This is a genomic window from Laceyella putida (assembly GCF_042665195.1).
Lineage (GTDB): Bacteria > Bacillota > Bacilli > Thermoactinomycetales > Thermoactinomycetaceae > Laceyella > Laceyella putida.
Genome location: NZ_JBHTBW010000057.1, coordinates 1 through 46153 on the forward strand (window position 1 = coordinate 1; position 46153 = coordinate 46153).

Genomic DNA, 46153 nt, shown 5'->3' on the forward strand with positions numbered 1-46153 from the left:
GATACATTTCCTTCTGTACTAACGAAAAAAGAACGTGTCCAAAGACTTACCAGATGGGACAAGTGTTTAAATTCTTGTCTCAGTCTTCTTGAAGTCACTCCTTTCACTTTTGCCATGATATCCGATGGTGAATGAGTGGGAAGACAGTTCAAGAACAAATGACAATGATCAGGCATGACTTCCATAGCAACAATTATCCATTCATTATCTTCACAAATTTCGGTCACCAGTTCCTTGTTCCATATCCAGATCCTAACTGTTCGATCCGCAAACTGCAACATCAAAAGATAAAAAATAGTTGCTCTAAGCATCCCCTTTATGGGGATACCGAGCAACGCCGTCTTTCATCCCACGATTGAAACCGTGGGCTTTCAGCCAGCAAAAATTTGTAAAGTTAAAGTGGAAGAAAAAGATTTGGTCATTTTGCTAACGATTCCGATTTCCACTTATATATCCTTTCATTTTAAGTTATTATTTAATATTAGAGAGAAAAGAGAATACAGCACATTCATATAGATGTCGTTGTAAGAGAGTGGGAGGGGAGCATGTGCAGAGTGGAAACAAACTGACGAAAATGACCGCCGTTGTCTTGGGGGTGACCATTCTCCTGACCGGATGCACGGAGCTGTTGGCCGCTTCCAAACAACAATCAAAAGAACCGACAGAGACGGTGGCATCCAATCAAACCCCCGTGCAGCGACCAACACCCGAAGAGAAGACGGCGATGCCCATCCCGTCCAATCCGGCTTCCGTTGCGGTGTTAGTCAATAAACAACGGGCCCTGCCGGCCGATTATGAGCCCGCTGACTTGGTGCAACCAAGGGTGCCATTCTCATCGTGGGGGAGAGACGAGAAGAAACTGATGCGCAAAGAAGCGGCGCGCGCGTTGGAGCAATTGTTTGACGAAGCGGATCGGCAAGGGATTGAATTGGTTGCCGTTTCCGGTTACCGGTCATATAAAAGACAGCAGGCGACATATGAATCCGCCTTGAAGAGAAAAGGGAAAGCCAGTACGGTCAAATACAATGCTCTGCCGGGACACAGCGAGCATCAAACCGGATTGGCGATGGATGTGTCCAGTCGCAGTGTGGGACTCCGTTTGGTGGAGGCGTTTGCCGGGACAAAGGAAGGCGAATGGTTGGCCGCGCATGCGCATGAATTTGGCTTTATCATTCGCTATGCCAAAGGTAAAGAAGATGTGACCGGTTATGGGTACGAGCCTTGGCATATTCGTTATGTGGGAAAAAAGATGGCTCAGGAGATCAAAGCCAAAGGAATCGTATTGGAAGAATACTATTCTGGATCACAAAAATAACATGGGTGGTCTGATGACAGATCATCGCGCAAAAACAACCGACCTGCTTAGAAGGTCGGCTTTATCTGTTTAGGGAGTTGGGGAAAAGGAATGAATAAACAAATAGGCATGTCATTGCAGTATTTTATCTTCTTTTTCACTTGGGGTGTTTTTATCCCGTATTGGACAGCCTGGCTGGCGACCAAAGGGTTTTCGATTGAGGAGGCCGGCTTGTTTGTCTCCTTGAGCTTAATTGTCCGGTCGATTGCGACCTTGTATGTGTATCCGGCATTGTGCCAGTTGTTTCCCTTGGGCACCTTGGCGCGGTGGTTTCCGCTCCTTGCGGTGGTTATTTTGCTCGGCTTTATTCCGTTTGAGGGGTTTATGCCCATTTTGCTCGTTACCGTTTTATTCGCCTTAATCTATCCTTTGCTGTTGCCAATGAATGAAACCATAGCCAATCTGTTGGCCAAAGACAAGCAGATTGATTATGGCCGGAGCCGGTTGTGGGGTTCGGCCGGGTATATTGTGGGGTTATATGTGACGGGAGTGGTTACGTCCAAACTGGGGGATGCCAGTACGCTTTATTTGTTGTTGCTGGGGCTGATTGCCGTCTTTCTCCACTCTTATACAGGTGTGACGACCGGTTTTACAGCCAAAGCGTCAAACACCGGCAGGGTGTCGATGCTTACGCTGTTTAAGTCGCGTCCCTTTGCCTTGTGCCTGCTCATATGCATCTTGTTGCAAGGGGCGCATGCGGCCTATAACAGCTATGGCGTGGTATATCTGCAAAAATTGGGGATCGACAACACCTATATCGGCTTGATTATGATTGTGGCGGTCGTTGCCGAGATCGTCTTTTTTTATGTGGCCAATCGTGTCATGACGAGGGTCCCGATCGCCACGATGTTTATCATCGCCACCCTGTCGTCCATCGTTCGTTGGGGTGGAATCTATCTGTTTCCCGATGCGGGTGTGTTTATCGTGTCGCAAGTGTTGCATTCGATGACCTTCGGCTTGACGCATTTTGCTTTCATGAGGTTTGTCAATGAGCGCGTGTCGAACGAGTACATCCCGTCGGCGCAAGGGGCTTACGCCTCGTTGGCCATGGGGCTCTCCACCGGGCTGTTAACCATCCTTTGCGGCTACGTTTACACACTCTCTCCCCAGTTGCCGTTCTTGTTGATGGCAGGGATGACGGTGCCGTGTTTGCTACTCGGCTACTTCTTGCAGGCGGAAATGCAACGGCAACCAATGACTTCAACGATAAAATAAGAAACGATCATAAAATAATATTATTATTCTATACAAATAAATGTTCTACCGCTTTTTGTGGTAGAATGTTTTTGTGTAAAAAATCTAATCATTCAGCCAAAAATACAATTGCTGCTTGGCGAAACGATGGGGGGATGAGGCTTGCGTCCCATTTTGCTTGGGATTGTCGCGGCGTTCTTTTTTGCGTTTACCTTTGTGTTGAACCGCGCCATGCAATTATCGGGGGGAAGTTGGATTTGGAGTGCGTCGTTGCGCTATTTGTTTATGGTACCCTTTCTTCTCCTTATCGTGGGTGTCCGTGGAAATGTGAGGCCGCTCTTAACCCATATGCGAACCCATCCACTGGCCTGGTTGGGGTGGAGTGTGGTCGGGTTTGGCCTCTTTTATGCCCCCATGTGCTTTGCCGCCGCTTATGGTTCCGGCTGGTTAATCGCGGGAACGTGGCAGATCACGATTATTTCCGGCACCTTATTGGCGCCGCTCTTTTCGCAGAAGGTGGAGACCTCACAAGGGTTGGAGACAATCAGAGGGAGAATTCCCATGCTGGCTTTGGCGGTATCCGGACTGATCTTGGTCGGCATTGCGTTGATGCAACTGGAGTACGCTCACCACCTCTCCCCCAAAGAAATCGGATTGGGCGTCATTCCCGTGGTGATCGCCTCTTTTGCTTATCCGCTGGGAAATCGGAAAATGATGGAGGTGTGCCGAGGCGAGTTGGACGCTTATCAGCGCGTGCTGGGCATGACCCTGGCCAGTTTGCCATTTTGGTTGGTGCTTTCCCTTTACGGCGCGCTGACGGTGGGGGCGCCGAGCGGGGGGGCAACTCTTCCAATCGTTGGTGGTGGCCCTTTGTTCCGGGGTGATCGCCACGGTCCTATTTTTCCAAGCGACGGAGATGGTGAAGGGGAATATGCAGCAGTTGGCCGCCGTTGAGGCGACCCAATCAGCGGAGGTCTTGTTTACCGTGATGATGGAACTGGTTTGGTTGCAAACGGCCCTCCCTTCGCTGTGTTCCTGGTTGGGGATGGGTTTGGTTGTGGTTGGCATGATCTGTCACAGCTACCTGTCCAATCGGAAACCCCGTGACGTTGCTTCTGTTGAGATAAAAGGTCGTTAGCCTGGCCGGACAAGCCAACCTTTCCATTCGGGTGGGCTTGTTTGTGTGAAGCATGGCATCACCCGCGTTTCATTGAATTCAATTTGGAACTAAAACAAATAACCTCCCCTGTTCCTTCTGGGAAGGTTTTCTTATGATAAATAACCCAATAAAATTGTTTTCTCCTTATAATGAAAACACCCTTCCATTTTTTGAACTGGATTAATATACATGCATTATAAAAATGAAGGAATGTGGGAGAAATGGCAATTGGAAAAATGATTAAGCACAGAGAGATGTTGAAACACCCCGTATTGCGTCGATATTTGCCTGAAACCCATTGGCTTACCCCTGTAAGTCATTTACAAATGCTGAGATCCTATTCCTCTATCTTTGTCAAACCTAATCACGGCTGTGGTGGAGCAGGAATCATCAGAGTTGAACGGAAACGCAACGGTTATGAGGTTCGTTTCGGTCAAAAACGCAAGTATGTCAGTTCTGACTCCGTGTATAGTGCAATTCGGTCCCATCAAAAACCATCTCAACAGTATCTTGTGCAGAGGGGACTTCGATTGGCCAAATACCGTGGATCGATTTTTGATATTAGAGTGTACATGCAGAAACCTTATTCGAAATGGGTCATTTCCGGCATGCTTGCCCGTGTGGCCGCTCCGAACCGTTATGTTACAAATTACCACAAAGGAGGGCATGGAGAATCGTTAAATAAAGTGCTCTCACACCTTTTTAGGAACAACAGAAGAAAAGTGAATCATACTCTAAATGAAATGGCAAACTTATCATCCATCATTGCTGAAACGCTTAATAAACGACATTCCGGTATTCGCGAACTGGGAATTGATTTTGGAATAGAGAAAAGCGGTCGTCTCTGGATCATTGAAGCCAATACAAGACCAGGGCATAAGTTGTTCAATCAACTTCCCGATAAGAAGATGCTGTTTATAATAAAGAAAAACAAGCGGTTGATTCAGACATTACATTGATTTTTTTAAGGAGTTGGAACCTTGATGGGTGATTAGAAAAGAAAAGGCCCGAAAACAGTATACCTCGTAGTTGGTCATATGATTGCTGGCGCAGGGACAGAAAGGAGATTTCTATGAAAAAAACCAGCCAATTAAAACATCTGATTCATTCTGAAAATTTGGATTTTTTGATGGAAGCCCATAATGGCCTGTCGGCTAAGATCGTCGAAGAGACCGGATTTAAAGGGATTTGGGCCAGCGGATTATCCATTTCAGCAGCAATGGGTGTAAGGGACAACAATGAGGCTTCCTGGACGCAGGTGTTGGATGTTTTGGAATTTATGAGCGACGCTACGTCGATACCGATTTTGCTTGACGGGGATACGGGCTTTGGAAACTTCAACAATGCCAGGCGGTTGGTAAAGAAGTTGGAACAGCGCCAAATTGCAGGGGTGTGTATTGAAGATAAACAGTTTCCGAAAACCAACTCCTTCCTTGACACCAAAGCCCAGCCACTTGCCGATATTGATGAGTTTTGCGGCAAAATTAAAGCAATGAAAGACACTCAAACGGATAAAGACTTTATGGTCGTGGCCAGAGTGGAATCGTTCATTGCGGGATGGGGCCTTGAGGAGGCGTTACGGCGCGCAGAGGCTTATCGGCAGGCGGGTGCAGATGCCATACTCATTCACAGCAAAAGATCAGATATAGTGGAAATCGAATCGTTTATGAAAGAATGGGGGGGTAGATTGCCAGTCGTGATTGTGCCTACCAAATATTATACGACTCCTTCAAGCCGGTTTCAGGAGATGGGGGTTAACCTCGTCATTTGGGCAAACCATAATTTGAGGGCATCGATTGACGCCATGAAAAAAATATCCGACCAAATTTTTCGGGAGGAAAGCCTTGTGCAAGCAGAAGGCAGAATTGCGACCATTGAAGAGGTGTTCCGACTTCAAAGGGTCGATGAGCTTCAGGAGGCGGAACGAAAATATCTTCCTTCGGTGAAAATGGATTCGAGTGAAAGCTTATGATCAATACGAGAATGTTTGGAAAAGAACTGAAAAAATTGGGTTTTGGTTTTTTCAGTGGGGTTCCGTGCTCTTTTTTGAAAAGTTTAATCAATTATGCGATCAACGAATGCGATTACGTTGCTGCTGCTAATGAAGGTGATGTGGTCGCCATTGCGTCCGGTGCATATTTAGGGGGGAAAAAATCAGTTGTCCTCATGCAAAATTCGGGCCTGACAAACGCCGTTTCGCCATTGACATCTCTAAACTATCCGTTTCGAATCCCACTGCTTGGGTTTGTCAGTCTCCGGGGCGAACCGGGTATTCCCGATGAACCGCAACATGAACTGATGGGCCGGATCACAACGAAACTGTTGGATTTGATGCAAGTTCCATGGGATTATTTGCCTGGCAATATGGAGGAGGCCATGCGCAAACTGGTTCAAGCCAATCAGCATATTGAGCAGAACCGTCCCTTTTTCTTTGTCGTCAAAAAAGGGACGTTCGATGAAGTGGCTTTGCAAAAACAACAAACCTTCATTCAATTGAATCGAATAAAAGTACAGGGTAAGGCGGAAAATCAGCTTCCAACAAGGCATGAAGCGTTGACGGTCATCAATTCCTTGAAAGACCGCCAAACTGTGCAGCTTGCCACAACTGGAAAAACTGGACGGGAATTATATGAAATCGAAGATGCCCACAACAATCTATACATGGTGGGTTCCATGGGATGCATCAGCTCTTTTGGACTTGGTTTGTCATTGACCCAAAATAACAAGGATATTGTCGTGATTGACGGGGACGGTTCCTTGCTCATGCGTATGGGAAGCTTGGCGACAAATGGTTATTACAATCCGCCCAATATGATTCATATTCTGCTTGACAACAACGCACATGATTCAACAGGGGGCCAAAGCACGGTGTCCCATAATATCCATTTCGTGGATATTGCCGCTTCCTGCGGTTACACGAAGTCCCTGCACGTTCACAATTTAAAAGAGTTGGAAGCTTCCTTCAAGGAATGGAAGGAAACAAAAGGGCTGACTTTTTTATATTTGAGAATATCGAAACATTCCAAAGAAAAGCTTGGCCGTCCAAAGATCAAACCGCATGAAGTAAAAGAACGCCTGCGGTTTTTTTTAAACATACATCCATCGGGGAATGAGGAAGAGGGATATTTATGCGAAAAATAAAGAGAACGATTTTGCTTAATCCCGGCCCAGTCACCACTACGGACAGTGTGAAATGGTCGCAGGTGGTACCGGATATTTGCCCCCGAGAATCGGAATTCGGCCAATTGATGGAATATGTTTCTACGGAACTCACCCGGCTGGTTGCCGATCCGGATCATTACACAACGGTATTGTTCGGTGGATCCGGAACTGCGGCTGTAGAATCCATCATTAGTTCCGTTTTAGATGATGATGTTGTGGTCATTATCAATAACGGAGCGTATGGGAAACGGATGTGTGAGATGGCTGAAGCCTATGGGTTGCATTACTTGGAGTTTGTTAGCCCTCCCGATGATGCCATCGATATGGATGCTTTGGAAAGGGTGATCAAAACTTCTGACCGAACCATCTCCCATCTTGCCGTCGTTCATCATGAGACGAGCACTGGGCTGTTAAACGATATAAAGGCGATTGGAGAATTATGCAAGCGACACCGAATCGACATGATTGTGGATGCCATGAGTTCCTTTGCGGCCATTCCGATTCAAATGAAGGAAATGAATATCCGTTATTTGGCGGCAAGCTCTAACAAAAACCTGCAAGGGATGGCCGGAGTCGCTTTTGTTATTGCGGAAAAAAGCAAATTGGAATGTATGAAACAGAAGAAACCGAGAAATTTTTATCTGAATCTGTACGCTCAATATAAATATTTTTTGGAAAATCGGCAAATGCGGTTTACACCTCCTGTCCAAACCCTTTATGCCCTTAAACAAGCGATCGAAGAGTTAAAGCGGGAAGGTGTGAAGGAACGATACAAAAGGTATGTGAAATCGTGGGAAACGTTGATTAAGGGAATCATCCGGCTGGGGTTGACATACATCGTTCCCGAAACCTGCCATTCCAAAATAGTCACTTCCATTGTGGAACCTGATTGTGCTAACTATGATTTTCAAGAAATGCATGATTATTTTTACGCCAGAGGCATTACCATATATCCTGGCAAACTCGATGAATTGAAAACCTTCAGGATCGCCAATATTGGGGACATCACCTACAAGGATATAGAAACGTTTTTAGAATTGCTTGAACGCTATCTTGGAGGCATCGACGATCGATGGAGAAAGGTGGAGAGTTGATGGAAAACGCAACCAGAAACAAATGGTTGAAATATAGATTCATGGAAACAAGGCAGTTGTTGCCTTACTTACCGGAAACGAGGCTAATGACGCGCGATTCACTGTGGAATCTTATAAAAAAATATAGACATGTAATCGTAAAACCGATAAAAGGGAGCCGGGGAAGTGGCGTCATTCAAGTCTCTTCGATAGGAAACGGTGAGTATGCGATACATTATGAAAACAGGAAGATGACGATCAAAGGCAAAGAAAACACGTACCAATATTTAAAAAGAATAATGGGGGACAGAAGGTATGTAGTTCAACGCAAAATTTCCCGTCCCACAGTCAACAAGCGTCCTTTTGATATGAGGGTCGTTGTACAGCGCAGAAGATACTCCCGTTTATGGGAAGTTACTGGGAAAATCGCCAAAATCGCAGGTAAAGGGTACATCGTCTCCAACATTTCCAGGAGCAACGGAACGGTCATGCCAGTTGACAGGGCCCTGAAAAAATCTTCAATCCGAAACCTCTCCACAAAAACTTTACAGTCCAAAATTGATAGGGTCGCAAAATTGACCGCAAGAAGATTAGAATCTTTTTTCGAGGGCCACCGAATTTACGGATTGGATATGGCACTGGACAAGAATGGTCATGTATGGATTATTGAAGCGAATCTATTTCCGATTTTGTCCCATTTTCGTAAACTGAAGAACAAAACCATGTATTATCGAATTATGAAATATAAAAATGATTGAGCACCCATTGATAAGAGGCAGCTCCAAGGCATTGTGTTGATGCCAGGTGGATAGTCACCGTTGAGGCGACCCAATCAGCGGAGGTCTTGTTTACCGTGCTGAAGGAACTTGTTTGGTTGCAAACGGCCCACCTTCTCATTCGGGTGGGCTGACCGATGATGCGGTGATCGCCCGACCTTGGGAGAGCGCGATCCGTCAGTGGTTCGGCGCAACCGGGCAAAAGGCGTGGGATGAAAAGATCCCGCCTCACGGAATGGAGCGGGCCAGGGGGATTAAGCTAATTTGTTGATGATGTCGCGCGCGATCCAAACCCCGCAGGCGCCGGCCTGAGCCAGGCCGCGCGTAATTCCCGCGCCGTCGCCGCCCAGGTAGAGGCCGGCGATTTCTGACTCAAAGTGTTCGTTCAATTTCGGTCGGGCGGAGTAGAATTTCGCTTCCACCCCATAGAAGAGGGTGTGTTCGGAAGCGATTCCGGGGGTGACTTTGTCCAGCGCTTCCACCATTTCGATTAAACTTTTCATGGTGTTGTAAGGCAGAACAAGTCCCAAGTCGCCGGGAACGGCTTCTTTCAACGTCGGATTGAGGAACCCTTCTTTGATCCGTTTGGGCGTGGAGCGGCGTCCTTTTTTAATGTCGCCATATTTCTGCACGATCACGCCGCCGTTGGACAATTGGTTGGCCAAGCGGGAGACCTCATGTGCATATTCTGTCGGCTGGTCGAAAGGTTCATCAAATTGGTGGGAGACCAACAATGCGAAGTTGGTATTGTCGCTGCCCAGTTTGGGGTCTTTGTAAGCGTGTCCGTTGGCCAACATGATGCCGGAATGGTTTTCGACGACCACATGTCCTGATGGATTGCTGCAAAAGGTGCGCACCTTGGTGCCGACGGAAGTGTTGAAGATAAACTTCCCTTCATACAGATGTTCGTTGATCTCTTCCATCACCAAGTTGGATGTCTCCACCCGCACACCCACATCGACTTGGTTGGAGCTCATTTTGACGCGGCGTTTTTTGAGGATGTGGCCCAACCAGTGGGAGCCGTCGCGCCCGGGCACGATGACCACTTTATCGGCGAACAGAAGGGTGCCGTCTTTCAGCTCTACGCCGTTCACATGATGTTTGCCTTCGATTTTTTCGGTCACGAGATCCAACACTTCGGTTTTGTGTCGCATCTCGATTTTGTCTTTCAGGTATTCGTAGATGCTGGTCAAAATCATCAAGTTTTGTTCGGTTCCCAAGTGGCGCACTTGCGCGCGCAACAATTTGAGCCCGGCGGAATATGCGCGTTTCTCGATGTCACGCACCCGTTCGGTCAAGGGATCGGTGATGGAATCCGTCGCCCCATGTTTGAGATTGATTTCATCCACATACTTGATCAACTCGATGACCGCTTCCGGCTCAAGGTAATCAGTCATCCAGCCGCCAAATTGGCTGGTGATGTTAAATTTCCCATCAGAGTAAGCCCCCGCGCCACCAAAGCCATTCGTGATGGAACAAGCCGGCACGCAACCCGCAAAATCCTTTTTTCCGGCTGGTGGGGGACACTTCTGGATTTTTTTCTGTAAAATAGGGCAATTCCGACTATAGATGTCATGGCCTTTGTCGATTAACAATACTCTGGCTTCCGGTTGTTTTAAAGACAGCTCGTAGCAAGTAAAGATTCCGGCAGGACCCGCACCAACGACAATCACATCGTATTGGTTGTTCATATGAATTCCTCCGTATCTATAAATATTTATGTCAATGATGATATTTTGTTTTTGTTTTGTTGTTATAAGTTTTACCCAAAACCTTAGTTACTATATCAGACTTGAAAGGGGAAATCAATTTTTTTGGATGGGAATGCGACTGTTTTGTGAGGATAATCTATAACGTTTGTAAAAACAACTCCCCTCTGCTGTTTTCCGATGGGTTGGAAAAACCTCTTGAGGCAAACAGTGTCCACTGTCACCCAAGAGGCGGCAGAAAGCTTTAATGGTATTTGGGCAAATAATCACCATGCGCTTCGATCAATTCATCACAGAGGGACACGATATCGTCGATCGACAATTCGGCGCTGGTGTGTGGATCGAGCAAGGCCGCTTGGTAGATGTGCTCTTTCTTTTGCGTGACGGCCGCTTCGATGGTGAGCAGTTGGGTGTTGATATTGGTGCGGTTGAGTGCCGCCAGTTGTTCCGGCAACTCACCCACATAACAGGGGGTGATGCCGCTCAGGTCAGCCACACAGGGCACTTCGACACAGGCCTTGACGGGCAGATTGCCGATCAAGCCGCCGGTGTTTAACACGTTGCCGCCAAATTTGAACGGCACGTTGGTTTCCATCGCTTCAATGATGCGGGAGCCATATTCGTGGGAGCGTTGATGGGAGAGTTGCTTGTTGTTGACCAACTCGTCACGCATCTTCTCCCAGCCCTCAATTTGCTCCACACAACGGCGCGGGTATTCGTCGAGGGGGATATTGAAACGTTCAATCAGTTCGGGATAGCGGCTCTTGATAAAGTAGGGATGATATTCCGCGTTGTGTTCGGACGACTCGGTCACATAATAGCCAAAGCGCTTCATCAGCTCGAAGCGAACCATATCGTCATGCTTGGTTTTCTGTATCGCTTCCACCCGCTTCTTGATTTCGGGATAGAGGTCTTTGCCATCCTTTTTCACTTCAAGCAACCAGGCCATATGATTGATGCCGGCGATCTTCTCTTCCACCCCCGTGGGGTCCATATCGAGCGACGTCAAGAGATGGTGGGTGCACACCTGCACGCTGTGGCAGAGACCAACCGTTTTTACGTTGGTATAGCGCAACATCGCCCCTGTCAAAGTGGCCATGGGATTGGTATAGTTTAAAAAGGTGGCATCGGGAGCCACTTCCTCGATATCACGGGCAAAGTCAAACAACACGGGAATGGTGCGAAGGGAACGGAATATTCCGCCGATTCCGACTGTGTCGGCAATCGTTTGCCTGAGGCCGTATTTCTTGGGGATTTCAAAGTCGATGACGGTGCTTGGTTTATATCCGCCCACCTGAATCGCGTTGATCACATATTTGGCACCGCGCAAGGCTTCCTTACGGTCATGGTAGGCTTTGATTTTAACGCGGGAGCTGAGGTTTTCTTTCAAGTTGTTCAACATACTTTCAGATTCTTTCAGCCGCTTCCCATCGATATCGAATAAGGCGAATTCGAAACCATCCACGGCTGGGACAAGCATGCAGTCACCCAGAATGTTCTTTGCAAACACCGTGCTTCCAGCGCCTAAAAAGGTGATTTTGGACACGGGATCTCCCCCTTGACTGATCGATGTTGTACTAATCTTTTATCTTGTTAATCTAAATGTAAGCGATGAAACCGTTCATCACAATGGTAATATAGTGTCTTTGGAGGGTAAAATATTGTCCGTATCAGCGCAGGAAAAGTTCGGTTCCTACGGCTTCCGCTTTCAGGAAGAAACGCAAAGCCACATCGCCAACATTTGGAATATCGGTTGGGAGGAACAGACTTCGCCCCGCTATGATTGGGATGGGTTAAAACGGGGTGAAACTGGGAAATATGTGTTTCAATACACGTTATCCGGGTATGGCGTGATTGAAGTGGACGGACAGACGATCCGGCTGGACAAGAACAAGGCCTTTCTCGTCCCCATCCCCAGCGCGCACCGCTATTACTTGCCTCGGCAGAGCAAACGGTGGGAGCTGATCTTCATTACCTTGTATGGTCGGGAAGTGGAGCGCATCTGGCATGCTGTCAGGGAACAGGTGGGCCCGGTCATCCAAGTCGTTCCCGAATCGCCACTCATTCGGTTGCTGTTCCGGCTTTATCAAGAGACCCGGGAACAGAAAATCACCGATGCGTTTTACGCTTCGGCCAAAGCGTATGAGTTTGCGATGGAGTGTTACCGGTTTGCCAAAAACCTCACCGGAGAGAAGGGGCCATCGACCAGTGTGTCCAAAGCCATGCATTATATTGAATCTCATTATGCCGATCCGTTAACCCTGGAAGAGATCGCCCTGGCGGCGGGGGTATCCCGTTTCTATCTCATTAAGCAATTTCGCGATCAACAGCGCACGACCCCGATGCGCTTTGTGACGCGCCTCCGCATCAAAAAGGCGGTGGAACTCCTGCGCCATACCACCTTGACAGTCAAAGAGATCGCCAATCGGGTCGGCTATGAAGACGCCAATTACTTCAATAAAGTATTTCGCCGCACCATCGGAATTTCGGCGGGGCAATTCCGGGAAAGCAAGCAGATGTTGCCCATTGATCATGTCGTGATCGAGTGAGGGGGATTCGTTGGAATGGACCCTAAATGAAAGACCCATATGGGGTACGGACAAAGTGGAAGGAAACGCTTCTCTTTTAGCGAACATGTTGGACTAACCATCTCTGCCCGGGAGATGTTCTTTCGACTGGCATGGCATGAAATTCATGGAGATTGATTGAGAATGTTGAACAGGGCGGTGAGACGATGTCTATTAGAAAAGAAGAACGGCAAAAAGAGGAAAAACGCCTGCGGCATGTGCTGATGGAAATGAACAAAACGATGGCCGGGCTGGAACGGGATCTCTCCGTCCAAGGGGAAGAATTGCGAACATGGCGCGGCGAATTCTGGGAAGATGTGACCGTCAACTTGTCTGATGACAAGGAGGCGCTCGAAACGGTGGCGAGCATCACCCAACAAGCGCGGGTGATGTCAGAGCTTGAGCGGCGTCAGGAACGGGACCGGCGCCGATACCAAACGCTTGCGCGGATGATCAAGTCGCCTTATTTTGGCAGGGTGGACTTCATGGAAGAAGGGGAGACCGAGGAAGAGCAGATCTATATCGGAATCGCTTCTTTTGTGGAAGAAACGTCGCAAACCCATCTGGTCTATGACTGGCGCGCCCCGATTTCCAGCATGTTTTATGATGGGATGCCGGGTGAGGTGGAATATGAGACGCCGATGGGCACAGTTAAGGGGCATATGGGATTGAAACGCCAATATCTCATCAAGAATGGCAAGTTGGTGTCCGTTTTTGACACCGGAACCGTCATTGGGGATGACATCCTCAAAGAAGTCTTGGGCCACCGCTCTGATACGCAAATGAAAAATATTGTGGCGACGATCCAAAAAGAGCAGAATCGCATCATCCGCGACGACCGGACCAAGGTGGTGCTGGTGCAAGGGGCCGCGGGAAGCGGCAAAACCTCCGTCGCCCTGCAACGGATCGCCTACCTCTTATATAAGCACCGTTCATGGTTATCCCATTCGCAAGTGTTGCTGTTTTCACCCAACCCGATATTTATGAGCTATGTGTCCAATGTCTTGCCGGAGTTGGGCGAAGAAAACATCAAACAGACCACGTTTCAAGAATATGTGGAACACCGTTTGGGCAAAGCAGTTCATATTGAAGATGCGTTTGACCAGTTGGAATATGTGCTCACCCGGGAGTCGGGTTCTTCGTTGTCCGCCCGCCTGCACGGAATCGGCTTTAAATCGTCGGCCGACTTCTTTCGCTTGATGCAAGACTACAAACACTGGCTTGAACAAGAAGGCATGATTTTCCGCGATCTCCGGCTGAATGACCAAGTGATGATCGCCAGTGAACAGATCAAAGAGCGGTTTTACGCCTATGAGCCCAACGTGAAGTTGGCCAATCGCATCCAAATGGTGCGCAAATGGTTACTGGATGAATTGGATCAATTGGCGGAACAACATATCTGGGAAGATTGGGTGGGAGAGGAAGTCGAATTCCTGGAGAAAGAAGATTACTATCAGGCGTATAAGCCCAGCCTGCGGGGCAAACCGGATGTGGACGAACATGCGAAGGCGGAGCTGGTGTTAAGAAAGAAGGTGGTGCGCCGCAAGTTTCAGCCTGTGATCAATCAAGTGAAGCAACTCAAGTTCGTCGATGTGAACGGGATTTATCAACAATTGTTTGATGAGCCGCTGGTGACCCGACTGTCCACCAAGGTGAACATCCCCGACGCGTGGGGGGAAATCTGCGCTTATACGCGCCAGTTTCTGCAAAAACGGATCGTGCCCTATGAGGATGTTACACCGCTCTTGTACTTGCAGGAAATGATCCAGGGGGTCCGGCGTTATATGGACATCCGCTATGTGTTGATCGATGAGGCGCAAGATTATTCGCCGTTCCAATTGAAAGTGATGCAAGCGATGTTCCCGATGGCCAAAATGACGATCCTGGGGGACTGGAACCAAGCGATCATGCCGCACCAAACACGGCAAGCGGAGTTGGAGCAAATCACCTCCCTCTTCCAGGAGGGGGAGATTCAACAATATGAGATGACGCGGAGTTACCGCTCCACTTCGCAAATAGTGGAGTTTACCCGTGAGCTCTTAACCGATGCCAAGCCGATCACACCGTTCCACCGCGAAGGTCCGTTGCCGGTGGTGCGGAAGCTGGCGACCCAAGCGGAGTTGGTTCAACGCCTGCAAGAGGACCTCGCGACCATTCAGGCGGAAGGGTATGAGTCGCTGGCCGTCATCGGCAAAAGCCAACAAGAATGCCAGATGGTTTATGAGCAACTGAAAGATCATGTGCCAGTCACCTTGCTCACCAAAAATGACCGGAATCTGGCGTCCGGCGTAGTGATCCTTCCCGTATATCTGGCCAAAGGGATTGAGTTTGATGCGGTCGTGATCTACAACTTCTCCCGGGAAAACTATGGGGACGATACCGAACGGAAACGATTGTACACCGCGTGCACGCGCGCGATGCACCGGCTGTTCCTCTATGCGCTCGGCGAACCCTCGCCGCTGCTTTCGCAAGTGGATCAGCGCAAATATGTATGGATGTAAGGAAAACAGGAGGGTGGTTACGGTACCATCCTCCTGTTCTTGTTGAGCAGTAGATGGACGGCTGTGTCAAGGGAAGAGAATAAATGAAAAAGATAGGAAATAGGTGCGATTTTCAAATGATAATCTTCATCAACGTAACAAAATGTGCGTTTTGTAACCTGATTTTCGGTGGGTATGGTGAGTTATAAAATCAGACCTTATTTCAGATTGGTAAGTGTTAATTTAGGAGTATCTCCTTGCCATTAGTATGTCGAATGTAGGTTAACATAAATAGAGTTTGTTTAGTCAGTTAGATGATGTTGTGTATAGAAACTTACGAGAAGGAGATTATCGCGGTTAGATGAGACATGTAAAATATTCAGGAGTAAATGTTACGGTTTGAATTTTAATTTTTCTAAATGGTAAATTTGGAAAATGATATGTTCCACAACTTCAAGCATCTGTCTTATTAAGTCAGATTCATGACGCTTTATTTCGTGAGCTGTTTGATTACCTAATTCTTTGATTTCAAGCAAAATTTCTTTCTGTTTATTTGTGATAATGCCTAACTGATTTAATTTGTCTATCATCGTATGTAAGTTGTTAGTTATAGGTCTCCCTTGCCGATTGGTTTTGACTTGATTATTTTCATCGTATTGATATTTGAGTCCTTGGTCATTGCAAACGGCTTCTAATAACATTCGAACACCTATTCCACAGAGTAGTTGAAGTTGATGGGAATATGCTGATCCAATTTCAATGAGTAGGTCTCGAATTAATTCTGGTACGGGTTCAAGTGAAATTTTAAAGGGGTATGATTCGTTTATTGGGATGTCCTTTTGTATTTGTGTGATAATTTTTCCTTCGTCGACTATAAAACCATCTCTTTCTAATAAATTTATAAACTCTTTTTTGGTGGAGCTTTTTGTAAAATATTCATTATCCTGCAAAAAGAAGAATAGATTTTCTATAACTCTGATTAGCTTTGATTGGTCTTCATAATTATCAAGATTTAAGCTGTTTACGTATCTATCAGCTAAACTTCTTCTCTCGGTAGAATATTCCGATTCGTAGAAAACGTCTTCAATGATCTCCTCGCTTTCAAATAAGTCTTTAATATCATGTAAAACGCAAAAGTGTCCGTTTGCTTATCTTCGGTTTTTTTACCATTGTGGAAACCTCCGTTTTATCAGTTTAAATATATATGTTAGGGATCTTTGTTTTTTTTGTTTAGGTTCAATACATGTTTCTCTTTTAGAGTTATCAATAATAGACATTAGATGGTTTTATTGTCTAGAATAAAAACACCCATCACCCGATGACTCGGAGATAGGCTATTCGAAACAAAGATTTAGATCTTTAACTTTCCGGAGGATCTCCAACTTGAAAACGACGAATAGATGAATTCATGTTCTTGCACCTCCTTCGGTTGCTCTCATTAATTTTACAAGACTTTTGTACTGATTGAAAAGGTAATTGTGGTATTTTTCAGCATTATCCATTTGTTCTATACAGTAACAAACTTTTGCTGTGATGATACATTCCTGTGATTGTATCTTGTGTAAACGGGAAAACTCTAACGCTTTTTGATAGGATGCCAGAGCGTCTTCAAATTGACTAAATTGAAGTAAACCGTCTCCCAGTGTTGTATAGGTGTCGATTAATCGTAAACTGTCTTTCTTGCTATTGCTATGTTGGAGTGCTATTTTTAAGTATCGCACTGCCTCTTTTGCATTAGTGTTGTTCAAATGGATGCTACCCAACTGTGTATAAGCGATAACGAGCAGGCTTTTGTCTTTGATTGAATCTTGGATTGATAAGGCGGTATTAATGGCGAGGATGGCCTCATTGTATTGATTAAGCTTTTGATAGATTGCGCTAAGGGCAACCCACAATTCAAATGCGCGATCATTCAATTCGTTTCGTCGCGCTTTTTCGATGCCTTCCAAGGCATATTTGGTTGCTTCGTTGTAAAGTTTCAAACTAATCAGCAGGGATGTTCGCTTATCATACATGTTGACAATGAGTCGCATGTCATCGATGTCATTGATGTATTCCCACATGTCAGTCAGAGTTTGCAATGCCTCCCCTATCCGCTCCAACATCTCCAGACAGAACACCTTCATGATGAGCAAGTTATATCTGATATATCTTCTTTCTCCCTCAGGTTCAAACGCCTTCAATCCTAACTCCACATGGGTTAATGCTTGTACAAATTCGCTGGTGTAATAACAAACCCGACTTAGTTCGTAATATGAAGCGGCTTTTAGGTTCGTCATTTTTAGTGTAGAAATTAAATCGACGCATTGAATGGATTGTAACAACGCTGTTTTTGCTTTATACCAACTGTGTTTGCGGGTGAAACATTTTCCACGGAGATACTGGATTGTAGCGAATAAGGGATCATTTTTTGGTATGTCCATGTTACCCAGCATTTCTAGTCCTTTTTTGGCCCCAGTGATTGAATGCACCATGATACTCTCGATTGATCTTAACTTTGCTTTGATCAATTCCCTCTCCGAATCAATGTTCCTTAACTTCTCCACCATCACATCTACATCGATATCCAGCTTCTCACAATACCGCTCAATCCGGTCGATCTCCACCGTTACTAGCCCTCGTTCAATGTTGGATATGGTGGATTGGGACAATCCGTTTTCAGTCAAATTGCTGATTTTAAATCCTTTTGCTTTGCGATGTTGCCGCAAATGCTTGCCCAGTTGCACCCGGTCGATCTGCTCCAATCTGCTCAACTTCACCACCTCGGGACCATAATATAATAAATTTTCTATATTTTCATCCTTTGATAAGCGATAGTCTTGTCGTTTTCTGTGATATGCCATGGTTTTTAAGTGTGATGCCATCAAAATGAGAAAAGAGTTTGCAAATCAAGTAGTATACCATGACGAGATGAGGCAATATAGTTAAAAATTTAAATATTGTGACCTATATTTGGGTGTAATACAATGAGCTCAGTCATTAGATAAGTGGTTTTGGACAGTGAAATAGTTGATAGAAGAGGTGGTCATCTTGATGAGAATGCGCATTGATGGGCGAGCAGATGAAGTAAACGAATTTGTCCGAAATTTCAAGGTCGGATCGTGGAATTAAAGTCTTGAGTGATGCGAATTTTATGGAGTCACAGAAGGAAAGCCGTGATTGGACGAAGGTCATTTGTTATTTTGAGTACAGTTTCAAGCAGAAAGTGGCAACCATCCACTTGCACACGGAAGATGGGCAAATGATTCCGATCCAATTGTTGGACAGTCAAACACTGAACATGCAAAACGGCACCACGTTGATCCTCGGGAAGTCGTATGACATCTTTTCCTGAGAGTATGGTGTTATAACGCAGTAGTATGTGTGGGTACAAAAAAATACCCCAAAGCGCAGAACACGACGGGGTAACAAAATGATTTGGTTTAATCCAGTATAACATATTTGAATTGATTTTGAAAAAACAAATTATTTGGCGAGAAAATGTGAACATGGGAAGTATTTGTAGAGTTTTTCCTCCGTGATAAAACTGACTGTTCACAATTTATTTTGGGTGATCAGAAGATGATTATAGGAACACATGATCAACTCGGCTGTGTTCCTATATATCTCCACCATGATCTGAATGCAACACTAAAGGGGGTGATTATAGAGAAAAAGCTGTTAGCTAGAAGCGAGGATATTTTTGAGAATAGGGAGGAAATCTCATGAGTGCAGTTGTTCAAGTTCACTCGAATTTGTTCCAAGTGGCAGAAGAAGAGCTTGGCCGCTTCTTTCAACTGTTTGGTGAAGGGGTCAAAGAATTAAGCATGCCATCGGGGTTTATTGATTCTGTTTGGCATAGACTGCTGAAGTGCCAAACAAAGTACAAAGCCTTTTGTTTGCAAACCGTAGGCAAAGAAGTTGGGCATGCGCAGGACTCAGGTGAAGGTAGGGTACCTTGGGTTCGTGATTACGAGAAACGTTTTGGTTCTCTTCATCCCGTATGGTTCATGGACGCTCATGGCAATTTGGATCAGATTGTTTATAACGAATATAAGGCAACGGGTGAATGGACCCGCGGTTCTTGGAGATGCAGACCGATCCCTGGCGATGGCGGGGACGAGGATTAGGGATGGGATTTCAATGTTGGGGTGCTGCTGTGGTGGTACCCCATCAACAATTACCAAGGAGTCGATATAAAAATGGTTACTCTGAAGGAAAGGCGAATGATTCAATTTAATGAGGAGAACGATTTTAGCCGTTATTGTTCCGCCATTGCCGATGGGTTTTGTCCTTTCCTCGCTCCTGCGGAACAACAAAGTGTGTTATTTGCCAGTCATTATAGGTTAGATGGAGAATCAATATTCGATTTGCAAGAGGGCATGTTTTATGTCGGGATCGTTGAAATCGAGAGGTTCCGCCGTTTCCGGAAAGGGAATATCCATAGTCAAAAGGGGATACTGGCTTGTGAAAACGTCATTTTTGAACTATCGGCCAAGTTTGACGATGTGGATGGCAAGGAATTGTTTGGTTGGCCTCATTATTTGCTTAAGGTTTTATACACACAAGTGGGGATTATGTTGGGAAAGTTTTGGATTAAGGAGAGAGATGTAAGTCGTGATGGACTTCCTATCCCGGAACCGCCTTGTCATTTCCTATCCATACGATCCGCAGTGAAAAGCAGAGACCCATTTTTCTTCACCGAGGCTCCCTTTTTAATGTCAACATTATTGGAGTCAAAAGATAATGGGAAAAATGTTCATGAATTTCTTTTACAAAATGGGTGTGACATATCATCTATAGAAAGCATGCGCAATCATCATTATTATCAACAAGTGAAAGAGTGGGTAGAGAGGAAAGTGACTGCAAGGTTAAGGAGGATGGAAGATGAGCGCAGACTTTATTAAAAGAATCAATGATGCAACAGGTATGGAGCTGAATGTTGTAAAAAACCTTCCCACCAGAAAAGGGATTGCCTTGAAGGTTGAAGAGAATGGGACAGAAATGTTGTTAAAAGCGATAGAGTTGCTTACTGATGACAAGACGGCAACCCCGCGTACCAGATCATTGCAAAAAGAGGCGCGGATACTTAAGGAGATACACAGTTTGACAGGGGGCTTGTACGTGGACAGCGGGAAAGTGGATGATCACTTTTGGCTTTTGCGCAAGTGGTTGCATGGCAAAACCGCTTTTGAGTACATGTCTTATGCGCGGACCATGCCATGTTCCCTTGAACATAAGCGACGATTTGTGGAAGACTTGCTCCAAATGTTAAAGAAAGTGATGGAGCTTTATGCCTTGGGTTATCTTCACGGTGATCTCCAGCCCGGGCATTTTATCATCGATCCGGAGGGAAGGTTTCATCTCATTGATCTGGAACTCGCCGTTAAGGCAAATGACCCGGATGCGGCTTATCGTGGAGCATTGGTTCACTTTGTTCCTCCAGAGACGGCAAGCGGGATGCTGGTTGATGATCAACACATTCCCCTTGATCCCGTTTCAGAAATATACAGCTTCGGAGCGGTGGCGTATTTAATTTATACCGGAGTCGTGCCTGTGGCTTATGGGGAAACGATGGAAGATACAGGCTATGAATTCCCGTTTGAAGAGATGTTGAAGGCTGTCGCCCAAGGGAAGGTTCGTTCGTTTGCGCAAGCCGGTGCGGAACCGTTTCCTGAGTTGGAGAAGATATTGATGAAGTGCCTGAAGAAAGACCGGCGACAAAGATATCAAACGTTTGAGCAGCTTGAAGAGTGTCTTGTAAAGTTGATTAATGAGTTGAACAGAGACTGAATGGGCCTTTAGGTCCTTTTTATTTGGACTGAAATCCCTTTTTATAATTTGGAGGGAAATGATATATGAGGAGGACTTGGATATAGACACGGGCTCATGATCGGACTGTATATAACTCTTAATTTGATGGTCGCCGAAGCCCTATTCATGATGATCATCATCAAGGTTAGGTGGCATAGCATGGATATTTGTATAAACCGTGAATATGAGCGGCTTTTTGTGAAGGGGAACTGGAAAAATACGGAATCAGACCATCCCCTGTTGACTTTATTATGTTACTATTTTATACTAGCTTACGAAAAGTAATTTTATTATGTTTATCTAATGGATCATTATTCAACTAAAGAAAGGGTGTTATCAAGTGAACACAAGAGCAGAAGTGAGCGCACTCATTTTGCGGCTTGTCTTGGGCTTTACCTTTATGTTGCACGGCATCGTCAAGTTTACCGCCATGGGGATCGGCAATGTGGCCGGTTGGTTTGCGAGCATGGGGATTCCCAGTTTCATGGCGTATGTGGTGGCCATCATTGAGTTGGTGGGTGGGATCGCGATGATTCTGGGTCTGGGAACACGCATTGTCGCTTTCCTGTTTGCATGCGTCATGGTGGGCGCCATTGTCACAGTCAAGTGGTCTGCCGGTTTCATGGGGAATGGCCAAGCGGCCGGATTTGAGTTTGACGTGGCGCTGTTGGCGATGTCCGTCTCGTTGATCCTGACGGGAAGCAGACGGTGGGCGTTGGATGCCTTTTTTGGGAAAGAAGAAGATTTTCGTTAAGAGTGAGCAATGGATGGACGCTCTTCCCTAAAGCCGGGGAAGGGCGTTTCTGTTTGAATTGTTTCAATTGTTGGCGAAAGGATGTTTTAATATAATAAGAATGACATGCTCATATCAGCGATGTCGATTTGCCACATATAGGTTGTGGATGGAGGCGGATTTTGAGTCTGCGTTCCATGTTCGCTTCGTCTGATGGAGGCTCCGTCGCCCGTTTCTCTCCTTCGTTCGGCTTCTCCGCTTTGATCAAATGCTCCCATTCACTGCGCTGTCACCCACAGGGTACAGGCAAAACCGCCTGCCATTTACCGGCTAATCCACTCCTGGGATCATATCGCTGGCATTTTTCGCGGGATGGGCAATGTCTGGTTACTAAAGTGAGCGCTTACATTTGACATATAAGGTAGAGCCAACTTTTCGGGTGATTGGCAGGTGGACGGGAAGTGAGCTCCAAAATCAACCTTAATTATTTTTAAAAAGAAGGCGAGATCCTTGATCCGATACGAAGCCATTCACCATGTCAGCGTGGCGGTGACGGACTTGAAGAAGGCCAAAGCTTTTTATGGCAGTGTGTTGGGTTTGGAAGAGATCGACCGGCCCCCGTTTGATTTCCCGGGTGCGTGGTACCAAGTGGGGAACCAACAGATCCACCTGATCGTTCATGAACCGGCGGTCACACGAAGGAAAACCACCGCACTGGACACCAGGGATGGCCATGTTGCCCTCAGGGTGAAAGATGATCGCGCGACGGCGGCGTGGCTAAAGCAACAAGGCGTGGAGATCCTCGAAAAGCCGAACAGCACCAGCGGTTTCGCGCAAATCTTTTGTTGCGACCCCGATGGCAACCTGATTGAACTCCATGTGGACCAAGCGGATCTAAATAACAAGCAGAAGGGCATGTGAAACAATGGCAGAACAACAAGCGAAAGGCATCAGGGAAGTTTTGTTTCATGGGGTGAAAGGCATTGAGCTCTATGTCCATCCCTATGCGGCGGTGGTGTTGCCGGAGGTGGGAGGCAATCTGGTTTCCTTCCGCGATGTGGAGCGGGAGTATGCCTTTATCCGCGAACCGCAGGCGGAAGAGATGGCACTTTTTGCGGAATGCCCGCTGTTGCATGGAATTCCTGTGCTTTTTCCACCCAACCGTTATGAAGACGGCGCGTTTCAGGTGGCCGGTCAGGCGTACCGACTCCCCATTACCGAACCGGCCCACCACAATCACATCCACGGTTTCTTTTTTAAGGCGCCATGGGGGGTGAGTCAGGTCGGGGAAACGGACTCCTCCGTTTTTGTGGAATTGGTGCAATCGGTGGACAAGCAAGCGAAAACGTATGCCCATTTCCCGCACCTTTTTGAGATTCGCATCCGTTATGCACTGTCGACGCAAGGCCTGGAACAACATGTGGCGGTCACAAACCAAGGCTCTGACGCGATGCCATGCATGTTGGGCTTCCACACTTCCATCAGCGCGCCATTTGCCAAGCATAGCACGATGGACGATATGCGGGTTTCCTTGACGATCGGCGAGCGGATCGAACTGTCCGGGCGCATGTTGCCGACCGGAAACACGGTTCCCTTGCAACCGGAGGAACGGTTGCTCAAGCAAGCGGGCGTTTCCCCGTTCTTCGCTGAGCTGGATCATCATTATTCGGCCGAACCGCAAGCCGGAAGCAACCGCATGGTGTTGACCGATCTCAAAGAACAGGTGCGGTTCATTTACGATGCCGGGACGAAGTATCGTTTTTGGATGATGTACAACGGGGATGCCAAGAGCGGGTTTTTCTGTCCGGAGCCGCAAACCAACATGGTGAATGCGCCCAATGTGCCGTTGTCCGCCGAACAAACCGGACTGGTTCTGCTTGAGCCGGGTGAAACCTGGAGTGAGACTTCCCGTTTCTTTGTGGAGGAGGGGATTGAGTAAACGTCCCATCGTCCAAGACGGGTCCGTCGCAAGCTGTGATGTGGGATCTAGGGGGCGAAGTGTCTGTCGGGGGGAATGCTGACCAAGCATGGATGAGGTATCGGATTCACGCGCATACTAGGAAAGGAAAATTTGTGCAGATGGGAGCTTCATTCATGATACCGATTGATTCAACCGTCGAAGGGATCCAACTCACTTTGGGCAAATGCCAGTCCATCCTGTCACCGGAAGGGTTTGACCTTGGTGGGGGTTATCAGTATGACCACGGTTATTTTGACCATGCTTTGGACTGGGAGGAAGAACACGGTCATCGTTATTACCTGCGCATCCCCGTGTATGCCGTTTCAGGGGACATCGAAATGGGGCGGGAGGAAACTCTTGTCACCTTGGGCAAACCGTTTGTCATCAAACATGAGTTTCGCACCGGGAATGATCCGTCCGGTGACATTGGCGTAATCAGTGCCGCCGTCAACCAGTTCAGCAAACCGATTCCCACGGGTGACGCGGAAATCGACCAGCGCTGGATCAAACGGGCGCGCCAATTGATTGCGCGGATCGAACCCAAATTGACATAAGATGAACGCGCAATACTTGAAAGCCCAGGCGGTATCGCCTGGGCTCTTGCGTTTGCCATGGAAATGCCCCGCGTCCTGCATGCGACAGGCCGCTTGCCGCCATTACAGTTTGGCCAACTGCTCTTTCCATTCCGCTTCCGGCAACGCCTCTCCAATGAAGACAACGGTAAAGGGGTAAGGGAATGGCTCCTCGGTGAATATCGGCATGCCATACGCATATTGGAACAAAAAAGTTTGTCGGGGGTTGTCTAGAAAGCGCATATACCCTTTGGCGCGATAGAGCGTATCGGGCGTTGCGCGGAGCCATTCTGCAAATTTGGCGCGGTCAATCGGTCCATCCCATGTATAGGCAAAGGTGCGGACATGCAAGTGATCCGCGGCGTGGGCTTGCTGGTGTGCCTCTGTTTGACGGAAGGAGATCTGTCGCCCCGTTTGGTCATAGAGAAGGGATAGGTCAAAGCGCGCAAAGTCGGTCACGACCCGTTCCGCTTGTTCATTGCATTGGGCGAGATCAGACAGCAAGGCGGCTTTCTCCTCCTCAGCCACTTCGCTGGCTTTGTTGATGACCAAAAAGTCGGAGAAACGCACCTGTTCCTCCAAGAGACGTTTTAACCGGATGCTGAGCCGATCGCGATCACGCCAGCGGGGGAGGTCCACTGTGGTGACAATTTTGCAGGTTTTAAGCTGTTTGGCCAGAAGCGGTGTGACACAAGCTTCCAACACTTCGACCGGATGGGCGGCACCGGTGGCTTCGATATAAATGACATCCGGTGCGTATTGCTGGCACAAGCTTGTCAGTTGCTGTGTCAGTTGTGCCTGGATCGTGCAGCAGATGCATCCGTTTAACAGTTCTTTCAAGGGGGTGTCTTGCGGCAGGATGCGCGAATCGACGGAGAGATTGCCAAGTTCGTTCATCAAGACGGCCGCTTTGCGCCCGCGTTCTTTTTCCCTGGCTAACAGCCGGGTCAAGAGGGTGGTTTTGCCGCTTCCCAGAAACCCGCTTAAAATATAGATTTCTGTTGATGTCGTTTTCATAAGTGTTCACCTCAAAATGAGACGTTCCGATCAGGATCATTCTACCATGTTGGTCGGCAAGGAGGTTGGTGACTTTAGGCACCTGGTTTTGTGATGTGAGACCGGAGCAAGCGCCGGCATTGATTGAATGGGTACGGACGGGCGGGGGATATGATGAGCATGTGAGTCATGTGTATGAGCAAGAGCGGTTTGTCAGGAAAGGGCGGGCGCCGATCGGGGTGAAAAAGTGAGGAACCACTCCACTGCATGTAAACACCAGAGCCTGAAGCGAAAGGTACTTGAAGATTTTAATCGCCGTCAGAAACGTTGTGGGGCGGGCATTCAAATCCCCCCTCCACTGCTTGAAGGGATGGGAAAGCATAAAGCGGTTGTTTTCTTTTACATTGAAATGGGAGAAGTGTTTCATTTATGATGAAAACAAGATCAGGAAAACGTTTTCCCGATCTTACGCACGCATGGGATGGAAAGGGAATTGGCCAGTGGGAAGGGGACACATCATGCGAAATGGTTTGAAGATTGCGACCATCGGTGGCGGTTCAAGCTATACCCCAGAATTGATTGAAGGCTTTATCAAACGTCATCATGAATTGCCTGTTAGCGAAATTTGGCTGGTCGATGTGGAAGAGGGGAAAGAAAAATTGGACATCGTCGGCAATTTGGCCAAACGGATGGTGGAAAAGGCCGGGGTGCCGATTGCGGTCCACTTGACATTGGATCGGCGCGAGGCCTTGCGGGATGCCGATTTTGTCACCACGCAGTTTCGCGTCGGAGGCTTGGCGGCGCGGATGAAGGATGAAGCCATCCCTTTGAAATATGACGTGATCGGGCAAGAGACCAATGGCCCGGGTGGGCTGTTCAAGGCGTTGCGCACCATTCCCGTGATCTTGGATATCTGCAAAGAGATGGAAGAGTTGTGTCCCCAAGCATGGTTGATCAATTTCACCAACCCGGCGGGGATCGTCACAGAAGCCGTACTGCGGTACAGCCCTGTCAAAAAAGTGATCGGCTTGTGCAACGGCCCGATCGGGATCACCATGGGGATCGCCGACCAGCTCGGGGTGGAGCCTGAACGGGTGCGCATCGATTTTGCCGGATTGAACCATATGTCATATGGCTTGAAAACAACCCTTGATGGGAAGGACATCTCCGAGCGGGTGATCGCGATGCTGGCAGGTTGGGAAAGGGATGGCATCACCGCGAAGAACATTGCCGATGTCGGCTGGGTGCCGGAGTTTGTGGAGGCGTTGGGTGTGATTCCTTGCGGGTACCACCGCTATTACTACCAAACGAGCACCATGCTGGCCAAAATCAAGGAAGAAACGGAGCGGTCCGGGACCCGTGCGGAAGTGGTCAAGCGCTTGGAAGATGAATTGTTTGAGTTGTATCAAGATCCTGACTTGAACGTCAAACCGAAACAATTGGAAAGGCGCGGCGGCGCTTACTACAGTGAAGCGGCGGTGCAATTGATTCACTCCATCCACACCGACAAACGGGATATCCAAGTGGTCAATACCCGCAACAATGGGGCCATTGCCAGCATCCCGGACGATTCGGCGGTGGAAGTGAGCTGCATCATCACCAAAGAAGGCCCCCGTCCGCTCACTATGGGCGACCTCCCTGTTCCCGTCCGCGGACTGGTTCAGCAGATCAAATCGTTTGAGCGCGTCACCATCGATGCGGCGGTGACGGGTGACTACCGGACCGCGCTCTTGGCGATGACGATCAATCCATTGGTTCATTCCGACACCGTCGCCAAACTGATTTTGGATGAAATGCTCGAAGCGCATCGGGCTCACTTGCCGCAGTTTTTTGGAGTCAGTTGATGGCTGAAAAACGGATTCGCCAAAACAACCCCACCTTCTGGACGGATTCCGTCGGAAGGTGGGGTTGCCTTTTAATGGTTCACATTCAGTTCTGGTTTCTTCACTGCGGCTTTGTTCGCTTTATCCGCTTTTGCCCGCGGATATCCGATCAGGATGGCGATGATTGCGCATACGCCGATCAACAGCGGATAAATGTTGTATTAATCGGTCGTACGAGTAATTGCGTGGCTACGTGGCGATCGAATTTGTAACAGCTCAACAAATACTTTTAATATCTCCTTAATATCAATCCGATCATCAATGTAATGTTGCACATTGTATCCGTTAAACAATGCCATTCCCGCAGTCGCCAGCGTTCTTGCATCAAGTGGACTGCCAATGAGCCCCTCTTTCTTCATGGCTTCAAACAACCGAGTGAGGTCTGTTCGCCACTCTTCCATCTGCTTGGTTAACTCTTGTTGCACTTGCGGTAAGTACTGACAAGTCATTGCGGAATGAAGAAGAACGGCGGAAAACCCCTTTTCATATACCTTGACCACCATATCAACGGAAAACTTGATAAACTCATCAACCAAGTCCCGGTTTTCTTGGGTCAAAAGTTCCCGCAAATCCTCAAAATAAAAGCTAATCCCATCCTGGAGAACCTTCATCAAGAAAGCCTCTTTGGTTGGGAAGTGAGCGTAGAATGCACCTTTGGAAAGTCCCGCTGCCTTTACAATCTGATCGACACTGGTGTTGCTGTATCCATACTTGGAAAATAAGACAATGCCAGCGTTCATCAGCTTTTGAATCGTACGTTCCGTCATCTCCTGTTGTTTCATGTAACTCTCCTGTTTTGTGAAATTTTGCAATTTACATATTGATTATAACATAAAGAATAAACAAAATGAATGTGTACCAACTAGTCGGTTTCATATGGCTGACCAGAGTCAGGTAGCCATATTGGAATAGGAGATGATTGTATGAAGAAAGCACTCTCTGTATTCGGGTCATTGACGATGTCGATGGTGGTTCTGTTTGGGTTTAGTGGAAGTTCGTTTGCAAGTACTGAACATGTTACTTTACGTCGGGGGGCTACAGTAAATTATTCGTACGCAAATTACTTGAATGCAGGTAACTACAACTATATTAGCGTCTCGAATACTGGACATCGTACAATCTATTACAGATTGTATAATGAACGAACAGGGAGAATCATGAAGGATGGTTATTTAGGAGGATATGCTGATACAGGAACTATTCGTGTTGGAGGAACTCCAGATAATTATATACTCATGTTAAAATGTACCACTGGTAGGACAGTATACAAAGATTGTAATGCAGAAGGATATCTATGGGATGAATAGGGTTAACCTTTCTGCCTATTGTAAAATCGACTAGTCGCTTTTTAGAACTGTGTGTTTGATGCGTTACAAGCATATGGTTGCGCAACCAGGTCTCCAAACTTAATGGACTTTTCTTGTTGTTCAGGATTTATAGCCATTTCTCCATCCAAAAGATGGTTTTGAAAAGCACTGGTCGCACAAGAAATTCCGGTTCGACTTGCGCCGTGGATTCAACTTCATTACGGCAACTACCGCATCGCACGTCTACCCCTCCTCTCATAAGTCAGTTTTGCACCCTCCGCCTCTCTCGATAAGAGATGATCTTTTTTATTCCATTTTCGATGAAGTTTTCATATCTTGTCGATTGCATTATGCCATATTAAAATGATCGTGATTCAATGTCGAGCGTTTAGTGGTTGTCATGTTTTGGATGAAAGGAGCCAATGAAGTTGACAGTCGATCATCAACAGATTTTAAAAGAATTGAAAAATATCGAAGAAGAACAGGGGGTCAAGATTTTGTACGCCTGCGAATCGGGGAGTCGGGCGTGGGGCTTCCCTTCCCGGGATAGCGACTATGATGTGCGGTTTATCTATATCCATCCTGTCGATTGGTATTTATCCATCAACGACAAGCGGGATGTGATTGAACGTCCGATTCACGACATGCTCGACATCAACGGATGGGAGTTGCGCAAAGCGCTCAGGCTCTTCCGCAAGTCCAATCCGCCGTTATTGGAATGGCTCCGTTCGCCGATTCAATATCATGAAGCGTATTCCGTGGCGGGGCAACTTCGCCAATTGGCTGCGGCGATGTTTTCCCCGCGCGCCTGCATGTTCCATTACCTGCATATGGGGAAGGGAAATTTCCGGGGTTATCTGCAAGGGGAACAAGTGAAAATCAAGAAATATTTTTATGTGCTGCGACCCATTTTGGGCTGTTTGTGGATTGAAAAACACAAGACGATGCCGCCGATGGAATTTGAACGGTTGGTGGATGAACTCATCCCGGCCGGCAGCCTGTTGCATGCGGATATCTTGGACCTGTTGGCCCGCAAAAAAGCGGGTGAAGAACTGGATTTGGAAGCGAAAGTGGAGAGCATCCACGCTTTCTTGGAAGAGAAAATCGATTACTTGGAAGAAGTGGCCAGGCAGATGCCGGTTTCTGATACGCATCTGACGGAACGGTTGGACGAACTCTTTCGGTCGGCCTTAATTGAAGTGTGGGGCAGTCTGGACCATTTGGCGGGGAAATAAGAATACCTTTGGGCGGCAAATTACAGTATAATAAAGATATTGGAAGAATATACTGGATACATCGGCGCCACTATTTCCCGAAACCATGACTGCTCGGTCGTGCGGAAATCATTGTGCGGGACGAACATCCTGACACAAGATAGGGAATGGGGCGCCGGTTTTCATCTTTTGAAACAAAAGAGATTAAACCCTTCGCTCTCATGCCGCGCATGGCAGTCAAGCAAAGAGAAGCCGAGTTTCGCTTCGAGGTATTCCACCACAGCCCGCTTGGGACTGCGGGAATGATTGGCGACCGCCTTGTCATAGTGGCCATTGCGCACATAAGCGATCGCTCCCGCAAGGACATCGGCCAACTGCAATGGCGCTTGGGAGCCGTCCCGTGACTCTACGCGGCGCACCACGACCAGGGGATAGGCCAGTTTCATTTTTTCATTGGCGCTGGGGGCATGTCGCTGAATGAGCTTGACATAATCGGCGGCCATCTTGCGGTTCAAGTAATATTCCAAATCCTGCAGCCGCCCGGGCACCGAATTGCTTTTGCGGTCAAGGAAAATATCATAATGGTTGTCAGGGGTTAACCATTTGTAAATCAACCAGAAAAACATCTTGTAAAAATGGGTTTCCTTGTTGTCATCCGCTTTCACGTTCCGTTTGTTGGACATGTCGACGATCAGCGCGCGAAACTGCATATTTCCTTGTTTCATGTGTTTGATGAACAGATCGATCAAGCGAAAGTACGCTTCACGATGGTACTTTTTCATCTCATTCCAGTGAAATTCGCGATGAAATCCCAGTTGTTGCCGCAATTGCTCGACGTCCCGCGCAATCTCCTCATTGGCGGCTTCGTGTTCCCAAATCGTGCCCAACACCATGTATTTGTGCGCGTTCTGACTACTTTCATCTCCCCAAATCGTGATTAGGCTCAAGATGATCGGCTCCGTTTCTGAGTTTCTATATTGATTATATATTCTTCCTGTCGTTATTTGAATAATCTATCTATTCCTGCGCATCCATTTATCGGCGCTTTCTTTGCTATAATTTTTTTGAAAGTGTTTTCAAATGGGCGGGGATTGCCGCCTCTTTTTTTGTCCGGCCTTCTTTTGAACAGGCTTCAAGCGAACCCATGCGGAAAGGAACGATTCCATGATCAGAGTAACGATTTGGAATGAATTCAGACATGAGAAACAACACCAAAAAGTGAGAGAAATCTATCCAGAAGGCTTGCATGCGCCGATTGCCGATTATTTGGCGAAGCGGGAGATGGAGGTCACCACGGCCACGCTGGATGAGCCGGAGCATGGTTTGACGGAAGAAGTCCTGGCCCGTACCGATGTCTTGATCTGGTGGGGCCACATCGCGCATCATGAGGTGGAGGACGCCATCGTTGAGCGGGTCAAACAACGTGTCCTGGAAGGAATGGGCTTGATCGTGTTGCATTCGGGCCACTTCTCCAAAATCTTTAAGAGCTTGATGGGCACTTCCTGTGATTTGAAATGGCGCGAAGCGGGAGACAAAGAACGGTTATGGGTTGTCAATCCCGGCCATCCGATTGTGGAAGGCATTGGCGAGTACATAGAGTTGGAGCGCGAAGAGATGTATGGGGAGTACTTTGACATTCCAGAGCCGGATGAATTGATCATGGTCAGCTGGTTCACTGGCGGGGAAGTGTTCCGCAGTGCCTGCACCTTCACCCGTGGCGCGGGGAAAATCTTCTACTTCCGGCCCGGTCATGAGACCCACCCAACCTACTATAACGAGCAAGTGTTGCGTATCATCGCCAATGGCGTGCGCTGGGCCAAGCCGACGCATGTGGCGAAACGGAATTTCGGCAATGCGCAACCCTTGGAAAAGTGAATGGAGCCATGACGCCCGCCCCGGTTGATGGAGAGGGGCGTCATGTCTGTGTGGGGCCGGTTTTCAGGCGAATAAACGGCCAGATATGGGCGGTCACCGCTGTGGCAAAGTGGCAGAGCGGACTCCCGGCCAAGGCGGGAAGCTGAATGGCGGCGGGAAGGGTGTTTTCATCAATAAAGCCTTCCGCTTGTTGCAAGGGCCAAGGTTTGTGGCGGATATCTCCGCGGTAGAGCGCGCCACGGTGCGCCAGATATTGCGAATAGCGGCTGGTCAACCAATGGGCAAGCGTGCCGGGTGCGGCGTGAAATGATGGCGAAACCGTTCGCATGCTCGCCTGAAACCGGGCCGCGGGAGCGAAGGAAGCGGAACGGTTGCAGGTGAGCAAAGTGTTGTCCCCCTGTGGGGTTAGTTGCAACCGGGCCGGAAGGTAGGGCAGGTGGAAAAGCAACCGCGCCCCCATCGCGTTCAGCCAGCGACTGACATCACAACTGAAGAAGTAGACACCCGGTTCTCCGTCATAAGTGACATAAGTGCGCAGATTCAATTGCAGATAGGAAGAGATGCCAGGCATTGGCGGAAGAAAGCGAAACCGTTCGCCACAAACCCGGAAGGCCACGACGCTGATCCAGGCGCTATCGCCATAGGTATCGATCTCCAAGCTGGAGGGGATCTCCGGGCGCAAACAAGAGGCGGTGACGGGCCAATGGGCAAACCAAACGTCTGTCAGCGTCTGGGACATCAGCCAAGGTCGGGGTGGGTTGGGTGGAGGTGGTTGAAGTGGATGGTTCATCACAGGCGGTCTCCTTCTTTTTCCGGTTTGTACTCCTTAGTATGACGAGGTACGGCCGCGCCCATGCGCGCTTAAGATCGCGTCCGAATGTGGGTGAAGAGGAGGCGTTCCACCTTGGGAATGAAGAATTGGATGATCGGACCGCACAGAAAGGTATAAATCACCGTTCCCAACCCCAGCGGACCTTGCATCAAGAGGGCCAAGAGCAGAACACTCCCATCGATCACCGTTTTGGATGCGGTGAGGCTGATCGCATAGCGTTGGGTCAGGATATACATCAAGTGGTCCGCCGGTGTAAGGGCATACTTGCTTTGCACATAGATGGAGATGCCGGTGGTGGCAAGCAGAAAACCTCCCCAGAACGTCAGCACTTTCCAGAGGAGTTGAGTGGGGTGGAAGTCCAACACGCTTAACCAGAAGTCAATGCAAAATCCCAGGATGAAAATGGTCAACAACGAGAGGAAGTTGGGCCCCCGCTTCAACAGGTGCGCATTCAACAAGGTGATCAGCACGCCGCACGTGATCACCCAAGAACCGACGGTAAAGCCGAACCACTCCGACATCGCCACAAAAAAGCCATTCCATGCGTCCGCCCCCAACTCAGACCGCAGGATCATGGAAATGCCCAAAGATTTTATGATCAACCCGCAGATATAAGAGCAACTTCTGGTCAATGGTTTATCCATCATTTAACCAACCTTACTGAGAGATTTGTATCAATATATGTGTACAAGTCGTCGGGCAGAAGCGAAAGTTGCGGGAAGGTCATAAACATGATACGGATTCGCATGGGAGGGATTGGATGGGGAAGCCGATGAGAATCACACAGTTTGTCTATGGATTGATTTTTTTCTTGGCGGGATTGAATGGATGGGCTGTGTTTTTTGGCTTTTCGCCGTTTTTGCCGACAAGTCCCGAAGTGATGGCGTTTTTTCGGTATCCTTATCTGTTGTTCACCGAGAAATCGGTTGAGGTGGCAGCCGGCCTGCTGTTGATGTGCAACCGGTGGGTGCCGCTGGCCTTGAACATGCTGGCTCCCATTGTGGTGAACATTTTGCTGTTCCATCTGTTTGTCGACGCTTCGTTGTTGCCGTTGGCCATCTTGATGGCGGCGGGCGAGGCCGTCCTGCTGTGGGCTTGCCGGGATGCGTTTCAAGGGATGCTGGCCCCGACGCATAAGAAAATCCGTATTTTGGCCCTGAACAGCCTTCAGGGCTGTTTTTTTGTGCAATAAAACACCACGGCCACGTGATGTTTATAATAGTGTCATTATCCTGATTCATTTAACGGCTGATCTTTAAATGCGAGGGGTGCAACGAAACGAGACGTTTCCTTTTTGGCGCGCGATGGAAAACCCGGAATTTCAACAGCTAAGTTAAGATGGAAAATAATTGAAAAATCCCTCTTTCTGAATTATAATTCAAGTGTGAAACATATCATATTCGTTATTTCTTTTATTGTTGCAACATAAGTATCGCAATTTCAAAAAAAGAGGAGGATTTTCAGTGTTTATGCTGCATCTGCAAGGCAAGGTTGCACACGTGTTGCCGTTTGTGGGGGAGTTGCAACAGAAGCCGCATGTGTCGGTTGTGGAAGCGGAGATGGAAAGGGAAGGGGATCAGGTGGAACTGTCGCTGATGGTTGACCATCAGCCGAGGAAGCGCGTGCGGATCCTCCGACTGCATACCGAATCGGGGCAAGTGGTTTCCATTCCGTTGTTGGATATGATGCAGGTGGAGTGGGAAGAGGGGAAGCATCTTTTCTGCGGACGGTCGTTTGACATTTTCGGATCATCGGGCGGGGGAGGGTAAGGCATGGCGGAAATCTGTTTCTGGTATGATCGGGAAAAAGCGCGCTTGGTGGTCCGTCATTGCGCCAGTGGAGAAAAGCGCGTGATTCATAAACTGCAGCGGATGACTTGGTTTCTCCATACATATGGGATGACATTGGAAGAGGTGGCCAGGCCCCGCTATGGGGAGGATCGGCTGCATCTCTTCAAGCGGATGCAAGTGCTTGATCAGTCCGAAGGGTCGAAAGAGGAGTGAAGGCAAGGTGTTGTTGGTCTCGGCGGTGCTCACTATCCTAGGGGGCTTGGGTTCCGTGTATTATGTGGAATTTTTGGGCAGATGGGTGGAAGAAGAGCGGGTGGGCAAGAAGGAAGTGAGCCTCAGTGTGTTGGTGGGATTGTGCTTCCATTTCATTGTGGTGGCCATCGGTTTGGGATTGCAAGCGGCGGGGTCCGTCCGCCCGGAATCGGTGCTGTGGATTTATCATGGCGGTGTGATGCTGTCACTGTGCGCCAGTGCCGGGGTGGTCATTTGGTTGCGGTTGCGCGGGAAATGGAGTTGACAACGGCGATCGGGCAAGTGGCCCAACCGACGGTCCCGCGGATGGGTTTCTCCGGTTAATGTTTGTTCACAATTTGGTCACAGGCGGTTAAGAAAGATTTAATCTCTGTTTATCCGGTGTTTATGGCTGTGCGCTAAGATTTGACATGGATGCGAGATCGAAAGGAGAGACAAAGAAGAATGAAATTGGAAGCAGCTTACGGTCCATTGTTCCTGCGGATTGGACTGGGTCTGATCTTTATCGTTCATGGTGCGCAGAAGTTGATGGGCATGGAACAGACCATCGGCTTTTTCGGCAGCGTCGGAATTCCCGCCGCCTCCCTCACCGCGTATGTCGTGGCCGGTGTGGAAGTGCTGATCGGCATTGCCTTTATCCTGGGTCTGTTCACTTCCATCGCCTCGGTTTTGGCCGCAGTGGTGATGGCGGGAGCCATTTTGTTTGTGAAAGGATCGAAAGGGTTCGCCGGAGGGTATGAGTTTGACCTGTTGATCCTGCTCACGGCCTTATCCCTGCTCTTCACGGGGCCCGGGGCGCTCAGGATGCCCATCGGCAAGAACTGAGTCATCGTTTCCCTCTCCTGATGCCTGTTGAATCGACACCGCGATGGAGCCTTAAGGGTCTTGTGATCCTTGGGGCTTTTTTTGAGCTGCGAATTTTTGTTGTTTTTCAAAGTCTGTTGCTGAAGCTCATGCCATTGGGAACGGGGGTAATATTTCCACTCTCTACACTTGGGCATATCCAGCTTCGAGTGATCCTAACCGCAATTCCGCGTATGTGTCCAAAGCATCTATGGCCCTATGGTCCGTGGCAAGGGATTGGGGAGAATATTTCTTCTCTTTCCCCTTTTTTCTTATATGGGGTGGATGTAGCGAACGTCGATTTTGGCATCATCTGCCCAAGAAAGGGCGGCAAAATCGGTCGATGCTACCACTACCCGCAAATGGATGCGATGATGCACCATAAAGGAAAATAGTTGACGAACAATTCTAAATCAATTACAATAAAGTAGATCGAAATACTATGGATTTTCTCTTATCCAGAGTGGCGGAGGGACTGGCCCGATGATGCCCGGCAACCCTGGTATTTATACCGAAAGGTGCTAATTCCTGTAGGGATTTTTTGTCTCTAGAAGATAAGAGGAGGGCAATGTATATCAAAGTCTCTTCTCTGGATAAGGGGAGGAGGCTTTTTTATATCGTTGAATTTTACAATGGGAGGAAAAAAATGAGCGATCAAAAAAATTACGTCTTGAAACCATTTCGGTACACGGTGGACAGGTTCCTGATCCAACTTCTAATTCGCGCGCCGTTCCTATTTATCAAACGACGTCTTATGTTTTTAATGATGCCGAGCATGCTGCGAATTTATTTGCATTAAAGGAATTCGGAAACATTTATACACGAATTATGAACCCGACGCAAGATGTATTTGAAAAAAGGGTAGCTGAATTAGAAGGCGGTGTAGGCGCACTCGCTACTAGTTCGGGTCAATCAGCGATCACCTATTCGATTTTGAACATTGCAAAAGCGGGAGATGAAATCGTCTCATCAAGTCATTTGTATGGGGGAACGTATAACTTGTTCCGCCACACTTTGGCAAAATTGGGCATTTCGGTAAAATTCGTTGACCAAACAAATCCGGAAAATTTCCGCAACGCCATCACGGATAAAACAAAGGCAGTTTTTGCCGAAATAATCGGGAATCCCCATTTAGATGTTTTAGATATTGAAGCGGTCGCAAAAGTGGCCCATGAAGCTGGGATTCCGTTAATTGTAGACAACACCTTTGCTACTCCTTATCTTTGCCGCCCATTTGAATTTGGTGCTGACATTATTGTCCATTCTGCAACGAAGTTTATTGGAGGACATGGAACCACCATTGGCGGAATTATCGTCGATTCTGGCAAATTTGATTGGACGAACGGGAAATTTCCAGATTTGACCGAACCTGATCCAAGTTATCATGGGGTTAGTTATACGGAAGCAGTAGGATCTCTTGCCTATATCATTAAAGCTCGTGTCCAACTGCTTCGCGACCTGGGTGCTGCCATATCTCTTTTTAATTCATTCTTGTTTCTTCAAGGATTAGAAACGCTTCATCTGAGAATGCAACGCCACAGCGAAAACGCGCTAAAAGTTGCAGAATATTTGAATTAGCACGAATTGGTTGAATGGGTCAACCACCCTGGTTTAGAAAGTCATTCTTCCTTTGAAAAAGCGCAAAAATATTTGCCAAAAGGACAAGGAGCCATCTTTACCTTTGGAATTAAAGGCGGATTGGAATCTGGGAAGAAATTCATAGAAAACCTGACACTGTTTTCTCATTTAGCCAATGTGGGCGATGCGAAGTCATTGGTGATTCATCCAGCGAGCACGACTCATCAACAGCTAACCGAAGAGGAGCAAAGAGCTTCAGGGGTTACTCCTGAACTGATTCGTTTATCCATTGGTATTGAAGCGGTTGAAGACATCATTCAAGATCTGGAGCAGGCACTGGTGAAAAGTCAAAGCGTGTAGCTATGGATATGGGCTTCAACAATAAAATAAAGAAAGGGGTGAATGACAGTGCCTATCAAAATACCAGATAAGCTACCAGTAAATGAAATTCTCAATAATGAAAATATTTTTGTCATAGATGAAAGGCGTGCCTTTCATCAAGATATTCGCCCGCTTAGAATGGTTATTCTAAATTTGATGCCAACCAAAATTGAAACGGAGACACAACTCCTTCGTTTGCTCGGGAATTCACCCCTACAAATTGAAATTAGTTTCATCTATCCAACAACCCATACCTCCAAAAACACACCAGCAAAACATCTATCAACATTTTATAAAACATTTGATGAGATCAGGCATCAAAAATATGATGGAATGATTATTACAGGAGCTCCTGTAGAACACCTGGAATACGAAAAGGTGGACTACTGGGAAGAATTGAAGCGAATAATGGATTGGAAAATAAAAAATGTTACTTCAACTTTTCATATTTGTTGGGGCGCTCAGGCCGCTCTTTACCATCATTACGGTATTCCAAAGTATCCTTTAAAGGAAAAAAAAACTGTTTGGTGTGTTCCCACATACGATTACCAAGATAAATACCAAACTGCTTCGTGGCTTTGACGACTATTTCTTTGTTCCGCAATCCCGTCATACCGATATCCGCAAAGAAGATATCGAAAAAATAGGAGATTTGGAGATTTTATCTGAATCTGAAGAGGCGGGTATTTTCATTGTTATCAGTAAAAATGGTCGCCAAATATTTGTGACAGGACATGCTGAATACGACAGATTCACATTAAAGAATGAATACGATCGTGATATCAAGAGAGGCTTAGATATCAACATACCAAAAAATTATTTCCCAGATGATGATCCGACCCAAGTTCCTGTTCAAACGTGGCGAGCGCATGCGCACTTATTGTTTTCTAACTGGTTAAACTATTACGTATATCAAGAAACTCCTTATGATTTAAAAAATAGAATAATTGAGATAGAATGGGGTAATGCCCGACCCATGATATCGAGATCGTCTTGATGGAATCGCCACGGGAAAGCTGGGTATCCGGCTTGCCGGAAAGCAGTTGCGTTTGGAATATGCTGTGTGTGTATAAAGACCCCAAGCGGTTAGCCTCTATCGGGAGGGCTAACCGCTCGTTTTTCATAGGCATATCTACTCATAAGTATTCTTTAATTTTAAAAGTAATGTTACTGATTCGTGAAGACACCTCTTTTCGGATTTGGTTGACGTTTAACCATGAGATTACGAGGTGTTTTTTTCTTTTTTGATAATCAATTCCTATAAAAGGTATATAACCAACGCGCTTTTGTTAGAAAATTATAATAATTATATATTGGATATTTAAATATATATTTTATATTTTGTGTGATTGAAAATAGGGCGTAGATCATTCCCTGTTCGGAATGTTAGAAGGGAAGATGAAGTAAATCATTACCAATCATATAGTTTATCAGCTTTAAATATATTTATTTCTACTTGTCAAAAAATAGACAAATAATTATCATAAATTTGTTATGAAACAATCATATAAAAGAAATCCTTTAACTTTTATAAGGAGGAGTGCACATGAAGGTTGGCAGGTGGCTGAAGAGGATCTTCGCCTCTTTTGTTGCTTTGGCGCTTGTGGTCACCACTGTTCCGATGGATGGATTGGTAACGGAGCAGACCCAAGCGGCGCAACCCGAAAAGGTGGGGCGCAAAAAAGATGATCCACGGAAGAATGTGAAAAAGGTGCACGAGGTGAAGGAAAAGCGCACCGAAAACTCCAAAACGTGGAGAAACAACGACTTGTCCGAAACGGTGGAGATCTTTAACCATCCCGTTTTCTACCAAGAAGAAGGGAAAAAAGAATGGAAAGAGATTGACAACCGGATTGCGGCCGAAGTGAAGGACAGCAAAGAAAAGGGAGCGTTCAAGTTCCAGAATAAAGCGAATCGCTTCACTCTTCTGTTCGCAGAACGGGCGGACAAGGACCTCTTCAAGCTGAAAGAAGGCAACGACTGGCTCTCCTACTCCATCGTCGGTGCGAAGGATGCTGTAGGGAAAGTCAAAAATAAAGAGTCGGAGATCTTGTATGAGGATGTCCTGAAAGACACCGATGTGCGCATCAAGGTGCGCCATTACGGGGCCAAAGAAGACATCGTCTTCAAGAAGAAGCCCGCGTTTGACGAGATCGCCTATGAGGTGAAAACCAACTTGGTCGCGGAATTGAAGGACCAAGCGGTGATCTTCAAAGACAAGAAGGGCGGGAAAGAGGTATGGCGCTTCGAACCGCCGTATCTGCGCGATGCGCGTGACGTGGATTCTTACAAAAACAAGGTGGAATTGACGGAAGAAAAAGGGAAATACCTTGTCAAGGTCCAACTGGATCGCGCCTTTTTGGACGACGAGAAGACCGAATACCCCGTCGTATTGGACCCCACCATCAAAGTGGGCGGGACGTCGACCACCACTTCCGACGTCTATGTCAACAATGGTACATATGGCGGCAACAACCACGGCTTGGAGGACGAGCTGCGGACCGGGTACGCGCCGGATGTGGGTGACCATCGCTCGTACATCAAGTTTGGCAGCGGCATGCCGAGCCTGAATGGCGGTTTGTTGACCAACGCCAAGTTCTATATCTATAAGTTTTTTGAGCCAAGCAGTATAGATACCAGCATCCGCATTCACCGCGCGGCGGGAAGCTGGACAAGCACCAGCCTTATCTGGAACGGGCAGCCGGGTTCTAGTGGGTCCTACACGACGAAGTCTTTTCCAAGAGGGACACCAAACGGCTGGTATAACTGGGATGTGACCAGTTTGGTGAATTGGTGGTATGACAATCCGTCCCAATACCACGGACTCATCATGATCGACGATAAAGAAGCATATACCGCAACGAATAAAACGGGTACCTACCGCAAGTTCTACTCCAGTGATTACGGCACGGGCGGCCCTTACGCGCCAAGGTTGGAAGTCACTTACTCGCCAAAACCGGGCGCGCCGACAGGCACCGCCGTTGGGTTGGGCAGCGGAACTTCCCAAGGATATGTCAACTTAAGCTGGCAAGCCGTACCGGGGGCGACCGGCTACAAAGTGTGGATCTACAACGGGAAAGAATATGAAGCCTTTGACGTGGGAAACACCACCAGCTGGACATCCAAAGGCAAGAAGATTTGGCCAACTGCGGCGCAAATCGCCCAAGGGATCTACACCTTCCGGCGCGACAACACGGGAACGGAATTGGCGGATGATCCGCGCCCATTGTACACCAAAGCCTATGATGCCGCGATCCAAGCGGGGTGGACGCCGGGCAACCAATTCACGGATTACCGCACACGACTGAACTATGCGTTCCGCGTAACGGCGTACAACTCCATGGGTGAAACGGCAAAGTCTGACGCATTGGTGCAGACGATTGACGATCAGACCAAGCCGACCAAACCAGGCACGCCAACGGTGGCCAACCAGCGCAATGACCAGTTCACCATCAGCTGGCCGGCATCGTCGGACACCATCTCCGGTGTGCAGAAGTATCAAGTGTTCATGGGAACGGCGCCAGGCCAATACAACTTGGTGAATGGCGCGGAAGTCACGACGGCGAGTTACACGCACCCCACTCCGGTCGACCCGCGCACCAAATATTACTTCAAAGTTCGAGCGATCGACGGCAAAGGGAATGTCTCAGCGGACTCGACAGAAGGCTCGGAAACTGCTTACCGCCAGTTGGATGCGAGCATCGTCTCCTACTCCATTCCCAGCCCATTGGAAGTTGGGGAAGACACCAAAGTCACCATCACGGTGCGAAATGAAGGGATCGAAGCCTGGACCAAAGCGAAAAACATCATGCTGGGTTCCGTCCATGATCCTGATCATTTCACCAATGCCAACACCCGGTTGGAATTGAGCGACACCGATTCGATCGAACGGGGCCAAACGAAGACCTTTACCGTCACCTTTAACGGCGGCACCGCACCGGGCCTTTTCAACACCCAGTGGAAGATGCTGAAGGTGGGAACGGGCTGGTTTGGGGATACCTTGACCCAGGACGTTCCGGTGCTGGATACCGAACCGCCCGATGCGGCGATTGTCATCAACAACGGCAGAACGTTCACCAACAATCCGGACGTCACCTTGTCGTTGAAGGCGAAAGACTTGTCCGGCGGCGCGATCGAGCAGAAGCTGAAAAACGAAGCCGATGCCGCGTATGGGCCATATGAGCCATACACCGCGACGAAGAATTGGAGACTGTCTGACGGCAACGGGGACAAAACGGTCAGCGTCGTCTTCAAGGACGCGTCCGGCAACGAATCGACGCCGGCTTCCGCTTCGATTCAACTGGACACCAACTATCCGACGGCGGGTCTCATTTCGCCAACCGAACTGGAGTATGTCAGCAGCACCACTGACATCAAAGGTTCGGCGACGGACAGCGACCTGAAAGAATACTCCCTTTCTTACGGGGAAGGGGACAGCCCGACCAGCTGGACGGTGTTCCATACCAGCACAACGCCAGTGTCGAACGGCATTCTGGGCACCTGGAACCCGGACGGCATGAAGAGCGGCAAATATACCTTGCGCCTCGCGGTGACCGACCAAGCGGGCAACACCTCGTATGAGCAACGGTATGTGTGGATCGACCCGCTCAACCGCCGCCTCGGCACGGAAGACTTCTGGGGCATGGAAACAACCGCTTCCGGTTATGGTTCCAGCGGCGTGAACCTCTCCAACGGAAACTTGGTGTTGGGCTATGAGGACGTGGAGATTGACGGACGCCAGTTTGACCCATCGATCGGCCGCACCTACAACAGCCAAGAGCAAAGCCCGTCGCTGATCGGGGTCGGTTGGCGCTTGAGTGTGGAAGCCTCCGTCCGCGAAGAGTCGAATGGCGATGTCACCTACATCGAAGCCGACGGCTCCCGCCATCGCTTTGTAAAGAATGCGGACGGCACTTACGCCAATCCGAAGGGGATTTTCCTCAAGCTGACCAAGAACGCCGATGGCACCTTCACGTTAAGGGACATGGACCCGACCGGCATCAGCATGACCTTTAACGCGCAAGGGCAAATGACGGTGATGGCGGACAAGAACAACAACAAGTTAACCTATGTGTACACAGGCAACCAGTTAACGAAAATGGTTGACGATGTGAACCGCGAGATCACCTTTGCCTATGGCAGCAACGACCTGGTTAGCGAAATCGGCTTGTACACTGGCAACAAAGTGCAATACGTGTACAACACCAACAACTTGCTCTCCGAAGTGAAGTTTGCGGATGTGAACGGCACCGTGTACCGCGCGTTGAAGTACGAATACAACGCCGACAAGCTGTTGAGCCAAGTGACCGATCCGCGCGGCAATGTCGTGACCTACACCTACAACGGCTTGCGGATCAGTGACATTGCCAGCAAGCACACGGCGCGGGAAGCGGCGACCGGCAACGAACGGACGCCCGTCACTGTCCATGAGACATTGACCTATGACTTAAGCAAAAATGAAGTGCACCTCTTAACCAGCGGTGAAACGGTTTCGCAAGAAATGGTCTATCGCCTCAATGCGGATGGCAACTTGGTTGAGACCGTCACCGATCCGCAAGGGCTGAACATCAAGGAATCGGCAGTCTATGTGGACAACCTGGTGAAGGAATCGTTGGACGCCAAAGGCAACAAAACGACGTTTGAATACGACGCTTTGGGCAATGTGACCAAGAAGACGCTGCCCACCTTCACCGACATCGACGGCGGCACGGTCACCCCGGTTTACACCTATGAATATAAGCCAGGGACCAGCCTGCTCACCAAAGAGACCGATCCGTTGGGACGTTCCACCACCCATGATTATGACGCCAATGGCAACAAGACGCTGACGGTGGACAGCGACGGGTTCAAAACGACGTATGAATATGACCAATACGGCAACCAGACCAAAGAAACGACGGAGCGCGGCCCGCTCTACGGTTACATTCCCAACTTCAGCTTTGAAGAAGGGGACACCACCGCACTCAAAGGATGGAAAACGTCGGGCGGCTGGGCGTTTGACACTGCCAATAAGAAAAACGGCGCACGCAGTGTCAAGTTGACGGGCAACGCCAGTGTGGAAACGGATTATGTGCCGATCAAGACAGGCCGCCTGTCCGCGCGCGGACTCGCATGGGTGAAGCTCGATGCCGCTCAGGGCACCGGTGTGACGGGCGTCGTGACCTTCTATGACAGCAACAAGGCAAAGATCAGTGAAGCGTCCAGCCAAGCCGTCACCGGCACCGCCGATTGGAATCTGGTGCACATCGCCGCCGCCATCCCGGACAACGCCGCCTTTGTGACCTACAAGATCAACGCCGCAACCACGGGCGGAAGCGTTTATGTGGACAGCGTCTGGATGGAAGAAGCCAACTTGGTTGAGCGCTACAACTACAGCGCGGATGGGCTCTACTTAACATCCGATGTCGACCCGTACGGGCGTGAGACAAAGTACGAGTACGACCAAGCGGGCAACAAAGTGAAAGAAATCAACGCCCTGAACCAAATCGAACAGTTCAAGTATGATGCCGACCGCAAAGTGACGCAAGAGATCGACCGGTTGGGCAAAACGACCACCAACGAATACGACGCCAGCGGCAACCTGGTGAAGGTGACCAACCCGCTGAACCAAGTGGTGGAAACCTTCTATGATGAAAGCAACCGCGCCACCATGGTGCGCAACCCGAAAGTGACGAAAGTGATGTATGTGGGGCAAACCCCGCAAACACCGGAAGTGGTCAGCATCACGGAAGTGGACGAGTACAACGAGCTGGGCCAGAAAGTGGCGGAGAAAGACGGCAACGGCAACGTCATGTTCAACGAATATGACAAAGCGGGCCGCGTCACCAAAACGACCGACCCCCTCAAAAACGAACGCCGCTACTTCTATGATGAGAACGACAACCCGGTCAAGGAAGAAGATTGGGCGTACGACACCGCCACCAACACGCTGTACAAAAAAGGAACCATCGTTCACAAATACGACGAGTTGAACCAAGAGATTCTCGTGACCGACGCGACGGGACTGGAGAACAATTTCGTCGAGAAGAGCAAGTACGACGCCATCGGCAAAGAGATCAAGACCGTCACCGGTGCGGGATTGGTGCAGGAATTCGAATTTGACAAAGATGACGAACCGGTCTACACCAAGGAAAATACCACCCCGGTCAACGAAACCTGGGCGCTCCACGACGGGGACGGCAACTTGGCGATCGACCTCGATAAGCAAGGGGCCGAGTTCAAGATTTATGACGCCAATGAAAACCTCTTGCAAGTGGTGGACGCCGAAGGCAAGAAAACCAACTACTTCTATAACGAAGTGGGCGACAAAACGAAGCAAGTCGACCCTGATGGCACGGAGACGACCTGGGACTACGACGCCGAGGGGCAACTGACCAAAGAAACGGTCAAGCTGGTGCAACCGGACAACAGCGTCAAATACATGATCACCGAGTACCAGTATGATGAGATCGGTCAGTTGACGAAGAAAATCATGAAAGAACAGTCCGGCGACACCGTCATCACGACCAAAGAGGGCAGTCTCTTCTACGACGAATTGGGTCGCGTGGTGAAGGAAAGCTGGATCAACGAAGGCAAAAAGACGGAGACCCGTTATTACTTCGACAACAACGGCAACCAGATTTACGCCTGGCTGTATGATGAAACCACACCCGTGCCGGTGGAGAAAGACACCGACGGCGACGGCTTCCTCAACAGCGAAACCAAGTCGGTGTATGATGCCAACAACCGCCTCATCCAAGAGAGCGTGACCCATTCCGGCACGACGACCAACACTGACTACACCGACAAGAACAACACCGAAGTCGTCAAAACGCCGTTGGGCGACACCACGGTGTACCACGACGACAACGATCTCGTGAGTGAAATCGTCACGCCGATCGGCGACAGCTTCAAGTACCAATACGACAAGGATCAAAACCTGCAACGCGTCACCGCACCCGGCGTCACCACCAATCTGACCTTCAACGGCGAGAAAGTGGCGACGATGAAAGCGACCAACAACGGCGGCGCCACGGTGGTGGATCTCGGCTACACGTTCACCGACGCCGAGCAAGTGGCGCAAGTGACCGACAAAGGCGCGGTGAAGAAGAAATACACCTACACCCAGGCCGGTTACCTGGAAACGGTGGAAGCCTACGGCAAGAAACTGAAATACACGCAAGATGGTAACGGCAACGTGACCAAGGTGGAGAACCTGACCACGGGCAAAACCAAAGAAGAGCTCACCTACGCGTCCGGCAACCGCATCGCCACCCGCAAGGAATACAACGAAACGACGGGAGCCTTGCTGCGCACGACCAACTACACCTTCAACGATGAAGGCACCTTGACCAAAGCGAGCACCACCGAGGGCACCACCCAAACCGACGTGGAGTACCGCTACAACAGCGAAGACCAGCTCGTGTCCTACAGCAAAACCGTCAACGGCCAAGTGCAGAAAACCGTCACCTACGAGTATGACCCGGACGGCAACCGCACCGCCAAGACCGTCGGCAATGTCCGCTATGAATTCCAGCGCGACAGCAACGACGAGATCTTCACCATGGCCAAAGAAGTGGAAGGCGCCACCGAAACGGTCATGCACTTCTACAAAGACGACGGTGGTAGACTGCTGGGCTTGAATTACAACGGCACCAACTACTACTACCAGTTTGACAGCCGCGGTGACGT

37 protein-coding genes, 4 pseudogenes and 1 riboswitch are annotated in these 46153 nt (G+C 48.4%); of the genes and pseudogenes, 31 read left to right on the forward strand and 10 right to left on the reverse strand.

The window, feature by feature from the left end; all coding sequences use genetic code 11:
• A pseudogene (tnpA, locus tag ACFQNG_RS15995) lies at positions 1-236 on the reverse strand (IS200/IS605 family transposase); the annotation flags it as partial.
• Positions 237-547: 311 nt separating this feature from the next.
• On the opposite strand from tnpA, the gene ACFQNG_RS16000 reads away from it, so the two are divergent.
• From ACFQNG_RS16000 to ACFQNG_RS16040, 9 genes and pseudogenes are all read left to right on the forward strand, one after another.
• Positions 548-1315: a M15 family metallopeptidase gene (locus ACFQNG_RS16000; RefSeq protein WP_379866559.1), complete on the forward strand. Its 768-nt coding sequence runs from the start codon at positions 548-550 to the stop codon at positions 1313-1315.
• Between the two features lie 90 nt (positions 1316-1405).
• Positions 1406-2569 carry a 3-phenylpropionate MFS transporter gene (locus ACFQNG_RS16005; RefSeq protein ID WP_379866561.1) on the forward strand — a complete coding sequence of 388 codons (1164 nt, stop codon included), beginning with the start codon at positions 1406-1408 and terminating at the stop codon, positions 2567-2569.
• 141 nt (positions 2570-2710) lie between these two features.
• Positions 2711-3686, forward strand: a pseudogene (locus ACFQNG_RS16010) (DMT family transporter).
• A 242-nt stretch (positions 3687-3928) separates the two neighbouring features.
• Positions 3929-4666 carry a YheC/YheD family protein gene (locus ACFQNG_RS16015; RefSeq protein WP_379866563.1) on the forward strand — a complete coding sequence of 246 codons (738 nt, stop codon included), beginning with the start codon at positions 3929-3931 and terminating at the stop codon, positions 4664-4666.
• A gap of 113 nt (positions 4667-4779) precedes the next feature.
• Entirely contained in the window at positions 4780-5679 is a 900-nt protein-coding gene (gene aepX / locus ACFQNG_RS16020; RefSeq protein ID WP_379866566.1) for a phosphoenolpyruvate mutase, read from the forward strand.
• Entirely contained in the window at positions 5676-6848 is a 1173-nt protein-coding gene (gene aepY, locus ACFQNG_RS16025) for a phosphonopyruvate decarboxylase (RefSeq protein ID WP_379866568.1), read from the forward strand. The genes aepX and aepY overlap by 4 nt, the downstream gene beginning before the upstream one ends.
• On the forward strand, positions 6836-7963 hold the full coding sequence (locus ACFQNG_RS16030; protein WP_379866570.1) for a 2-aminoethylphosphonate aminotransferase: 1128 nt from the start codon (positions 6836-6838) through the stop codon (positions 7961-7963). Before aepY ends, ACFQNG_RS16030 begins: the two co-directional genes overlap by 13 nt.
• Entirely contained in the window at positions 7942-8700 is a 759-nt protein-coding gene (locus tag ACFQNG_RS16035; RefSeq protein ID WP_379866573.1) for a YheC/YheD family protein, read from the forward strand. The genes ACFQNG_RS16030 and ACFQNG_RS16035 overlap by 22 nt, the downstream gene beginning before the upstream one ends.
• Positions 8701-8812: 112 nt before the next feature.
• Positions 8813-8989 (forward strand): hypothetical protein, encoded by a 177-nt coding sequence (locus tag ACFQNG_RS16040; RefSeq protein WP_379866576.1) that lies wholly within the window; start codon positions 8813-8815, stop codon positions 8987-8989.
• Here the strand turns inward: ACFQNG_RS16040 and ACFQNG_RS16045 are convergent.
• Positions 8973-10409 carry an NAD(P)/FAD-dependent oxidoreductase gene (locus ACFQNG_RS16045; protein ID WP_379866579.1) on the reverse strand — a complete coding sequence of 479 codons (1437 nt, stop codon included), beginning with the start codon at positions 10407-10409 and terminating at the stop codon, positions 8973-8975. The genes ACFQNG_RS16040 and ACFQNG_RS16045 overlap by 17 nt on opposite strands.
• 262 nt (positions 10410-10671) lie before the next feature.
• Entirely contained in the window at positions 10672-11973 is a 1302-nt protein-coding gene (gene melA, locus ACFQNG_RS16050) for an alpha-glucosidase/alpha-galactosidase (RefSeq protein ID WP_379866582.1), read from the reverse strand.
• Positions 11974-12088: 115 nt separating this feature from the next.
• On the opposite strand from melA, the gene ACFQNG_RS16055 reads away from it, so the two are divergent.
• The gene (locus tag ACFQNG_RS16055; protein ID WP_379866583.1) at positions 12089-12976 is read left to right on the forward strand and encodes a helix-turn-helix domain-containing protein; all 888 of its coding nucleotides are present in this window, start codon (positions 12089-12091) and stop codon (positions 12974-12976) included.
• A gap of 185 nt (positions 12977-13161) precedes the next feature.
• Positions 13162-15495, forward strand: a complete 2334-nt coding sequence (gene helD, locus ACFQNG_RS16060; protein ID WP_379866584.1) for an RNA polymerase recycling motor HelD — start codon at positions 13162-13164, stop codon at positions 15493-15495.
• 371 nt (positions 15496-15866) lie between these two features.
• On the opposite strand, the gene ACFQNG_RS16065 is transcribed toward helD, so the two are convergent.
• Positions 15867-16424: a DUF4145 domain-containing protein gene (locus tag ACFQNG_RS16065; protein ID WP_379866585.1), complete on the reverse strand. Its 558-nt coding sequence runs from the start codon at positions 16422-16424 to the stop codon at positions 15867-15869.
• A 456-nt stretch (positions 16425-16880) separates the two neighbouring features.
• On the reverse strand, positions 16881-18227 hold the full coding sequence (locus ACFQNG_RS16070) for a helix-turn-helix domain-containing protein (RefSeq protein ID WP_379866586.1): 1347 nt from the start codon (positions 18225-18227) through the stop codon (positions 16881-16883).
• 362 nt (positions 18228-18589) lie between these two features.
• On the opposite strand from ACFQNG_RS16070, the gene ACFQNG_RS16075 reads away from it, so the two are divergent.
• The 8 genes from ACFQNG_RS16075 (at position 18590) to ACFQNG_RS16110 (ending at position 24514) form a co-directional block, all read left to right on the forward strand.
• Positions 18590-18808 carry a hypothetical protein gene (locus ACFQNG_RS16075; protein WP_379866588.1) on the forward strand — a complete coding sequence of 73 codons (219 nt, stop codon included), beginning with the start codon at positions 18590-18592 and terminating at the stop codon, positions 18806-18808.
• Between the two features lie 370 nt (positions 18809-19178).
• Positions 19179-19583, forward strand: coding sequence for a glycine-rich domain-containing protein (locus ACFQNG_RS16080; protein ID WP_379866589.1), 405 nt, complete (start codon positions 19179-19181; stop codon positions 19581-19583).
• Positions 19584-19655: 72 nt separating this feature from the next.
• Positions 19656-20360 (forward strand): hypothetical protein, encoded by a 705-nt coding sequence (locus ACFQNG_RS16085; RefSeq protein WP_379866591.1) that lies wholly within the window; start codon positions 19656-19658, stop codon positions 20358-20360.
• Positions 20341-21246, forward strand: a complete 906-nt coding sequence (locus ACFQNG_RS16090; protein WP_379866592.1) for a serine/threonine protein kinase — start codon at positions 20341-20343, stop codon at positions 21244-21246. The genes ACFQNG_RS16085 and ACFQNG_RS16090 overlap by 20 nt, the downstream gene beginning before the upstream one ends.
• A gap of 361 nt (positions 21247-21607) precedes the next feature.
• Entirely contained in the window at positions 21608-22021 is a 414-nt protein-coding gene (locus ACFQNG_RS16095) for a DoxX family protein (RefSeq protein WP_379866593.1), read from the forward strand.
• Positions 22022-22510: 489 nt separating this feature from the next.
• A complete protein-coding gene (locus ACFQNG_RS16100; protein ID WP_379866594.1) occupies positions 22511-22921 on the forward strand; it encodes a VOC family protein in 411 nt (136 codons plus the stop codon).
• A 4-nt stretch (positions 22922-22925) separates the two neighbouring features.
• Complete coding sequence (locus ACFQNG_RS16105) at positions 22926-23939, forward strand: aldose 1-epimerase (RefSeq protein WP_379866595.1); 1014 nt, start codon at positions 22926-22928, stop codon at positions 23937-23939.
• A 155-nt stretch (positions 23940-24094) separates the two neighbouring features.
• Positions 24095-24514: a YugN family protein gene (locus ACFQNG_RS16110; RefSeq protein ID WP_379866596.1), complete on the forward strand. Its 420-nt coding sequence runs from the start codon at positions 24095-24097 to the stop codon at positions 24512-24514.
• A gap of 102 nt (positions 24515-24616) precedes the next feature.
• Here the strand turns inward: ACFQNG_RS16110 and ACFQNG_RS16115 are convergent, their stop codons facing one another.
• A complete protein-coding gene (locus tag ACFQNG_RS16115; RefSeq protein ID WP_379866597.1) occupies positions 24617-25549 on the reverse strand; it encodes a CobW family GTP-binding protein in 933 nt (310 codons plus the stop codon).
• A 68-nt stretch (positions 25550-25617) separates the two neighbouring features.
• On the opposite strand from ACFQNG_RS16115, the gene ACFQNG_RS16120 reads away from it, so the two are divergent.
• Entirely contained in the window at positions 25618-25779 is a 162-nt protein-coding gene (locus tag ACFQNG_RS16120; RefSeq protein ID WP_379866599.1) for a hypothetical protein, read from the forward strand.
• 267 nt (positions 25780-26046) lie between these two features.
• Positions 26047-27372, forward strand: coding sequence for a 6-phospho-beta-glucosidase (locus ACFQNG_RS16125; protein ID WP_379866600.1), 1326 nt, complete (start codon positions 26047-26049; stop codon positions 27370-27372).
• Positions 27373-27572: 200 nt separating this feature from the next.
• On the opposite strand, the gene ACFQNG_RS16130 is transcribed toward ACFQNG_RS16125, so the two are convergent.
• Positions 27573-28193: a TetR/AcrR family transcriptional regulator gene (locus ACFQNG_RS16130; protein ID WP_379866601.1), complete on the reverse strand. Its 621-nt coding sequence runs from the start codon at positions 28191-28193 to the stop codon at positions 27573-27575.
• 953 nt (positions 28194-29146) lie between these two features.
• Here ACFQNG_RS16130 and ACFQNG_RS16135 point away from each other — a divergent pair.
• Positions 29147-29953 (forward strand): nucleotidyltransferase domain-containing protein, encoded by an 807-nt coding sequence (locus ACFQNG_RS16135; RefSeq protein ID WP_379866603.1) that lies wholly within the window; start codon positions 29147-29149, stop codon positions 29951-29953.
• A gap of 161 nt (positions 29954-30114) precedes the next feature.
• Here the strand turns inward: ACFQNG_RS16135 and ACFQNG_RS16140 are convergent, their stop codons facing one another.
• Positions 30115-30879: a DUF3800 domain-containing protein gene (locus ACFQNG_RS16140; RefSeq protein WP_379866604.1), complete on the reverse strand. Its 765-nt coding sequence runs from the start codon at positions 30877-30879 to the stop codon at positions 30115-30117.
• Between the two features lie 217 nt (positions 30880-31096).
• Here ACFQNG_RS16140 and ACFQNG_RS16145 point away from each other — a divergent pair, with 217 nt between their 5' ends.
• Positions 31097-31807 carry a ThuA domain-containing protein gene (locus tag ACFQNG_RS16145; RefSeq protein ID WP_379866606.1) on the forward strand — a complete coding sequence of 237 codons (711 nt, stop codon included), beginning with the start codon at positions 31097-31099 and terminating at the stop codon, positions 31805-31807.
• Positions 31808-31847: 40 nt separating this feature from the next.
• Here the strand turns inward: ACFQNG_RS16145 and ACFQNG_RS16150 are convergent, their stop codons facing one another.
• Both ACFQNG_RS16150 and ACFQNG_RS16155 read right to left on the reverse strand, forming a co-directional pair.
• Positions 31848-32597: a YqjF family protein gene (locus tag ACFQNG_RS16150; protein ID WP_379866609.1), complete on the reverse strand. Its 750-nt coding sequence runs from the start codon at positions 32595-32597 to the stop codon at positions 31848-31850.
• Positions 32598-32668: 71 nt separating this feature from the next.
• On the reverse strand, positions 32669-33283 hold the full coding sequence (locus tag ACFQNG_RS16155) for a YczE/YyaS/YitT family protein (protein WP_379866610.1): 615 nt from the start codon (positions 33281-33283) through the stop codon (positions 32669-32671).
• Positions 33284-33399: 116 nt separating this feature from the next.
• Between ACFQNG_RS16155 and ACFQNG_RS16160 the strand changes: the two genes are divergently transcribed.
• The 8 genes and pseudogenes from ACFQNG_RS16160 to ACFQNG_RS16195 form a co-directional block, all read left to right on the forward strand.
• The gene (locus ACFQNG_RS16160; protein ID WP_379866611.1) at positions 33400-33831 is read left to right on the forward strand and encodes a hypothetical protein; all 432 of its coding nucleotides are present in this window, start codon (positions 33400-33402) and stop codon (positions 33829-33831) included.
• A gap of 271 nt (positions 33832-34102) precedes the next feature.
• Positions 34103-34408 carry a hypothetical protein gene (locus ACFQNG_RS16165; protein ID WP_379866613.1) on the forward strand — a complete coding sequence of 102 codons (306 nt, stop codon included), beginning with the start codon at positions 34103-34105 and terminating at the stop codon, positions 34406-34408.
• A 3-nt stretch (positions 34409-34411) separates the two neighbouring features.
• Entirely contained in the window at positions 34412-34642 is a 231-nt protein-coding gene (locus ACFQNG_RS16170; RefSeq protein ID WP_379866614.1) for a hypothetical protein, read from the forward strand.
• A gap of 7 nt (positions 34643-34649) precedes the next feature.
• Positions 34650-34946, forward strand: coding sequence for a hypothetical protein (locus tag ACFQNG_RS16175; protein WP_379866615.1), 297 nt, complete (start codon positions 34650-34652; stop codon positions 34944-34946).
• Between the two features lie 179 nt (positions 34947-35125).
• Entirely contained in the window at positions 35126-35506 is a 381-nt protein-coding gene (locus tag ACFQNG_RS16180; protein WP_379866617.1) for a DoxX family protein, read from the forward strand.
• A 469-nt stretch (positions 35507-35975) separates the two neighbouring features.
• A riboswitch (SAM riboswitch) is annotated at positions 35976-36085 on the forward strand.
• A gap of 63 nt (positions 36086-36148) precedes the next feature.
• A pseudogene (locus tag ACFQNG_RS16185) lies at positions 36149-37462 on the forward strand (homocysteine synthase).
• A gap of 48 nt (positions 37463-37510) precedes the next feature.
• A pseudogene (gene metA, locus ACFQNG_RS16190) lies at positions 37511-38480 on the forward strand (homoserine O-acetyltransferase MetA).
• A gap of 549 nt (positions 38481-39029) precedes the next feature.
• Positions 39030-46153, forward strand: a 7124-nt coding sequence (locus ACFQNG_RS16195; protein ID WP_379866619.1) for a DNRLRE domain-containing protein, incomplete at its 3' end; no start/stop codon positions are given.

Excerpts from the sequence above, each read along its gene's own strand:
- ACFQNG_RS16085 (WP_379866591.1), top strand. The coding sequence starts at position 19,656 with ATGGTTACTCTGAAGGAAAGGCGAATGATTCAATTTAATGAGGAGAAC.
- ACFQNG_RS16155 (WP_379866610.1), bottom strand. The coding sequence starts at position 33,283 with ATGGATAAACCATTGACCAGAAGTTGCTCTTATATCTGCGGGTTGATC.
- ACFQNG_RS16130 (WP_379866601.1), bottom strand. The coding sequence starts at position 28,193 with ATGAAACAACAGGAGATGACGGAACGTACGATTCAAAAGCTGATGAAC.
- ACFQNG_RS16150 (WP_379866609.1), bottom strand. The coding sequence starts at position 32,597 with ATGAACCATCCACTTCAACCACCTCCACCCAACCCACCCCGACCTTGG.
- ACFQNG_RS16035 (WP_379866573.1), top strand. The coding sequence starts at position 7,942 with ATGGAGAAAGGTGGAGAGTTGATGGAAAACGCAACCAGAAACAAATGG.
- ACFQNG_RS16145 (WP_379866606.1), top strand. The coding sequence starts at position 31,097 with ATGATCAGAGTAACGATTTGGAATGAATTCAGACATGAGAAACAACAC.
- helD (WP_379866584.1), top strand. The coding sequence starts at position 13,162 with ATGTCTATTAGAAAAGAAGAACGGCAAAAAGAGGAAAAACGCCTGCGG.
- ACFQNG_RS16045 (WP_379866579.1), bottom strand. The coding sequence starts at position 10,409 with ATGAACAACCAATACGATGTGATTGTCGTTGGTGCGGGTCCTGCCGGA.
- ACFQNG_RS16180 (WP_379866617.1), top strand. The coding sequence starts at position 35,126 with ATGAAATTGGAAGCAGCTTACGGTCCATTGTTCCTGCGGATTGGACTG.
- ACFQNG_RS16105 (WP_379866595.1), top strand. The coding sequence starts at position 22,926 with ATGGCAGAACAACAAGCGAAAGGCATCAGGGAAGTTTTGTTTCATGGG.
- ACFQNG_RS16090 (WP_379866592.1), top strand. The coding sequence starts at position 20,341 with ATGAGCGCAGACTTTATTAAAAGAATCAATGATGCAACAGGTATGGAG.
- ACFQNG_RS16005 (WP_379866561.1), top strand. The coding sequence starts at position 1,406 with ATGAATAAACAAATAGGCATGTCATTGCAGTATTTTATCTTCTTTTTC.
- ACFQNG_RS16125 (WP_379866600.1), top strand. The coding sequence starts at position 26,047 with ATGCGAAATGGTTTGAAGATTGCGACCATCGGTGGCGGTTCAAGCTAT.
- ACFQNG_RS16110 (WP_379866596.1), top strand. The coding sequence starts at position 24,095 with ATGATACCGATTGATTCAACCGTCGAAGGGATCCAACTCACTTTGGGC.
- aepX (WP_379866566.1), top strand. The coding sequence starts at position 4,780 with ATGAAAAAAACCAGCCAATTAAAACATCTGATTCATTCTGAAAATTTG.
- ACFQNG_RS16030 (WP_379866570.1), top strand. The coding sequence starts at position 6,836 with ATGCGAAAAATAAAGAGAACGATTTTGCTTAATCCCGGCCCAGTCACC.
- ACFQNG_RS16170 (WP_379866614.1), top strand. The coding sequence starts at position 34,412 with ATGGCGGAAATCTGTTTCTGGTATGATCGGGAAAAAGCGCGCTTGGTG.
- ACFQNG_RS16015 (WP_379866563.1), top strand. The coding sequence starts at position 3,929 with ATGGCAATTGGAAAAATGATTAAGCACAGAGAGATGTTGAAACACCCC.
- ACFQNG_RS16080 (WP_379866589.1), top strand. The coding sequence starts at position 19,179 with ATGAGTGCAGTTGTTCAAGTTCACTCGAATTTGTTCCAAGTGGCAGAA.
- ACFQNG_RS16160 (WP_379866611.1), top strand. The coding sequence starts at position 33,400 with ATGGGGAAGCCGATGAGAATCACACAGTTTGTCTATGGATTGATTTTT.
- aepY (WP_379866568.1), top strand. The coding sequence starts at position 5,676 with ATGATCAATACGAGAATGTTTGGAAAAGAACTGAAAAAATTGGGTTTT.
- ACFQNG_RS16115 (WP_379866597.1), bottom strand. The coding sequence starts at position 25,549 with ATGAAAACGACATCAACAGAAATCTATATTTTAAGCGGGTTTCTGGGA.